Origin of the sequence: Allobosea sp. ASV33, from assembly GCF_016428755.1 — a bacterium.
Taxonomy (GTDB): domain Bacteria; phylum Pseudomonadota; class Alphaproteobacteria; order Rhizobiales; family Beijerinckiaceae; genus Allobosea.
Genome location: NZ_JAELTI010000039.1, coordinates 1 through 43,751, shown reverse-complemented (window position 1 = coordinate 43,751; position 43,751 = coordinate 1). Strand labels below are relative to the sequence as shown.

The 43,751-nt window shown below is 67.1% G+C and carries 44 protein-coding genes; 27 read left to right on the top strand and 17 right to left on the bottom strand.

Translation table 11 applies throughout. From position 1 onward, the window contains the following. Positions 1-1,057: MiaB/RimO family radical SAM methylthiotransferase (locus tag JHD80_RS13590; RefSeq protein WP_199088105.1), on the top strand; the 1,057-nt coding region annotated here is incomplete at its 5' end. Positions 1,058-1,185: 128 nt separating this feature from the next. On the opposite strand, the gene JHD80_RS13585 is transcribed toward JHD80_RS13590, so the two are convergent. The 3 genes from JHD80_RS13585 to JHD80_RS13575 all read right to left on the bottom strand — a co-directional run bounded on the left by JHD80_RS13585 (position 1,186) and on the right by JHD80_RS13575 (position 6,410). Then, on the bottom strand, positions 1,186-2,295 hold the full coding sequence (locus JHD80_RS13585) for a sulfite oxidase (protein ID WP_199088098.1): 1,110 nt from the start codon (positions 2,293-2,295) through the stop codon (positions 1,186-1,188). A gap of 99 nt (positions 2,296-2,394) precedes the next feature. Then, positions 2,395-4,110 (bottom strand): AMP-binding protein, encoded by a 1,716-nt coding sequence (locus JHD80_RS13580; RefSeq protein ID WP_199088096.1) that lies wholly within the window; start codon positions 4,108-4,110, stop codon positions 2,395-2,397. Positions 4,111-4,325: 215 nt separating this feature from the next. Further along, positions 4,326-6,410, bottom strand: coding sequence for an elongation factor G (locus tag JHD80_RS13575; RefSeq protein ID WP_199088087.1), 2,085 nt, complete (start codon positions 6,408-6,410; stop codon positions 4,326-4,328). A 442-nt stretch (positions 6,411-6,852) separates the two neighbouring features. On the opposite strand from JHD80_RS13575, the gene JHD80_RS13570 reads away from it, so the two are divergent. Further along, positions 6,853-7,041: a hypothetical protein gene (locus tag JHD80_RS13570; protein ID WP_199088081.1), complete on the top strand. Its 189-nt coding sequence runs from the start codon at positions 6,853-6,855 to the stop codon at positions 7,039-7,041. Positions 7,042-7,237: 196 nt separating this feature from the next. Here the strand turns inward: JHD80_RS13570 and JHD80_RS13565 are convergent, their stop codons facing one another. Further along, positions 7,238-8,026 (bottom strand): SDR family NAD(P)-dependent oxidoreductase, encoded by a 789-nt coding sequence (locus JHD80_RS13565; RefSeq protein ID WP_199088079.1) that lies wholly within the window; start codon positions 8,024-8,026, stop codon positions 7,238-7,240. A 176-nt stretch (positions 8,027-8,202) separates the two neighbouring features. Between JHD80_RS13565 and rplS the strand changes: the two genes are divergently transcribed. The 4 genes from rplS (at position 8,203) to JHD80_RS13545 (ending at position 12,067) form a co-directional block, all read left to right on the top strand. Then, a complete protein-coding gene (gene rplS, locus JHD80_RS13560) occupies positions 8,203-8,598 on the top strand; it encodes a 50S ribosomal protein L19 (RefSeq protein ID WP_199088077.1) in 396 nt (131 codons plus the stop codon). Positions 8,599-8,935: 337 nt separating this feature from the next. Beyond that, positions 8,936-9,385, top strand: coding sequence for a MarR family winged helix-turn-helix transcriptional regulator (locus tag JHD80_RS13555; RefSeq protein ID WP_199088075.1), 450 nt, complete (start codon positions 8,936-8,938; stop codon positions 9,383-9,385). Between the two features lie 47 nt (positions 9,386-9,432). After that, the gene (locus JHD80_RS13550) at positions 9,433-11,016 is read left to right on the top strand and encodes an efflux MFS transporter permease (protein WP_199088109.1); all 1,584 of its coding nucleotides are present in this window, start codon (positions 9,433-9,435) and stop codon (positions 11,014-11,016) included. A 10-nt stretch (positions 11,017-11,026) separates the two neighbouring features. Then, a complete protein-coding gene (locus tag JHD80_RS13545) occupies positions 11,027-12,067 on the top strand; it encodes an HlyD family secretion protein (RefSeq protein WP_199088068.1) in 1,041 nt (346 codons plus the stop codon). On the opposite strand, the gene JHD80_RS13540 is transcribed toward JHD80_RS13545, so the two are convergent. Next, positions 12,068-13,288, bottom strand: coding sequence for an aminotransferase class V-fold PLP-dependent enzyme (locus tag JHD80_RS13540; protein WP_199088066.1), 1,221 nt, complete (start codon positions 13,286-13,288; stop codon positions 12,068-12,070). A gap of 86 nt (positions 13,289-13,374) precedes the next feature. Between JHD80_RS13540 and kynA the strand changes: the two genes are divergently transcribed. From kynA to leuD, 7 genes are all read left to right on the top strand, one after another. Next, positions 13,375-14,223, top strand: a complete 849-nt coding sequence (kynA, locus tag JHD80_RS13535) for a tryptophan 2,3-dioxygenase (RefSeq protein ID WP_199088064.1) — start codon at positions 13,375-13,377, stop codon at positions 14,221-14,223. Positions 14,224-14,326: 103 nt separating this feature from the next. Further along, the gene (locus JHD80_RS13530) at positions 14,327-14,479 is read left to right on the top strand and encodes a hypothetical protein (protein ID WP_187640076.1); all 153 of its coding nucleotides are present in this window, start codon (positions 14,327-14,329) and stop codon (positions 14,477-14,479) included. A 103-nt stretch (positions 14,480-14,582) separates the two neighbouring features. Next, positions 14,583-16,001 carry a 3-isopropylmalate dehydratase large subunit gene (leuC, locus tag JHD80_RS13525; protein WP_199088056.1) on the top strand — a complete coding sequence of 473 codons (1,419 nt, stop codon included), beginning with the start codon at positions 14,583-14,585 and terminating at the stop codon, positions 15,999-16,001. 23 nt (positions 16,002-16,024) lie between these two features. Then, on the top strand, positions 16,025-16,270 hold the full coding sequence (locus tag JHD80_RS13520) for a hypothetical protein (RefSeq protein ID WP_199088054.1): 246 nt from the start codon (positions 16,025-16,027) through the stop codon (positions 16,268-16,270). Continuing rightward, entirely contained in the window at positions 16,270-16,722 is a 453-nt protein-coding gene (locus tag JHD80_RS13515; protein ID WP_199088052.1) for a metallopeptidase family protein, read from the top strand. The genes JHD80_RS13520 and JHD80_RS13515 overlap by 1 nt, the downstream gene beginning before the upstream one ends. Beyond that, a complete protein-coding gene (locus JHD80_RS13510; RefSeq protein WP_199088050.1) occupies positions 16,719-17,351 on the top strand; it encodes a LysE family translocator in 633 nt (210 codons plus the stop codon). Before JHD80_RS13515 ends, JHD80_RS13510 begins: the two co-directional genes overlap by 4 nt. A 58-nt stretch (positions 17,352-17,409) precedes the next feature. Continuing rightward, positions 17,410-18,012, top strand: coding sequence for a 3-isopropylmalate dehydratase small subunit (gene leuD, locus JHD80_RS13505; RefSeq protein ID WP_199088048.1), 603 nt, complete (start codon positions 17,410-17,412; stop codon positions 18,010-18,012). Between the two features lie 61 nt (positions 18,013-18,073). On the opposite strand, the gene JHD80_RS13500 is transcribed toward leuD, so the two are convergent. The 5 genes from JHD80_RS13500 to JHD80_RS13480 all read right to left on the bottom strand — a co-directional run bounded on the left by JHD80_RS13500 (position 18,074) and on the right by JHD80_RS13480 (position 24,172). After that, positions 18,074-19,327 (bottom strand): DUF1501 domain-containing protein, encoded by a 1,254-nt coding sequence (locus JHD80_RS13500; RefSeq protein ID WP_248311543.1) that lies wholly within the window; start codon positions 19,325-19,327, stop codon positions 18,074-18,076. 2 nt (positions 19,328-19,329) lie between these two features. Next, positions 19,330-20,802: a DUF1800 domain-containing protein gene (locus tag JHD80_RS13495; protein ID WP_199088046.1), complete on the bottom strand. Its 1,473-nt coding sequence runs from the start codon at positions 20,800-20,802 to the stop codon at positions 19,330-19,332. A gap of 99 nt (positions 20,803-20,901) precedes the next feature. Beyond that, positions 20,902-21,300 carry a DUF1801 domain-containing protein gene (locus JHD80_RS13490; RefSeq protein WP_199088044.1) on the bottom strand — a complete coding sequence of 133 codons (399 nt, stop codon included), beginning with the start codon at positions 21,298-21,300 and terminating at the stop codon, positions 20,902-20,904. A gap of 23 nt (positions 21,301-21,323) precedes the next feature. Beyond that, positions 21,324-22,415 (bottom strand): ATP-dependent DNA helicase, encoded by a 1,092-nt coding sequence (locus JHD80_RS13485; protein ID WP_199088043.1) that lies wholly within the window; start codon positions 22,413-22,415, stop codon positions 21,324-21,326. Between the two features lie 80 nt (positions 22,416-22,495). Then, complete coding sequence (locus tag JHD80_RS13480) at positions 22,496-24,172, bottom strand: methyl-accepting chemotaxis protein (RefSeq protein ID WP_199088041.1); 1,677 nt, start codon at positions 24,170-24,172, stop codon at positions 22,496-22,498. A gap of 183 nt (positions 24,173-24,355) precedes the next feature. Between JHD80_RS13480 and JHD80_RS13475 the strand changes: the two genes are divergently transcribed. Next, complete coding sequence (locus JHD80_RS13475; RefSeq protein ID WP_199088039.1) at positions 24,356-25,345, top strand: alpha/beta hydrolase; 990 nt, start codon at positions 24,356-24,358, stop codon at positions 25,343-25,345. 19 nt (positions 25,346-25,364) lie between these two features. Next, positions 25,365-26,219 carry an alpha/beta fold hydrolase gene (locus JHD80_RS13470; protein WP_199088037.1) on the top strand — a complete coding sequence of 285 codons (855 nt, stop codon included), beginning with the start codon at positions 25,365-25,367 and terminating at the stop codon, positions 26,217-26,219. A 17-nt stretch (positions 26,220-26,236) separates the two neighbouring features. Here the strand turns inward: JHD80_RS13470 and JHD80_RS13465 are convergent, their stop codons facing one another. Continuing rightward, positions 26,237-26,800 (bottom strand): GNAT family N-acetyltransferase, encoded by a 564-nt coding sequence (locus tag JHD80_RS13465; RefSeq protein ID WP_349237264.1) that lies wholly within the window; start codon positions 26,798-26,800, stop codon positions 26,237-26,239. A 110-nt stretch (positions 26,801-26,910) separates the two neighbouring features. Here JHD80_RS13465 and JHD80_RS13460 point away from each other — a divergent pair, with 110 nt between their 5' ends. After that, a complete protein-coding gene (locus tag JHD80_RS13460) occupies positions 26,911-27,528 on the top strand; it encodes a LysE family translocator (protein WP_199088033.1) in 618 nt (205 codons plus the stop codon). Between the two features lie 12 nt (positions 27,529-27,540). On the opposite strand, the gene JHD80_RS13455 is transcribed toward JHD80_RS13460, so the two are convergent. Further along, a complete protein-coding gene (locus JHD80_RS13455; protein WP_199088031.1) occupies positions 27,541-28,236 on the bottom strand; it encodes an SDR family oxidoreductase in 696 nt (231 codons plus the stop codon). 97 nt (positions 28,237-28,333) lie between these two features. Between JHD80_RS13455 and JHD80_RS13450 the strand changes: the two genes are divergently transcribed. Beyond that, positions 28,334-29,125 carry a class I SAM-dependent methyltransferase gene (locus tag JHD80_RS13450; protein WP_199088029.1) on the top strand — a complete coding sequence of 264 codons (792 nt, stop codon included), beginning with the start codon at positions 28,334-28,336 and terminating at the stop codon, positions 29,123-29,125. Positions 29,126-29,152: 27 nt separating this feature from the next. Here the strand turns inward: JHD80_RS13450 and JHD80_RS13445 are convergent, their stop codons facing one another. Continuing rightward, positions 29,153-32,752 (bottom strand): hydantoinase B/oxoprolinase family protein, encoded by a 3,600-nt coding sequence (locus JHD80_RS13445; RefSeq protein ID WP_199088028.1) that lies wholly within the window; start codon positions 32,750-32,752, stop codon positions 29,153-29,155. Positions 32,753-32,974: 222 nt separating this feature from the next. Here JHD80_RS13445 and JHD80_RS13440 point away from each other — a divergent pair, with 222 nt between their 5' ends. From JHD80_RS13440 to JHD80_RS13425, 4 genes are all read left to right on the top strand, one after another. Next, positions 32,975-33,523 carry a TRAP transporter small permease gene (locus JHD80_RS13440; RefSeq protein ID WP_199088019.1) on the top strand — a complete coding sequence of 183 codons (549 nt, stop codon included), beginning with the start codon at positions 32,975-32,977 and terminating at the stop codon, positions 33,521-33,523. Positions 33,524-33,525: 2 nt separating this feature from the next. Next, complete coding sequence (locus JHD80_RS13435; RefSeq protein WP_199088017.1) at positions 33,526-34,830, top strand: TRAP transporter large permease; 1,305 nt, start codon at positions 33,526-33,528, stop codon at positions 34,828-34,830. 40 nt (positions 34,831-34,870) lie between these two features. Beyond that, on the top strand, positions 34,871-35,860 hold the full coding sequence (locus JHD80_RS13430) for a TRAP transporter substrate-binding protein (protein WP_199088015.1): 990 nt from the start codon (positions 34,871-34,873) through the stop codon (positions 35,858-35,860). Between the two features lie 155 nt (positions 35,861-36,015). Next, positions 36,016-36,540 carry a winged helix DNA-binding protein gene (locus JHD80_RS13425; RefSeq protein WP_199088013.1) on the top strand — a complete coding sequence of 175 codons (525 nt, stop codon included), beginning with the start codon at positions 36,016-36,018 and terminating at the stop codon, positions 36,538-36,540. Positions 36,541-36,697: 157 nt separating this feature from the next. On the opposite strand, the gene JHD80_RS13420 is transcribed toward JHD80_RS13425, so the two are convergent. Beyond that, the gene (locus JHD80_RS13420; RefSeq protein ID WP_199088011.1) at positions 36,698-37,252 is read right to left on the bottom strand and encodes an SRPBCC family protein; all 555 of its coding nucleotides are present in this window, start codon (positions 37,250-37,252) and stop codon (positions 36,698-36,700) included. Further along, entirely contained in the window at positions 37,249-37,572 is a 324-nt protein-coding gene (locus JHD80_RS13415; protein ID WP_199088009.1) for a metalloregulator ArsR/SmtB family transcription factor, read from the bottom strand. Before JHD80_RS13415 ends, JHD80_RS13420 begins: the two co-directional genes overlap by 4 nt. Before the next feature lie 137 nt (positions 37,573-37,709). Between JHD80_RS13415 and JHD80_RS13410 the strand changes: the two genes are divergently transcribed. Beyond that, a complete protein-coding gene (locus JHD80_RS13410; protein WP_199088007.1) occupies positions 37,710-38,612 on the top strand; it encodes a DMT family transporter in 903 nt (300 codons plus the stop codon). Between the two features lie 9 nt (positions 38,613-38,621). Here JHD80_RS13410 and JHD80_RS13405 read toward each other — a convergent pair whose 3' ends face one another. Then, a complete protein-coding gene (locus JHD80_RS13405) occupies positions 38,622-39,257 on the bottom strand; it encodes a pyridoxamine 5'-phosphate oxidase family protein (protein ID WP_199088005.1) in 636 nt (211 codons plus the stop codon). Between the two features lie 182 nt (positions 39,258-39,439). Between JHD80_RS13405 and JHD80_RS13400 the strand changes: the two genes are divergently transcribed. From JHD80_RS13400 to JHD80_RS13385, 4 genes are all read left to right on the top strand, one after another. Then, positions 39,440-39,898: a hypothetical protein gene (locus JHD80_RS13400; protein WP_199088003.1), complete on the top strand. Its 459-nt coding sequence runs from the start codon at positions 39,440-39,442 to the stop codon at positions 39,896-39,898. A gap of 19 nt (positions 39,899-39,917) precedes the next feature. Continuing rightward, positions 39,918-40,580, top strand: a complete 663-nt coding sequence (locus tag JHD80_RS13395) for a ribonuclease T2 family protein (RefSeq protein WP_465246523.1) — start codon at positions 39,918-39,920, stop codon at positions 40,578-40,580. 356 nt (positions 40,581-40,936) lie between these two features. Then, positions 40,937-41,788: a 23S rRNA (adenine(2030)-N(6))-methyltransferase RlmJ gene (locus JHD80_RS13390; RefSeq protein ID WP_199087999.1), complete on the top strand. Its 852-nt coding sequence runs from the start codon at positions 40,937-40,939 to the stop codon at positions 41,786-41,788. A gap of 38 nt (positions 41,789-41,826) precedes the next feature. Next, on the top strand, positions 41,827-42,429 hold the full coding sequence (locus tag JHD80_RS13385) for a glutathione S-transferase (RefSeq protein ID WP_199087997.1): 603 nt from the start codon (positions 41,827-41,829) through the stop codon (positions 42,427-42,429). Positions 42,430-42,581: 152 nt separating this feature from the next. On the opposite strand, the gene JHD80_RS13380 is transcribed toward JHD80_RS13385, so the two are convergent. After that, entirely contained in the window at positions 42,582-43,244 is a 663-nt protein-coding gene (locus JHD80_RS13380) for an outer membrane protein (RefSeq protein WP_199087995.1), read from the bottom strand. Between the two features lie 374 nt (positions 43,245-43,618). Between JHD80_RS13380 and JHD80_RS13375 the strand changes: the two genes are divergently transcribed. Further along, positions 43,619-43,751 (top strand): glycosyltransferase (locus JHD80_RS13375; RefSeq protein WP_199087993.1); only part of this gene is annotated, 133 nt, incomplete at its 3' end.

The following is a 43,751-nucleotide window of genomic DNA, read 5'->3' as shown; positions in this document are numbered from 1 at the left end:
GATCGAGCCCGCCCGTTTCGCCGAGATGCCCGAGGTCGACCGCGTCCTCGGCAATGACGAGAAGCTGCGGCCTGAGAACTGGGCTGCGCTCGCACGCTCCAACAGCCTCGGCCATCCCGACACGACGACCACCGACAAGCTCGATGTCGGCGACATCATGGTCCGCACCGCCATGCGCGCGCCGGTCACCGGCCGCTTCGCCGGCCATACGCGCGGCTTCGTCCAGGTCCAGAACGGCTGCGATCATCGCTGCACCTTCTGCGTCATCCCCTTCGGGCGCGGCAATTCGCGCTCGCTCGCCATCGCCGATGTCGTCGCGCAATGCCGTACACTGCTCGAAGCCGGCGCCCGCGAGATCGTGCTGACCGGCGTCGACCTCACCAGCTATGGCCGCGATCTGCCCGGCGAGCCGACGCTGGGCGCGCTCGCCGGAGCGATCCTGCGCGCCTTGCCAGACCTGCCGCGCCTGCGCCTCTCCTCGATCGATGCGGTCGAGGTCGACGACACCTTGCGCGACCTGCTCGCGACCGAAGCGCGCCTGATGCCGCATCTGCATCTGTCGCTGCAGGCCGGCGACGACCTTATCCTCAAGCGCATGAAGCGCCGCCACAGCCGCGACGATGCCATCCGCTTCTGCGCGGAAATCCGCGCCTTGCGCCCCGACATCGTCTTCGGCGCCGATCTCATTGCCGGCTTCCCGACCGAGGACGAGGCGATGTTTACCCGCTCGCTCGACCTCGTCGCCGAATGCGGGCTGAGCTTCGTCCACGTTTTCCCCTATTCGGCACGCCCCGGCACGCCGGCCGCCCGGATGCCACAGCTCTCGGGAGAGATCGTCTCGGAGCGTGCCGCGCGGCTGCGTGCAGCGGCAAGCGCCGCGCAGGCCCGCCATCTCACAGAACGCATCGGTCGCCCGCTCAGCGTCCTGACCGAACGCGGCAATACCGGCCGCGCCGAGGATTTCACGCTGGTTCGCTTCGCGAGAGACGTCGCGCCGGGCGAGATCGTGCCGGTCACCGGCCACGCCGCCGACGGCAAGGCGCTTCTCGCGGCCTGAACGCGTTTCCTGGAAAGAATAGCCGCCTCGGTCGCCGATGGGAGGAGGAGTGACCGAGGCGGCAGAGCCATGCCCGGAATGGCAGACCCATTCCTTAGACGCGGCAGCCCGCCAAAAGGTTCAAAGCGTCACGCGACGACCGAGCCACGCACGCGCTGGACCTGATTGTTGCAGTATCCGCGCGTGTTCCAGACCGGCTCCAACGGTTGGGTGCCGCCCTCGGCATCGCGCGCCCGTGCCATGACGACGAACGGACCGGGCTGTCCGACGACGATCTCCGTCTCGAAGCGCTGCCAGGCGAAGCGCCCCTCGCCGGCCTGCAATGCGACTTCGCTCCAGCTCTCGCCGCCATCCCCGGAAACTGCGACCGATTCCAGTGGAACGGCGCCGCTCCAGGCAAAGCCCGCGACCTTCAATCGCTCGCCCTGCTGCACCACGAAGCCGTCGAGCGGTGCCGTGATCAACGATTTCACCGGCATGTCGGTGATGACAACGAAATTCGACGGATCGAGCGGCTCGCCGGGACGAACCGGCCGGATCGGCATCCGATAATCCGTCCCGCGCATCTTCTCGCCGTCATGCTCGATATCGCGCAGGCTGATCCGGTCGAGCCATTTCTGCCAGGCCGAGCCGGGATAGCCCGGCGCGACTATACGCAAGGGCCCGCCATGCAGGCGCGGCAAGGGCTCGCCATTCATGGCGAAGGCGATCAAGGTTTCCGGCGCCACCGCCTTGGCCATCGGCAAGCCGCGCGAGAGCGCCGCTTTCTCCGGCTTGCCGATCTGACGGTCCGGCGCGTAATGCGCGGTATAGATCGCGCCCGGCCTCGGGCCGGCATGCTCCAGCACATCCGCCAGCCTGACCCCGGTCCAGCGCGCGCAGCCGACGGCGCCGAGCCGCCATTGCAGGCCGTCCGTCGCCGGCGAAAAGCGCGAGCGGCCATTGCCGGCGCATTCCAGGACGGCGGTGACCGTGACGGTCTCGAAACGCTGGCGCAGGCCTTCGACGGTCCACACCTCCGGGCGCTCGACCTCGCCATCGATGGTCAGCGTCCAATCGCTGTCGTCGTCGATCTCCGGCAGATGGCCATTATTGCGGATGAAGAAGGAATCGACCGGCGTGATCGGCTCGTCGAGCAGCGCGAGCGCCGGCTCGGCATTCAGCGCCTCCTCCTCATGGACATGGAGGCCGGGCTTGAGGCGCCGCAGCAGCGGCAGTTCGACGAGTCGATGGGGCAAGCAGCGATGATCTCCGGCGGCGCGGGGCGGTCACCCGTCCCAGCGAAAGCCGACAAGAGATGACACGATGCCCGCCCGCCTGTCGACCGTTACCCGGCCTCAGCGCTTGGCGACGACCTCCTCGCGCAGCGCCCGGCGCAGCACCTTGCCGACATTGGTCTTCGGCAGGCTCTCGCGGAAGAAGATTTGCTTGGGCACCTTGTAGCCCGTCAGGTTCTCCTTGCAGTAGGCCCGCAGCGCATCCGCCGTCAGCGTCGGGTCCTTGCGCACGACGAAGGCGGTGACCGCCTCGCCGGAATGCTCGTCCGGCAGGCCGATCACCGCCGATTCCAGCACGCCGGGATGCGAGGCCAGCACGTCCTCCACCTCGTTCGGATAGACGTTGAAGCCGGAGACCAGGACCATGTCCTTCATCCGGTCGACGACCTTGACCTGCCCGTCCGGCAGCATGACGCCGACATCGCCGCTGCGGAAATAGCCGTCCGATGTCATGGCCTTGGCGGTCTCGTCCGGGCGGTTCCAGTAGCCGGCCATCACCTGCGGCCCGCGGATGCAGATCTCGCCGGCCTCGCCGAGCGGCATGTCGTTGCCCTCGGCATCGCGAATCGCGATCTCGGTCGAGGGGATCGGATAGCCGATCGTGCCGCTGAACTCGGTCAGGTCCGGCCGGTTGATCGTGGCGATCGGCGAGGTCTCGGACAGGCCGTAGCCCTCGATGATCGGCCGGCCGGTCACCGCTTTCCACTGCTTGGCGACCGCGGCCTGCGTCGCCATGCCGCCGGCTACCGCGAAGCGCATCTCCGAGAAATCGACCTGGCCGATATCGGGATGGTTGGCGAGCGCGTTGTAGAGCGTGTTGACCCCGGAGAAGAGCGTGAAGCGGCTCGCCTTCAGCGTCTTGATGAAGCCGGGAATGTCGCGGGGATTGGCGATCAGCAGGCTCTTGGCGCCGATGCGCAGCATGAACATGCAGCAGCAGGTCAACGCGAAGATGTGGTAGAGCGGCAGCGCGGTGACCATGACATGCTGGTAGTCGCTGCGTCCGAGCGGCGGCTCCAGCACCCATTCCAGCCAGAAGCCGGCCTGCTGGACATTGGCGGCGACGTTGCGATGCGTCAGCGTCGCGCCCTTGGCCACGCCGGTCGTGCCGCCGGTATATTGCAGGAAGGCGACGTCCTCCGGCACGACCGTCACCGGCGCCATCCGGGCCCCGCCCTGCAGGATCTGCTGGAAGCCGATCGAGCCCGGAAGATCGAACGGCTTCACCACCTTCTTGATCCGGCGCGCGACGAAATTGACGATTTTGCCCTTGAAGCCCATCAGGTCGCCGGCCGTGGCGATGACGATGGAATCGAGCTTCAGGTTCGGCTTCGCTTCCTCGACGACATGGGCGAAGTTCTCAATCACCACGAGCACCCGCGCCCCGGCATCGTTGATCTGATGCGTCAGCTCGCGCGCCGTATAGAGCGGATTGACATTGACGACGGTGAAGCCGCCGAGCAGCACGCCGAAGATGGCCGCCGGATAGGCCAGGATATTCGGCATCATCAGGGCAACGCGGTCGGCCTTCTTCAGCCCCTTGGCCTGGAGCCAGCCGGCAAATGCCTCGGCGGCGCGGCGCGTCTCGGCGAAGGTGATCGCCTTGCCGAAGCTCTCGAAAGCGGGGCGATTGGGATAGGTCGCGCAGGCGGAGGCGATCAGGTCCGCCAACGTCCCGATCTTCGTCTCGTCGAGTTCGGGCGGAACGGCCGGCGGGTAATGCGCAAGCCAAGGGCGCGAGGCGTTCCTGGCCTGCGTGGCGCCAGTCGCAGTCATGTTTCCCTCCCTGGTGCCCGGTTAGCCGCTTTGGAAAGCGGGTTCCGGTGCATTTTCATGATCGTACAGTGCGGAACAGCAGCCGGCAGCGCAAGCGCCAGCCGCCATAAGCCGTAGAATGTTCACATCTAAACAGTCCGCTCGGCACGAAATCAAGCCCAAACCAGGAGCCCTGCGAGGGCTACCGGCGGGAAGGAGGGTGGTCGAGGTCGAGATCAGCGCCCTTGCGCCACGGCGAGCGCCTGCGCGGAGACCACCGCCTCGGCCGGCTTTCCGGCGAGTTCCGCGAGATGGTCGAAACGCGCGCTGAACGAGCCCACGCCGGATGTGGCCGAGCGCAGTTCGACGATCAGCCCGGTCATCTCGGCTTCCGGCACCAGCGCCTTGATCTGGTCCCAGCCGCGCCAGCCGGCGCGGGTGTCGTAGCCGAGAATCTGCCCGCGCCGGGCGGAGATCAGCGCCGATGCCCGCGACATCGCCTCCGAGGGAATGACGACATCGACCGACAGGATCGGTTCGAGCAGGACCGGCTTCGCCTGCGGCATCGCCTCGTTCATGGCGAGCCGCGCCGCCTGCCGGAAGGCCATGTCGGAGGAATCGACCGTGTGATAGGTGCCGTCGGTCAGCGTCACCGCGACATCGACGATCGGGAAGCCGAGCGGCCCCTTCTCGCAGAAATCGCGCATGCCGGCCTCGACCGAGCCGATATACTGGCGCGGCACGACGCCGCCGGTGATCTTGTCGACGAACTGGATGCCCTCCCCGCGCGGCAGCGGCGCGACCTCGATCACCACGTCGCCGTATTGGCCATGGCCGCCGCTCTGCTTGCGATGCCGGCCGCGCGCGCCGGCCTGCCCGCGGATCGTCTCGCGATAGCCGACCTGCGGCGTCTTGCTGGTCACCGTCACGCCATAGCGGCCCGCGAGCTTCTCCAGCGCGACGCGCAGATGCATCTCGCCCTGGCCGGACAGGCGGGTCTCGCCGAGTTCCGGCACCTGCGTCACCGCCAACGCCATGTCCTCCTCGGTCAGGCGCTGCAAAGCCGCCGCGAGCCTGACATCGTCCTTGCGGTCCTTGACCGCGATGGCGAAGGCATGGACGGCCTCGGGCGGCGCGACCGCGCTGACCACGCTCGCCCGCGCCTTGCCGAGCATGAAGGCCTCGCCCGTGGAGATGCCGTCGAGCTTGGCGAAGCCCGCGACCTCGCCCTCCTGCGCCGCGGGCTTGCGGCTCTGCTCCGATCCTTTCAGCGAGACGACGCCGGCGATGCGCGCCTCGACACCGCCCGAGGAGGTCACGACATCGCCCTCCGCCAGCCGCCCGCGCATCACCCGCGCCAGCGAGAGCTTGCCGCCCTGGCTCGAATGCCAGGTCTTCATCACCTGTGCGAGCGGCGGTCCTTCCGGCAGGATGCCGGCCCGGCCACGCGTCTCCGCCAGCCCCGGCGCCTCGTGCCGGAGCGCCTTGAGCAGGCGCGTCACGCCATTACCGCGCTCGGCGGCGCCGATCAGCACCGGCACGACATGGCGATGCTGCAACTCGCGAGCGAGATCGTCGAAGACGCGGTCGCGCGGCGGTTCCATGTCCCCCAGCAGTTCCTCCATCAATTCGTCGTCATAATCGGCGAGCTTCTCCAACATCGAGAAGCGCGCGTCCTTCTCGCGGCCGGCCTCGTCGACCGCCAGCGGCACGATCTCGCTGGGTGCGTGCTCGCGGTAGATGAAGGCCCGTTCCAGCGCGAGGTCGATGAAGCCGACCGCGATGCCGTTCTTCCAGATCGGGATCTGGCGCAGCAGCAGCGGCGTGCGCGAGGCGCGCTGCAGGATGCCGAGCGTCTCGCGCACCCGGCGCGAGGCCGTGTCGATCTTGTTGAGGAACAGGAAGCGCGGGATGTCGGCTTCCTCCAGCTCGCGCAGCACGAGCTCCAGCGCCGGGGCCTTCCTGTCATCCGCCTCGCAGACGACGACGGCGGCGTCCACCGCCGGCAGCACATGGCGCATCTCGTGCAGGAACTCGACCGAGCCGGGGCAGTCGATGAAATGGAAGGTATCGCCCAGGAAATCGACGGTCGCGACCGAAGGCTCCGTGCTCATCTGGTGCGCGCGCGCTTCCGGCGCCGCATCGCCGACCGTGTTGCCCCCCTTCACCGTACCGGTGCGGGTCAATGCCCCGCATCGCATCAGGATGCTTTCGAGCAGCGTCGTCTTGCCGCTCTGGAAGGGGCCGACGAGCGCGATGCATCGCGGCCCCGCGCTTCGGGTGCCAGTTGCGGAGACTCCGTTCTGTGCCGATGCGGGCATGGTTTCCTCCTTCGGGACTGGCCGCGATGGAGGAGAAGGTTTGGCGACCCCGGCTCCGGCGCGGTGGAAACCCGGCGGGAACAGCGCATGCGCTCACGCCGGACGGGCGGCGGTCGCTCCGGCCCGACAAGGTCGGGCGGCCGTCGGAGAGGCAGTGGGGGAGAGGTTCGCGCCGATCGGGAGCGGACGCAAGCGCTTTGTCGGGGCGAAGACGAGCGGGCGAAGCCCCAGCGAGCCATGACGGCGCGTGCACCATCCGGACGGCTATCCCGCCGTCCCGACCTATGATTTCATCAGGCCTGCACCGCCCGGCTGCCCGTGCAGACAGCATGGCCGGCGACCACGCGCGCCTCGCTGCTTTAGCAGCCGGGAACCGGAAGGATCGCCGGACATTCTACGGGCGGGCCGCCAATGCGGCGGCGACGAGCATGGAGAACGGCCGATGGCTGAGAACGCTTCGCAAATGGAACTGGACGAACGCATCGCCCTGCTCAGACGCAATATTTCCGAACTGATGGAGCAGGCGACGGGAGCTTCCGGCGCCGCGGTGGAGGAGGCCCTCGCCAACCGCCTCAGCGAGCAGCAGGACATGCTCAACGAACTGCTGAAGAAGCGCGAGGCGATGGGGTAGCGACCACCTTCCAGGAACGGTTGCCCTAGACAGAACCGCACCGTCATTCCGGGGCTTCGCGTCAGCGAAGAGCCCGGAACCCAGAACCGATACCGTTTCCGGAAAAGCGCGGTTAGGTCTCCGCTTAAGTTCAAAACGGCATCGGTTCTGGGTTCCGGGCTCAGGCCTGCTGCCTGCCCCGGAATGACGGCGGAGCTTAAAGATTCCGCCGCTCGCCGCGCAGCGTCGCGAGCCCGATTCCGGCAGCATCGAAACCGCCATCGACGGCCAGGACCTGCCCGGTGATGTAGGTCGCCCGGTCGGAGCAGAGGAAGAAGATCGCCTCGGCCAGTTCCTCCTCCAGCCCGTAGCGCCCGAGCGGCACGGCATCGCGGTAATCCGCCCGGATCTCGGGGCTGTGCACCGCCTTGGCCATCGCCGTCTCGACCGGTCCCGGCGCGACGGCGTTCACCCGGATGCCGAGACCTGCCAATTCGACCGCCTGCTGCTTGGTGAGATGGGCGAGCGCCGCCTTCGAGGTGCCGTAGGCGACCCGCAGCGTCGAGGCGCGCAGGCCCGAGATCGAGGTGATGTTGACGACGGCGCCGCCGCCATTGTCGGCCATGGTCCGCGCCGCGAGCTGCGTCGCCAGGAAAGGGCCGGTCAGGTTGACCGCGAGCACCCGCTGCCATTCGTCATGGGTCGTCTCCAGCAGCGGCTTGAACACCGCCGTGCCGGCATTGTTGACGAGGGCATCGAGCCGCCCGAAGCGCTTGGCCATGCCGGCGAAGGCCGATTCGAGCTGCGCCGGCATCGCCACGTCGCAGGTCAGCACCAGCGTCCGCTCGGGCGTCGCGATCTCGGCCGCCGCGCGCTGGAGCCCGGCGCCGTCGATATCGAGCAGGCCCACCTGCCAGCCCTCAGTCAGGAAGCGCTTGGCGGTGGCAAGTCCGATGCCGCGCGCGGCCCCGGTCACGAGGGCGGTCTTGATAACGGGATCGGTCATGGCATCTCGTCCGGTGGCGTGTCGCTTCCGCACAGGCTATGCATAGGGATGGCGCAGCCAACAAGCCGGGATTGCCGCTCGACAAATGTCGCGCGCTCCTGTATGGCCCCGCACTCAACTGAAAACAGCGAGCCGAAAGCCCGCGCTTCCGCGCGAATACGGCCATGGAGAGACCCATGAACATCATCGAACAGCTCGACGCCGAGCAGATTGCCAAGCTGAGCGAAGGCAAGGCCATTCCCGCCTTCCAGCCCGGCGACACCGTGCAGGTCAACGTCAAGGTCAAGGAAGGCGAGCGCAGCCGCGTTCAGGCCTATGAAGGCGTCGTGATCGCCCGCAACGGCGGCGGCCTCAACCAGAGCTTCACCGTCCGCAAGATTTCCTATGGCGAGGGCGTCGAGCGCGTCTTCCCGCTGTTCTCCCCGAACCTCGATTCGATCAAGGTCATCCGCAAGGGCAAGGTGCGTCGCGCCAAGCTGTATTACCTGCGCGATCGTCGCGGCAAGTCGGCCCGCATCGCCGAGCGCGTCGATGCCAAGCCCGCCAAGGGCCAGAAGGCTTCCGGCAAGTAAGCCGAACGCCTCGGCGCCGAAAGCCTCGGCACAGAGATTGGAACGCGGTCCTTCGGGGCCGCGTTTTTTTGTTGTCTGAGGCCAGGGACGGAACCCCGATCCACCGGCCTTCCGCGGAACCGCAGCGTTATCAAGGGCTCGCCGGGATCCATTGGAGGGCTCCGGGGCTCTACGATGGATCCCGATCTGCGCGGCTGCGCAGCTTGTCTGGGATGACGAGCGAATCCACCGAATGGCAATGCAAAAATTGCATGCCAGAAACACAATTCATCAGTTGATATGCACTCAAAGCACATATAAGTAAGACAATCATTAGCATGCTATTTATGTTGGCGCTATGGACCTTATCCAGCTTCAGGCTGCGTTCACCGGCGAGCTTGCCGCCGTCAATCGCAAGCTGCGGGCGCTCGTCGACGAGCGCGCCCGCGACATGGGCCTGACGCTCTCGCGGGCGCGTCTGCTGATGGAGCTTGCGCGCGAGGACGGGCCGATCCAGTCCGATCTCGCCGGCCTTCTCGATATCGAGCAGCCGACATTGGTCCGGCTTCTCGACGGACTGGAGCGCAACGGCATGATCGAGCGCCGCGCCGTCGAGGGCGACCGGCGCGCACGCCGCGTCTTCCTGACCGAAAACGCCCGTGCCCAGGCGCAGGACGTCTTGGACTTCCTCGCCGAGCTGCGGGCCGGTATCCTGCAGGGCATTGCCCCCGAGGAGCTGGAAGCAGCGCTCGACGTGCTGCGCCGCACCTCGCGCAACATCGCCGCCGGCCGGAGCGCCGCATCGTGAGCACGCCCGAAGCCTCGACCGTGCCCGCCGCACCGCAGCCCGCTCGCATGGGCCTGCTGATGCCCCCTGGCCGCGCGCTGGCCTATATGCTGGCTTCGGTCACGCTGGCGATGACGCAGCAGATCGGCGCCAACCTCGTCAACACCAACATCTACCAGATCCAGGGCGAGCTCGGCGCCACCGTCGCCGAGACCAACTGGCTGATCGCCGCCTATATGGCGCCGAACGTCTCGCTCTCGATCGCCCTGATCAAGATCAGGATGCAGTACGGCCTGCGCAATTTCGCCGAGATCAGCCTTGCGGGCTTCGTCCTCGCCGCCTTCCTGAACCTCGCCTTCGTCCATGACCTGCCATCGGCTGTGGTCGTGCGCTTCATGAGCGGCATGGCGGCGGCGCCGATGTCCTCGCTTGCCTTCTTCTACATGATCGAGCCGCTGCCGCCGGAGAAGAAGCTCACCGTCGGCCTCTCGCTGGCGCTGACCAACACGACGCTCGGCATTCCCGTGACGCGCCTGATCTCGCCCTGGCTGCTCGATCTCGGCGGCTTCCATGGCCTGACCCTGTTCGAGATGGGCCTCGCCATGGTCGCCTTCGGCTTCGTCTACGCCCTGCCGCTGACCACGCCGCCGCGGATCAAGTGGATCGGCCCGTTCGACATCGTCAGCTACCTCCTGATCGCGATCGGTTTCGGTTCGATCGCGGTCGCGCTCAGCCTGGGGCGGATCTACTGGTGGTTCGAGGCGCCCTGGCTGGGCTGGCTCTTCGCCGCCGCCGTCATCTGCCTGACGCTGGCGGTGATCATCGAATTGCATCGCGACAGCCCGCTGATCGACATCCGCTGGCTGACCAGCCCGGCGACGCTGCATTTCGCCGGCGCGATTCTCCTGCTGCGGGTCGTGCTAGCCGAGCAGACGGTGGGCGCCTCCAATTTCTTCCAGGCGCTCGGCATCCAGAACGAGCAGACGCTGCCGCTCTACGGCGTGATCCTCTGCGCGATCCTGGCCGGCGGCGTGACCTGTGCGCTGCTGCTGCGGCCCGGTCGCGAGAATTGGTTCTACGGCACGGCGCTCGCCTGCGTCGCGCTCGGCGCCTGGCTCGACAGCGGCGCCACCAGCCAGACGCGGCCGCACGACATCTGGCTCAGCCAGGCGCTCGTCGCCTATGGCTCGGGCCTGTTCCTGCCGGCGGCGATGGCACAGGGCATGGGTGGCGCCATCGCGCGCGGCCCGATCTACATCCTGAGCTTCATCACCGTCTTCCTGTTCACGCAAAGCATCGGCGGCCTGCTCGGCTCGGCCCTGTTCGGCAGCTTCATCACGTTGCGGACCAGCTTCCACTACAACGCGCTGGCCGAGCATTTCGTCATGTCGCAGCCGCTCTTCGCCGAGCGCATCAGTCAGTACGGCAGCATCTACAGCCATGTCCTGAACGACCCGGCGCTGCTGCGGGCGGAAGGCGTGACGCTGCTGGCCCAGCGGGCGACGCAGGAGGCGATCGTGCTCGCCTATAACGACGCCTTCATGCTGATCTCGGCCATCGCCGGCCTCGCCCTGATCGGCCTGCTCTCGCACCTCGCCTATCTGCAGCTACGCTCGCGCGCAGCCGCCCCCACCGCCCAACCCGCTCCCTGAACGCTCAGCCATGACCCGCATCTTCCGCTCCGTCTCGACCTATGTCGCGCTCGCCATCGGCCTTATCGGCCTCGGCATCATCCTCTACGCCTGGCGGCTGCCGCCCTTCACGAGCGCGATCGAGGTGACGGAGAACGCCTATGTCCGCGGCCAGGTCACCGTGATCGCGCCACAGCTCGCCGGCTATGTCGCCGAAGTGCCGGTGCAGGACTTCGCGACGGTGAAGCAGGGCGACCTGCTGCTGCGCATCGACGACCGCATCTATGCGCAGAAGCTGGAACAGGCCCGCGCCGGCCTCGCCGCCCAGCGCGCCGCGCTCGCCAATTCCGACCAGTCCCGCGCCGCCGCCGAGGCCCGCCTGCGCGCCGCCGTCGCCAATGTCGCCAGCGCCGAGGCCGCCTTGCGCACCGCTGAGGCGAACTGGGGCCGCATCGAGCCGCTGCGCGAGCGCGGCGTCGTCAGCCAGACCTCGACAGACCAGAGCCAGCAGGCGCTAGACCAGGCGCGCGCATCCATCACCGCGACCAATGCCGCCGTCGACGTCGCCCGGCAGGACATCCAGACCGCCGTGGTCAACCGCCAGTCGCTCGTCGCGGCGGTCGAGGGGGCGGAGGCCGCCGTCCACCTCGCCGAGATCGACCTCAGCAACACCCGCATCATCGCGCCGCAGGACGGGCGGCTGGGCGAGGTCTCGGCCCGGCTCGGCCAATATGTCTCGGCCGGCACGCAATTGATGGCGCTGGTGCCGAACCAGGTCTGGGTCATCGCCAATTTCAAGGAGACGCAGCTCTCCGGCATGCGCGTCGGCCAGCCGGTCAGCTTCACCGTCGATGCCCTGCGCCATGCCCGTCTCACCGGCAGGATCGAGCGCTTTTCGCCGGCGGCCGGCTCCGAATTCAGCGTGATCCGGCCGGAGAACGCCACCGGCAATTTCATCAAGATCGCCCAGCGCGTGCCGGTGCGCATCACCGTCGATCCCGGCCAGCCTCTGGCGGCGGAGCTGGCACCCGGCATGTCGGTGGTCGTCAGCGTCGATACCGCGCAGCGCTGATCAGGCCAGCGCCGCCAGCCGCTCCAGCAGAAGCTGCGCGTCGGCTGCATTCTGGTAGAGCCCGAAGCCGAGGCGCAGGCGGTCTCCGCGCAGATCGGTGACGATACCCTCCTGCGCCAGCTTGTCGTGCCAGGCCGGGGCGTCGGCATGGCGGAAGGTCAGGAAATTGCCGCGCGCCGGCTCGGACAGCGGCACGACGAGGTTCTCGAGCGCGAGCACGCCGCAGGGCCGGCGCGCCAGCCCGTCCGCGACGATGCCTTGCAAGGCGTGGGCGTGCCCATGGATCGCCACCGCGTCGAGCCCTTGCGCGTCGAGCCAGTCGAACACCGCGCCCATGCGGTAGAGGCCCGAGGGATCGAAGGTCGCGCCCATGAAGCGCCATCCGCCCTCGGCATAGGCGACGCCGCCTTGCGGCCCCGACAACGCCCCGAACGAGGCATACCAGCCGGTATCGCGTGGACGCATGGCGAAGCCGGGCGGGCAATGCATGAAACAGGCGCCCTCGCCCGCCATGGCGTATTTGTAGCCGCCGGCAATGTAGAAGGCCTTGTCGGCGATGCCAGAGAGATCGGTCGGCCGCGCCAGGAAGCCGTGATAGCCGTCGATGACGACGAGGCGCTCCGGTGCGGATACGCCGGCGACGAGTTTGTCCAGATCGGTCAGCGCATGGCCCGAATTGAACTGCACCTGGCTAACGAAGACCATGTCAGGATTGCTGGCCTTCGCCGCGGCGATCAGGCGTTCCGTCAGGTCGGCGAAGGGCTCGGCCGGGACGACGGTAAGCGCAATCAGCCCCTCCTCCGCAAGTCTTTCTATCTGCCGCCGGAAGGAGTGAAATTCGGCATCGCTGGTCAGGATGCGCGGCACCCTGTCCCGCGGCAGGCAGGAGAGCAGCCGGTTGACGAATTCATGGGTGTTGTTGGCCGGCACGAGTCCATCGATGCCCGGCAGGTTGAGATGCCGAGCGACGCCCTCGGCTACCTTCTGCCAGACCGGGCCGAGCACCTCCTCCCATTTGCCGTCGATGAGACGGGCGGCATCGTCCCAGCAGCGGAGTTGCGCCTCGCGCGTGACATCCGGCCAGAAATGATGGCTGTGCGCAGCGAAATGCAGTTGCTCCGGCCAGTTCATGCGGAAACGGGAAAACGCCGCCGCAAGGTCGAGGGGCGCCCCAGCGTTTTGCGCGGAAAGCTTCGTCGCCTGGTCGCTCGCCGTCGTCATGCCTTGCCCGCCCCGCAAAATACTTTAAGCTTAAAATATATCGCGCCTTAGCCTCGTCAAGGCGCGCCGCGAGCGAGGGCAAAACGATGGCAACCGGCACGAGCGAGCAGCACAGCCGCATCGAACCCGGCATGCAGACCGACTTCAAGGAGCGGATGGATTACGGCTCCTATCTCGGCCTCGACCTGCTGCTGGCGGCGCAGAAGCCGTTGAGCGACGCGCCCGACGAATTGCTCTTCATCACCATCCACCAGGTCCAGGAGCTCTGGCTGAAGCTGGCCACGCACGAACTCGACGGGGCCATCGCGGCGATCCGCGCCGACGAGCTCCAGCCCGCCTTCAAGTCGCTGGCGCGCGTCTCGCGCATCCAGTCCCAGCTCGTCACCGCCTGGGACGTGCTCTCGACCATGACGCCGGCCGATTATCTCGCCTTCCGCGACGCGCTCGGCCAATCCTCCGGCTTCCAGTCCTACCAGTACCGCGCGCTGGAATTCCGCCTCGGCGCCAAGGACCCGCGCATGCTGGCGATGCACCGGCACCATCCCGAGCACCACGCTCATCTGCAGGCGCTGCTGGAGGCACCCAGCCTCTATGACGAGGCGCTGCGCCTGCTCGCCCGGCGCGGCCTGCCGATCCCGGCCGACTGCATCGAGCGCGACTGGGCTATTCCGCACGCCGCCAGCGACGCCGTGAAAGCCGCCTGGCTGACGATCTATCGCGACACGAAGGCTCATTTCGATCTCTACGAGCTCGCCGAGGAACTGGTCGACGTTGAGGACCAGTTCCAGCAATGGCGCTTCCGCCACATGAAGACGGTCGAGCGCATCATCGGCTTCAAGCCGGGCACGGGCGGCTCCAGCGGCGTGAAATTCCTGAAGACCGCGCTGGAACGCTCGTTCTTCCCCGAACTCTGGCAGTTGCGCAGCGAATTGTGAGGCTCGCGCCCTGCGTCGCCGCGATGACGCGGCTGCAACGGCATCGATTGTCCGGCTTGATTGGAACTGCTAAACAGTAGCCATGTCGCCGTGTGAGCATCATTTGCAGCGCTTCTGCGCCGTGCAGGGAGAAGGCCATCTGCCGCCCCTGCCGACGACGCAGGATTTTGCCGCGCTGCACGACCATGCCCGGCTGCCCTGGCGCTTTTTCGGCCGCTTCACCGCTTCCATTGCCGCAGGCCTTACCGGCGCCTGAGACCGGCCGCTCGCGCGGCCGGCGACAGGCGAACCGTTTTGCGCGCGGGCCTTCAGCCCGCGCATGATCTCACAAGCAGATTCCAGAAGACCGAGAACAAGCCATGACTGCGACCAAAGGTCCCCAGACGCTCTATGACAAGATCTTCGACGACCACGTCGTCGACCGGCAGGATGACGGCACCTGCCTGCTCTATATCGACCGCCACCTCGTCCATGAGGTGACGAGCCCGCAGGCCTTCGAGGGTCTGCGCATGACCGGCCGCAAGGTGCGTGCCCCCGAGAAGACGCTCGCCGTCGTCGACCACAACATCCCGACGACCGACCGCACCAAGGGCATCGCCGAAGAGGAAAGCCGCATCCAGGTCGAGGCGCTCGCCAGGAACGCGAAGGACTTCGGCGTCGAGTATTTCAACGAGCTCGACAAGCGCCAGGGCATCGTCCACATCGTCGGCCCCGAGCAGGGCTTCACCCTGCCGGGCACCACGATCGTCTGCGGCGATAGCCACACCTCGACGCATGGCGCCTTCGGCGCGCTCGCTCACGGCATCGGCACCTCGGAGGTCGAGCATGTGCTCGCCACCCAGACGCTGATCCAGAAGAAGGCGATGAACATGCTCGTCCAGGTGGACGGCACACCCGCGCCCGGCGTCGGCGCCAAGGACATCACGCTCGCCATCATCGGCGAGATCGGCACCGCCGGCGGCACCGGCTCGGTGATCGAATATGCCGGCGAGGCCATCCGCGGCCTGACCATGGAAGGCCGCATGACGGTCTGCAACATGTCGATCGAGGGCGGCGCCCGCGCCGGCATGGTCGCGCCGGACGAGAAGTCCTTCGCCTATCTCAAGGGCCGCCCCAAGGCGCCGCAGGGCGCTGCCTGGGACGCCGCCGTGCGCTACTGGGAGACGCTGCGCACCGACGAAGGCGCGCATTTCGACCGCGTCGTCCGGCTCGACGCCGGCAACCTGCCGCCGATCGTCTCCTGGGGCACCTCGCCTGAGGACGTGATCTCGGTCACCGGCGCCGTTCCCGATCCCGATGTCATCGCGGACGAGGTCAAGCGCGCCTCCAAGAAGCGCGCGCTCGAATATATGGGCCTGACCGCCGGCACGAAGATCACCGACATCCCGCTCGACGTGATCTGGATCGGCTCCTGCACCAATGGCCGCATCGAGGACCTGCGCACCGTCGCGAAGATCGTCGAGGGCAAGAAGCTCCATGACAGCCTCGATTACGGCATGATCGTTCCCGGCTCCGGCCTCGTGAAGGAGCAGGCCGAGGCCGAGGGCCTCGACAAGATCTTCATCGCCGCCGGCTTCGAATGGCGCGAGCCCGGCTGCTCGATGTGCCTGGGCATGAACCCCGACCAGCTCAAGCCCGGCCAGCGCGCAGCCTCGACCTCGAACCGCAATTTCGAGGGTCGCCAGGGCTATCGCGGCCGGACGCATCTCGTCTCGCCGGCGATGGCGGCGGCGGCGGCCCTCACCGGCCGCTTCATCGACGTCCGTACGCTGGGCTGACGCAGGCAGGCGGGGAGCTGACCATGTCGAACGATCCCCGCGAAGCCGCCCGCGCCGCCGAATCCAAGGCGGCGCTGGACCGGGTCAAGCGCGACAGCGAAAGCCTGCTCGGCTCCTCGATGGGCCGTGCAGCCGATCACTTCTCGGGCGCCGACGCGCCCGAGGGCGACAAGGTCGAGCTCTGGGGCCGGCGCATCGGCCGTTCCCTCTCGCTCCTCGGCGTCATCGTGCTGGCCTGGTGGCTCGGCCACCAACTGAAATTCTGGTGATGGGTAAAGGCGTGGACGCCAAGGTCGCGACAACAGAGATCGACTGGGACGGCGTCAAGGCGCCGTCGCAGGAGGCGTTCGAGGTTCTGGCGCAAGCTGCCTTCGACCGCCTGCCGGAGGAATTCCGCGCGCTCTGCTCGGACGTGATCTTCAACGTCACCGAGTTCCCGGAGGACGACGTGCTGAAGGAGCTGGAGGCCGAGAGTCCGTTCGACCTGCTCGGCCTGTTCAGCGGCGTCGGCATGCCGCAACAGGGCTTCAGTCCCCAGACCGGCCAGATGCCGAATATCATCCACCTCTATCGCCGACCGATCCTCGATTACTGGGCCGAACATGACGAGAGCATCGGCTCGATCGTCACCCATGTCATGGTCCACGAGATCGGCCACCATTTCGGCTTCTCCGACGAGGACATGGAAGCCATCGAGCAGGCGGCGGAGCACGAGGGATGATCGACGAGCTGATCCGCAATCTGCCCGGCCTGATGCTGGTCTATTCGGCTTTCTTCCTGGCGGTCGCGAGCCCTGGCCCGAGCAATCTCCAGATCATGGCGACGTCGATGGAACGCGGTCGCAGCGCCGGCTCCACCCTGGCGCTCGGCGTCACCGCGGGCTCCCTGACCTGGGGTATCCTCGCGGCCATCGGCGTCACCGGCGTGGTCGTGGCCCATCCGGGCGCGCTCTACGCCATCAAGATCGTCGGCGGCCTCTACCTGCTGTTCCTCGCCTGGCGCTCGGCCCGCTCGGCCATGCGGGCCGAGATGCCTCCGACAAAGCTGGTGGCCTCGGGTCGCCGCACCTTCCTGCGCGGCTACCTCATGCACATCACCAACCCGAAGGCGATCCTGAGCTGGACGGCGATCATCGCGCTCGCCCTGCGGCCCGATACGCCGCCGGTCGTGCTCTATGCGATCATCGCCGGCTGCATGCTGATCTCGCTTGCGATCAACCAGTTCTATGCCGTGCTGTTCTCGACGGCATCGATGATCGCGGGCTACCGCCGCATTCGCCGCAAGGCCGAGGCCTGCCTCGCCGCCTTCTTCACCTTCGCCAGCTTCAAGCTGCTGACCTCGCAGCTCTGAAACCCTTCACCGCCATATCAGCAAGAACATCGCCAAAAGGCCCATCGGAGTTTCCGCCATGCAGCCCTTCACCACCCTGACCTCGACGCCCGCCCCCATGAAGGTGGTCAATGTCGACACCGACATGATCATCCCCAAGCAGTACCTGAAGACGATCAAGCGCACGGGCCTCGGCACCGCTTTGTTCTCGGAGATGCGCTACAAGGACGACGGCTCGGAGAACCCCGATTTCGTGCTGAACCAGCCGGCCTACCGCAAGGCCGAGATCCTTGTCGCCGGCGATAATTTCGGCTGCGGCTCGTCGCGCGAGCACGCTCCGTGGGCGCTGCTCGATTTCGGCATCCGCTGCGTGATCTCCACCAGCTTCGCCGACATCTTCTACAATAACTGCTTCAAGAACGGCATCCTGCCGATCAAGGTCACGCCCCAGCAGCTCGACATGCTGTTCGACGACGCCGAGCGCGGCTCCAACGCGACGCTGACGATCGACCTCGCGAGCCAGACGATCAAGGGCCCGGACGGCGGCGAGATCAAGTTCGAGATCGACCCGTTCCGCAAGCACTGCCTGCTCAACGGCCTCGACGATATCGGCCTGACCATGGAGAAGGGCACGAAGATCGACGCCTACGAGGAAAAGCTGAAGCAGCGCGCCTGGGCTTGAGCTCGAGCGGATTTCGATATCCACGTCATGGTCGGGCTTGTCCCGACCATGACGGGCAGCGCTAAACCACCAGCCCCGGCACGGGCTTGAGGCCACTGGTCTCCGGGAACACCTTCTCGGCCAGCACCGGCCCGGACAGGCCGAAGAGTTCCGACACAACACCCTTGGCGACGGCCCGGATATCGGTCGTCGGCTTCAAGTCACGGTTCTGGTAGAGCTGCTCGGGCTTGAGGCCCGGCCAATCGGCAACGACCCGGCCGCCCTTCACGCCGCCGCCGACAAGGAATGCGACCGTGCCGGTGCCATGATCGGTGCCGACCGTACCGTTGACCGCAGCCGTCCGGCCGAACTCGGTCGCGACCATCACCACCGTATCCTTCCAGACCGGCGCCAAGCCCTGCTCGAAGGCGGCAAAGGCACCGTCGAGCCCGCCGAGCAGATTGGCCAGCCTGCCCTTGGCCCCGCCCTCGTTCGCGTGGGTGTCCCAGCCTTCGAAGGCGAGCGCGGCGATGCGCGGCCCGTCATCGGCACCGACCAGCCCCGCCGCACCTTCGGCGATGCGGCGCATGCCGTCGGCCGTATCAGGCCCGCCGCCGCCCTTCTGCTCGCCGGCCATGCCGCGCCGCTGCGCCAGTCCTTCGGTCTCGACCGCCTGCGCCAGAGCGCGCGCCAATCCGGGATCGCGCTGGCCATAGAGATCGGCGAGGCGCATCGTCAGATCGCTGCCGGCGCGCGCCATTCGCGGCGGCGCCCAGCCCAGCACCGGCGCATCGCCGCGCACCACCAGCGGTGGCACCACACCGACGCCGAGAACACCCTTGCGCGAAACGCCCTCGCCGGCCGGCAGATTGGCGATCAACCGGTTGAGCCAGCCGCTCTGCGTGTGTCCCGCACCGGGCTGGCCGCTTTCCAGCACGTCCTGCCCGTCGAAATGCGACCGCTCGCGATAACCCGTCGCCGCGGCATGGACGATCGTGGCCTGCCCCTGCTTGTAGAGCCGCGCCAGGTTCGGCATGGCCGGATGCAGGTAGAAGAAGCCATCGAGCGGCAGCGCCGCCTCCGGCCCGTCCATGGCGAGCGCGATGCCCTCCCGCAATCCGGCATAATCGGGATCGCCGATCGGCGGCACGGCCGACAGCCCGTCCAGCGCCCCGCGCAGGATGACCAGCAAAAAGCGCGGATCGCGCGCGCCTGCCGCCGCATAGGCGAATTTCGGTACGAAGGACCAGGCGAAGAGCGCGCCTGCCGCACCGAGAACGGCGCGGCGCGACGGCGTCATCCGTTCGCAATCATCGTCGTCGTGGTGAGCCGTCATCGTCACCTCCGCTGGAATTCGGGCGACATCAGCAGGAGCGCGATCGCCTGGGGCTTGCTCTCGGCCCGCGCCACCGCCTGCTTCGTCTCCGGTGAGAGCAGCGGTCCGAGGATGTCGTCGGCGAGCACGCGCGGATCGGCGACCGAGCCCGCGGCTTGCCGCCCCCAGCCGGCCGCGACGTCGACGCGCGTCTTGAGGCCCTCGGCCGAGGCCCAGGCGGCATTGCTGTCCGCGTAGCCGTTCGGCCCGGGAGGCTGCCAGAACGGCTGCCCCATCACGCCGACCGGCCCGATGACCTGGCCGAAATCCGGCTTGCGGCTGAGCGCACGATAGGAAGCGAGCAGGAATTCCTGCGGCGACCGGATTTTCGTGGCCGGCGCCCGCCAGACGTCGTCGCTGCCGATCAGCGCCCGGTAGACCGCCCTGAGGTCGCCCTCGCTGTCGCGAAAGGCCGCGGCCAGCGCTTCGACGCGTTGCGGCGGTGGATCGTCCGCCACGAAATGCCGCACGAGCTTGGTCGCGATGAAATGCGCGGTCGCGGGCTGATGGGCGAGATCGGTCAGCGCCGCGACGCCCTGCGCCAGATCCGGCTGGGCATAGTCCCGGCCGAGCAGAGGCGCCGCCCCCGGCTCATGCTGGCCGGGATTGAAGATGAAGGAACCGGGAAAACCGAGCCGCCCATCGCGCCCCGCCATCGTCCATCCCGTGAGGATGCGCGCGAGATTGGTCACGTCGGCCTGGCTATAGCCGCCGGAGACGCCGAGCGTATGCAATTCCATGATCTCGCGCGCGAGATTCTCGTTGAGCCCGCGGCCTTGCCGCCGCCCGGCCGGCGAATTCGGGCCGATCGACTGGCGATTGTCGAGGAAGTCGAGCATCGCCGGGTGGCTTTCGGCCGCGATCAGCAGGTCCTCGAAGCGGCCGAAGACATGCGGGCGGATCGCCTCGCGCTCATAGGCGCCGGCCATGATCCGTCCGATATTGCTCTTGGTCGCGCCGATGCAGAAATGGTTCGACCAGAACATCACCAGGCGCTCGCCGAAGCCGGTCTCGGCCGCAAGGGCGAGATCGACCCGCGCCTTCACCTCGTCGCGATAGGTCCGATAGGGCAGCGCCGGCTCGTTCGGAGGCTTCGCGGGCGCGGTCTGGTTCTGCGGCCCGGCCGGCTGCGCCTGGGGTGGCGCCTCCGCCATCTGCATGCCCTGCTGCCCATCCTGGGCAGGCGTCGCGGCAGCGATGCGGCGCGCCTCGCGCTCCCGCTTCTCCTGATCCTCGAAAGCGAAGAGAGCCTTGCCGATCTCGACTGTGCCGGAGAAGGGCACGCCCGCGGGCTGGGCGACGCCGCCCGCCGCAATCTCGGCCAGAAGCCTCTCCCGGATTTGCGCTCGGAAGGCCTCGCCCTGGCCCGGCTTCGGCCCCAGGCCGAACCGTTGCAGCGCCACCGCTCCCGCCGTCAGCTCGCCCGATCCCGCCATCTGCAAGGTCTCCGCTGGTCGCGAGCCCAGGATCGGCGTCGACTATGGCAAAAAACCGTTGGGTTTCATGACAAATCGGCAATGTGGCAGGTGAGCGCCTCAGCGCCGCTTGGAGCGTGCCGTGTTGAGGGCAACCGCGTCGCGGATCAGGGCCTTGAAGGCGTCGGCGTCGATCGCCTCGCCCTCGCGGATATCGATGGCGCGGCGGGCATTGCCTTCGAGGCTCGAATTGAACAGGCCGGCGGGATCGGCCAGCGAAGCGCCCTTCAGGAAGGTCAGCTTGACCACGCTCTTGTAGGTCTCGCCGGTGCAGATGATCCCGCCATGGGACCAGACTGGCACGCCGCGCCACTTCACCTCCTCGACCACATCGGGATCGGCCTCGCGGATCAGCGCCCGCATCCGCCCCAGCGTCGCGCCGCGCCAGTCGACGAGCGATGCGATCTTCTCGTCGATCAGCCGGGAGGCAGCCGGGTCCTGGGCTTCGTCCTTCGCCATGACAGCTCCCTTCCTTCCGGCGTCTAGACCACCACCGTAACCGTCTCGGCCGCACGCGTCAGGCCGGTATAGAGCCAGCGGGCGCGATGCTCCCGGAAGGCGAAGCTCTCGTCGAAGAGCACGACATCGTCCCATTGCGAGCCCTGCGACTTATGCACGGTCAGCGCATAGCCGAAGGTGAATTCGTCGGTGTGCTTGCGCAGCTCCCACGGCACCTCGTCCTCGGTCCCGTCGAAGAAATTCGGCATGACCGAGACCTTGACCGCCTTGCCGCCGACATCGTCCTCCGGGGTTACGCGCATGGTGACCAGCCCCTTCTTCGAGGTCTTGATCTCCTGCACGATCCAGGAGCCGCCATTGAGCAGGCCCTTGCTCTTGTCGTTGCGTAGGCAGACCAGCTTCTCGCCGGCGACGGGGCTGTTGTCCGTGCGGCCCATGAGCTGGCGAATGCGGGCGTTGTAGTTGCGCCGCGTCTTGTTCATGCCGACCAGCACCTGGTCGGCGCCCATGACGATCTCGGGATTGATCTCGCCGCGCCGGATCACCCGGCTCGGCCCGTATTCGCCGAGCTCGAGCTGGCCGCCCTCGCGCACGATCATCGACATCCGCACGATCGGGTTGTCCGCCGCCTGGCGGTGCACCTCGGTCAGCATGACGTCGGGCTCCTGATCGGTGAAGAAGCCGCCGCCCTTGACGGGCGGAAGCTGCGCGGGATCGCCCAGCACCAGAACCGGCGTGCCGAAGGAGAGCAGGTCCCGGCCCAGCTCCTCGTCGACCATCGAGCACTCGTCGATGATGATGAGCTTGGCCTTGGCCGCCGCGCTGTCGCGGTTGAGCGCGAAGATCGGGCTCTCCTCCTCGACGCCGCGCGAACGGTAGATCAGCGAATGGATGGTCTGCGCCCCATGGCAGCCCTTGTTGCGCAAAACGAGCGCGGCCTTGCCGGTATAGGCGGCGAAGACGACATCGCCGTCCACCGCCTCGGCGATATGGCGCGCGAGCGTGGTCTTGCCGGTGCCGGCATAGCCGAACATGCGGAAGAGCTGCGGCTCGCCGGATTGCAGCCAGCGCGCCACGGCGGTCAAAGCCATATCCTGCTGGGGCGACCAGCTCATCGCGGAACCATCGTCGAAAAGGGCATGGCGCAGATGGGCCGAGTCGCGCCGCGAGGCAAGCCCGGCGATGTCTGAACCGCTCAGGCGGCGCGCAAACGCCTGACGAAGGCTGCAGCCTCGGCCTGCAGGGCATTGATCCGCCGATCCAGCTCCTGCGCACTCGCGGCGCCGGTATCGGCCTGGCCGACGGTCTGGAGATTGGCGGCGGCGATCTCGCCCATCGCCATCGCAGCCGTACCTGTCACATCGGAGATGCGCGCCACGGTCTCGCCGAGCGAGCCCAGCAATTCGACATGCGACCCCACCATGGTCGCGATCTCGGTCCCGGTCTGCTCGACTGCCGCCACGCTGGCACCGATCGCGGACACCGCTTCGGCGGCATGCGACAAGGCCTCGTCGGCCTGCGCGATCCGGCTGACGATCCGCCCGGCCGCCTCCGAGGCTTGGTTCGCGAGCGTCTTCACCTCGGCTGCGACCACGGCGAAGCCGCGGCCATGGGAGCCGGCGCGCGCGGCTTCGATCGTGGCGTTGAGCGCGAGCAGATTGGTCTGGCGCGCCACCGCCTCGATGATCCCCACGACATCGCGGATCTGGGCGGCGTTTTCGGTCAGCCGCGTCACCAGCGCATGGGTCCCGGCCGCCTCGCGCGTCGCCTCGGTCGCCATTTCCGATACGCGCCGGACCTCGGCATTGATCTGGCCGAGGACGAAATCCAGCCGCAAGGCCGCCTCGCTGGAGCGGCGCGCGTCGATCCCTGCGCCGTCGACCGAAGCCGCCGCCGTCTCGGTGCTGCGCGAGATCTGGTGCACGCGGACGGCAGCATCCTGCAGCGCCATGCGCAGCACTTCGCTGGCTCGCCCGATCTCGCCGAGCAGGAGGCCGATGCGCCCTTCGAACTCGTCGGCGATCCCCGCGAGCTCGGCATTGCGGAGCTGTTCCAGGCGCCGCGCATCGTCGGCCTCGCTCTCGCGGGTCACCAGCGTCGCCCTGACCTCGCTGAACTGGCGCACGACGCGCGCAAGCTGACCGATTTCGTCGGCTCGGTCGCGATGCGGCACCTCGATGACCCTGTCCGAAGCCGCAGCCTGCCGGATCGCCTCCATCAGGTTGCGCAGGGGCCGGGTCAATTGGCTGCGCAGCATCAGCAGGGCCAGGAGCCCGCCGCCGAGGGGCAGGAGTATCGCCAGAAGGATGGTCCGGAAGCGGACCGCCTCGGCCCGTGCGCCGGCACGGATGGAAGCCTCTCCCGCCCGCTTGGCGAGTTCGTCGCGCAAAGCGGCAGTCGTCGCGACGATCTCGTCGACATTGGCGCGCGCCTCGATCGCGCCCGCCTCCAGCAAGGCCGCCTTCGCCGAGACGCGCTGGCCGATATCGACGATGCCGTGCTGGAAATCGATGAAGGTCCTGATCCGCGCATCGAGCGTCGGATTGGCCTCGCGCAAGCTTGCCGGCAGGGCCGAAATCAGATGCGCCCGCGCCGCATCGACCAGCTCGATGGCGGCATCGAGCTTGCCGAGCATCGCCGCGATCTCCTCCGGGGAGCTGTCCGCGTCGACCCGGCTGAGCAGCGCGGCGGCCGCGATCCGGCTCGACAGCAGCGAGGCGCTGCTCGCCAAGCGGATATCGGAGAAGGCGGCGGCATCGATACGCCGGGCCTCGTCGAAACCACGCAAGGCGCTGGCAAGCCCCAGGGCTCCGGCGAGACCCAGCAGCGCGAAGAGAATCATGATCTTCGCCGTCAGTCCCAGTCGCCGCATGGTAGCCTCGGTCTCGTAACCCCCGTCCATGTCGCAGATGCGAGCGAACACGAGGTTAACGCGAAGCATCATGACGTAACGATATCAATAACTTAGCCGGATACACAACCCAGCGGCGCGCAGCTTGGCGAAGGGGCGTGCGCCGCGATTGCTAGGGATCGAAGGGCAGCCTAGCTTCTCGCCATGAGACGACGCGCCCAACGAATCTTCCTGCTCTGCCTCGGCCTCGCCTTCGTGGGTTACGCCGCCTTCGTGCTCTCGCCCTGGCCTTCGGCACTGCTGACGCGCGTCGCCTTCAGTTATGGCGCCTCGAAGACCACCGCCGCGCTCGCTCCCCATGTCCCCGCCGGCATTCGCGAGCAGCGCGGCATCGCTTACGGCAGCGGCGAGGACGAGAAGCTCGACATCTATCTTCCGCCCGACGGAGCCCAGCCGGGCCGCCCGACCATCGTCTGGATCCATGGCGGCGCCTTCGTCGCGGGAGACCGGGCCGATGTCGCGCCTTATCTCAAGATCCTGGCCGGGCGCGGCTTCGCGACGGTCGCCATCGGCTATACCCGCGCACCGACCGCCCGCTATCCCGGCCCCGTGCTGCAGGCCAACGCCGCTCTCGGCTTCCTGCAGCGCGAAGGGCAGCGCCTCGGCCTCGACCCCGCGCGGATCGTCCTGGCCGGCGACTCAGCCGGCGCGCATATCGCGTCGCAGCTCGCTGCCGGCCTGACCGGCAAGGACTATGCGGAGTTGCTGGGGCTGCAGCCGGCTGTCGCGCCGGCGAACCTGCGCGGCACGGTCCTGTTCTGCGGCGCCTTCGATCCGACGGCCTTCGAATTGACGGGCCCCTTCGGCGGCTTCATCCGCTCCGTGCTGCTTGCCTATTTCGGCACGTCGAACCCGTTCGACAGCGAGCGCATCACGGAGGCCGCCGTGCCGCGCTATGTCACGGAGGCCTTCCCGCCGAGCTTCATCTCGGTCGGCAACGGCGATCCGCTGGCGCCGCAATCGGTCGTGCTGGCGCAGGCGCTGCGAGACCGGGGCGTCAGGGTCGATACCCTCTTCTTCCCGCCGGAGACCGAGCCAAAGCTGCCGCACGAATACCAGTTCGATCTCGGCCGCCCCGAAGGCAGGCAGGCGCTCGACCGGCTGACGGCCTTCCTCGGCGAACGCTCTCGCTGACAGGCAGGGAAGCGAGGCCATGCATGTCACCGTGAACGGGGTTCGCCTCTACGTCGATATCGAGGGAGCCGGGCTGGTTCCCGACGGCCCCCGGATGCGCGAGAAGCCGACGCTCGTCCTGCTTCATGGCGGGCCGGGCTTCGACCACAGCATGTACAAGCCCGCCTTCGCGGCTTTGAGCGACATCGCCCAGATTGTCTATTACGACCACCGCGGCTGCGGCCGCAGCGAGAACGGCCCGGCCGACCGCTGGACGCTCGACCAATGGGGTGACGACGTCAGAACCCTGTGCGACACGCTCGGCATCGAGAAGCCGATCGTGCTCGGCACCTCCTTCGGCGGCTTCGTGGCCCAGGCCTATGCGACGCGCCATCCCGGCCACGCCGCGAAGCTGATCCTGGTCAGCACGGCTGCGAAATGCGATTTTCAGCAAGTCTATGCGGCCTTCGCACGCCTCGGCGGCCCCGAAGCCGAAAAGGCCGCTCGGAATTACTGGTCCGCGCCGTCCGATACGACGCGGGCGGTCTATAGCAGGCTCTGCGTCCCGCTTTACGCACCTCGCGCCCGGAGAGATGACGGAGCGTGGGTTGCTAGGGCCATCACGCGCAACGAAACCGGCGTCCATTTCAACGGTCCCGGCAACGAGCACGGCCGCTTCGACTTCAAGGATGCGCTCGCGCGCGTGTCCTGTCCGGTCCTCGTCATGGCCGGAGACAGGGACCCGATCACGCCGATCGCCTTCAGCGAGCAGATCTCGGCCTGTCTTCCGCCTGGGCACGTCCAGTTCCGGCGCTTCCCCGATTGCGGCCACGGCATCGTCGCCGACGATCGGGAAGGCGCCCTGCAGGCGATCCGCGACTTTGTCCTTGCCTGAAACGAAACCGTTCCGCCCTACAGCATCAGCCTGAGCAGCGGTCGCCCCGGCTTCTGCCTGGCGACCTCGACGAAGCCGGCACGCAGCAGCGTGCTTTCAGCCCCGACATAAAGCCCTTCGGCGCTGCGCCTGTCCCGGTTGTCCATGGCCGCGGCCTCGATCAATCGCGCGCCGCTCTCCCGCGCGAAGACGACGGCCCCTTCGATCAATGCACCGGTGACGCCCTTGCCGCGAAAGCTCCGCCGCACGAAGAAGCAGGAGGCCGCCCAATGGCCGGTATCCTCGGCCGGCGCATCCGGCAGCGGCGTCGAGGCCCGGCGCGGGTTGTTCCATTCGGGGATGTCGGCGCGTGGCCCGACCTGCAGCCAGCCGACCGCCTTGCCCTCGGCATAGGCCAGCACGCCGGGCGGCCGCCCCTTCCTCACGCGATCCTCGAAGAGCTGCCGCGCGCCCTCGCCGAGCAAAGGCATGCGCAGCCGCTGCGGCATGCGGAAATGGTTGCACCAGCAGCCGTAGCAGGGTCCCTGCGGACCGAAGAGCTCCTCCAGATCACTCCAGCGCTCGGGCGTGAGGGGCTTCACGTCAAAACCTGCCCGATCCATCGCGACCTCCCATCCGCGGCAAAGCGGAGCATCTGGACAGGCGCTCAAGATCGGCAGATCACTATGCGACATTGCCGGAGGCCAGCGCCATGTCGCTCGAAGTCTATGCCGCCTATCTCATCGCCTGCATCGTCATCATCATTGTTCCCGGGCCGACGGTCACGCTGATCGTCGCCAACAGCCTGAAGCACGGTACCCGCGCCGGGATCCTCAACGTGGCAGGAACCCAGCTCGGGCTCGGCATCATGGTTCTCGTCGCCGGCATCGGGCTGAGCTCGGTCATCGCTGCGCTCGGCCACTGGTTCGAATGGGTTCGACTGGCCGGCGCCGCCTACCTGATCTGGCTGGGCTGGAAGATGTTCCGCTCGGCCGGCGCCGATCTCGACGGCGCGGCCCCGGCGAAGCCGCCGCGCGGCGGCTTCTTCCTGCAGGGCGTGCTGGTCGCCCTCAGCAACCCGAAGACGCTGCTGTTCTTCGGCGCCTTCTTCCCGCAATTCCTCGATCCCGCCCGCGACCACGCCACCCAGATCGCGATCATGGGGGCGACGGCGCTCGCCTTCGCGGCGCTCAGCGACGGCGCCTATGCCCTGCTCTCCGGCAAGGCCGGCCACTTGCTGTCGCGCAGCCGCGTACGGCTGCTGTCGAGGCTCAGCGGGGGCTTCCTGGTCGGCGGCGGCCTCTGGCTCGCCTCGACACGGGCGAATTGAGGCCGTCTGCCGTCACCAGGCGATCGTCGCGCCGGTATAGTCGCGGAAGCTGTTGGTCTGCGCCATCCCGGAGGCATCGATGGTGCGGATCAGGCCGTTCGCGCTCTGCGCCGGCGTGATGTCGGCTCCCCCGCCGCCCATGTCGGTCTGGACCCAGCCGGGATGGAACAGCATGACGCTGACATTCCGGTCGCGCACGGCATTGCCGAACACGACCATCGCCATGTTCACCGCCGCTTTCGACGAGCGATAGATCAGCGCATTGCCGGGGTTGGCGCCGATCGAGCCCATTCGGCTTGAGATCGTCGCGATCTTGCGGGCCTGCCCGGCTTCGATATTCGGGAGAAAGGCCTGCGCCACCCGGATCGGCGCGTAGACATTGACCTCGAAGACCTCGCGCCAGGCGTCGAAATCGACGTCGAGCCCGGTCTGCCGGTCGCGCGGCCCGTAGAGCCCGGCATTGTTGAGGAGCACATCGATCGGCTGCCCCGCAAGAGCCTCCTTGGCCGCCGCGACGCTGGCATCCGAGGTCACGTCGAGCTCGACCGGGATCAGCGCCGCAGGATGCTCGGCCGCGAGCTCGGCGAGCGCGCCGCCCCAGGGATTGCGCGCCGCCGCGATCACGCGATCGCCCCGGCGCAGCAATTCGATGGTGATGGCAAGCCCGATGCCGCGATTGGCGCCGGTGATCATCCAGGTCTGGGGCATGAGACTTCTCCGTGAGGCTACCAGACGTAGGGCTTGCCGCTCCTCATTTCCAGATTGATAGTCACGGCGCTTCAAATCGTTCGGAAGGGCCGTCGAGATGGCCGAACAGCAGATCCGTTTCAACGATGGCGCCGCCTATGAAGAAATGATGGGCAAATGGAGCCGGCTCGCCGGGGACGTCTTCCTCGACTGGCTTGCTGCGCCCAAGGGCTTGCGCTGGGCCGATATCGGCTGCGGCAACGGCGCCTCGACACAATTGCTCTTCGATCGCTGCGCACCGGCCGCCCTGAGCGGCATCGATCCGTCGCAGGGCCAGCTTGACTATGCCCGCAAGCGCCCAGTCGCCGGCCTGGCGGAGTTCACGCTGGGCGATGCCATGGACCTGCCCTACCCGAACCGGAGCTTCGACGCGGCCATCATGGCCCTGGTGATTTTCTTCGTGCCCGATCCGACCAGGGGCGTGGCGGAAATGGTGCGCGTCACGCGGCCGGGCGGGCTCGTGGCCGCCTATGCCTGGGACATGCCGGGCGGCGGCTTTCCGCTCGACCCGGTCCTGGTCGAACTCGCGGCCCTCGGAATGACGCCGCCGCGTCCGCCGAGCGCGGATGTCTCACGGCTCGAAACCTTGGTCGCCCTGTGGACGCAAGCCGGGCTGCGCGAGGTCGAGACGCACGAGATCAGCGTGCGCCGCCATTTCGCCGATTTCGATGCGTTCTGGCATGCCTGCACCCTCGGCGCGACCGTGGCACCGGCCATTGCAGCTCTCTCTGCGGACAAGCTGGCCCAGCTCAAGGACAAGGTCCGCGCGCGTATCAGCGTCGCAGACGATGGCAGCGCGTCCTATGTCGCGCGCGCCAACGCCGTGAAAGGCCGGGTTCCGGCAGGCTGAGGTCCCGGAGACCTCGGCCCTTGGGTTTCAGCCCTTCGCCTTGCCGTATCCGCCGGCCGTCGGCGTGATCACCGTCACTGCCTCGCCAGCCTGGAGCAGGGTCTGGTCGGAGGGCTTCAGCTCTTCGACCGCGCCGGAGAGCCGTCGGACCAGCGTCCTGCCGAGTTCGCCGGCCTCGCCGCCGTCGACGCCGAAGGGCCGTACCCGCCGATGCGAGGCCAGGATCGCGCAATCCATCGTCTCGCGGAAGCGGATCGTGCGCGAAGTGCCGTCGCCCGCCGTCCATTCGCCCTTGCCGCCCGAGCCCTTCCGGATGTGGAAATCCTCCAGCACGACCGGGAAGCGCGTCTCCAGGATCTCAGGATCGGTCAGGCGCGAATTGGTCATGTGGACATGCACGCCCGACGTGCCGTCGAAGCCGGGGCCGGCCGGCGAGCCCGAGCAGATCGTCTCGTAATACTGATACTGGTCGTTGCCGAAGGTCAGGTTGTTCATCGTGCCCTGCGAGCAGGACATCGCCTTGAGCGCGCCAAACAGCGTGTTCGTCACCGCCTGCGAAACCTCGACATTGCCCGCCACCACCGCGGCGGGATAGCGCGGCGCCAGCATCGAGCCCTCCGGCACCACGATCCTGATCGGACGCAGGCAACCGGCATTCATCGGGATCGCATCGTCGACCATGACGCGGAAGACATAGAGCACGGCGGCGCGCGTCACCGGCGCCGGCGCGTTGAAATTGTCCGGGCGCTGCTCGGAGGTGCCGGTGAAATCGACCGTCGCCTCGCGCTTCTCGCGATCGATGGTGATCTTCACCTTGATCGCGCAGCCCTGATCCATCGGATAGGTGAACTCGGAATCGTGCAGCTTCGTCAGAAGCCGCGCCACGCTCTCGGCCGCATTGTCCTGGACATGACCCATATAGGCCTGCACGACATCGAGGCCGAAGGAGCCGATCATCTTCTTCAGCTCGGCCACGCCCTTCTCGTTGGCGGCGATCTGCGCCTTGAGGTCGTTGACGTTCTGCACGACGTTGCGCACTGGGTAGCGCGCGCCGGTCAGCAATTTGACGAGGTCCTCCTCGCAGAAGCGGCCCTGATCGACGATCTTGAAATTGTCGATATAGACGCCCTCTTCCTCGATATTGGTCGCCAGCGGCGACATCGAGCCCGGCGCGGTGCCGCCGACATCGGCATGGTGGCCGCGGCTCGCCGCCCAGAACAGGATGTTCTTCTCTTCGGGATCGAAGACCGGCGTGCAGACGGTGATATCAGGCAGATGCGTGCCGCCGTTATAGGGAGCGTTCAGGCAATAGACGTCGCCCGGCTTGATCACCGGGTTGTTGGCGATCACCGTCTCGACCGACCGGTCCATCGAACCGAGATGCACCGGCATATGCGGGGCATTGGCGACGAGCGCGCCGGTCTGGTCGAAGACCGCGCAGGAGAAGTCGAGCCGCTCCTTGATGTTCACGGAATAGGCGGTGTTCTGCAGCGTCACGCCCATCTGCTCGGCGATCGACATGAACAGGTTGTTGAAGATCTCGAGCATCACCGGATCGGCCTTGGTGCCGATCGCCGCCTGCTGGACCAACGCCTTGACGCGAACCAGCACGAGATGGTCCTTGGCGGTGAGCTTGGCGCTCCAGCCCTCCTCGACGACGACGGTCTGGTTCGGCTCGATGATGATGGCGGGCCCGGCGACGCTCTGGCCGGGCTTGATCGCCTCGCGGCGGACGATCGCCGCATCGTGCCACTGCCCCTTGGCGAAGAAGCGCGTGCGCTCGGCGACAGCAGGCTCGCCCGCCTGCTCGGCCGCCGCAGCTTCCTCGAAACGGGCACCGCCGCCGACGGCCTCGACCTCGACGGCCTCGACGACCAGCGCCTTGGTCTCGTCCATGAAGCCGAAGCGCGCCTTGTGCGCGGTCTGGAAGGCCTCCTGCATCGCGGCGCGCGTGCCGGCCGGGACCGCGATCGCGGTATCGGTGCCGGCATAGCGGATATGGGCGCGGGTGTGGATCGCGATATCATCCTCCGCCACGCCCTGGCCCGCGACCTCCGCCCTGGTGTCCGCGGCTAGCTTCGCGGCCACAGCCTCGATCGCGGCCTTGGCCTCGCCGTCGAGCGCAACATCCAGCGCCGCCGTGCGCGTCGAGCGGATTTCGGCGAGCCCCATTCCATAGGCCGACAGCAGGCCGGAGAACGGATGCAGCAGCACCGTCTTGATGCCGAGCGCGTCGGCCACGAGGCAGGCATGCTGGCCGCCGGCGCCGCCGAAGGAATTCAGCGCATAGCGGGTGATGTCATAGCCGCGCTGCACCGAGATCTTCTTGATCGCCTCGGCCATGTTGGCCACCGCGATCTGGATGAAGCCGTCGGCAACCTCCTCAGGGCTGCGCCCGTCGCCGACCTCGGCCGCCAGCACCGCAAACTTGTTGCGGACGATGCCGACATCGAGCGGCTCGTCCTGCTTCGGCCCGAAGATCGCCGGGAAATAGGATGGGATCAGCTTGCCGACCATGACATTCGCGTCGGTCACCGCAAGCGGCCCGCCGCGGCGATAGGCCGCCGGGCCCGGATTGGCGCCGGCCGAATCCGGACCGACGCGGAAGCGTGCGCCGTCATAGTGGAGAATGGAGCCGCCCCCGGCCGCGACCGTGTGGATCAGCATCATCGGCGCGCGCATGCGCACCCCGGCCACCTCGGTCTCGAACGCCCGCTCGTATTCCCCGTCGAAATGCGCAACGTCGGTCGAGGTGCCGCCCATGTCGAAGCCGATCACCTTGTCGAACCCGGCCGAGCGACCGGTTTCGGCGAGGCCGACGACGCCGCCGGCCGGACCGGACAGGATCGCGTCCTTGCCCTGGAACAGCTCGGCCGCGGTCAATCCGCCCGAAGACATCATGAACATCAGGCGCGCGCCGGTGCGGGCGACGTCGAGCTCCTCGGAAACCTGCTGTACATAGCGGCTGAGGATGGGCGAGAGATAGGCATCGACCACGGCGGTGTCACCGCGCCCGACCAGCTTCACCAAGGGCGAGACCTCGTGGCTGACCGACACCTGCGGGAAGCCGATCGCGCGGGCGATCCGGGCCGCGACCTGCTCATGCGCCGTGTAGCGATAGCCATGCATGAAGACGATCGCGACCGCGCGGAAACCGGCATCGTATTGCGCCTGCAAGGCACTGCGGATCGCCGCCTCGTCGGGCGCGCGCTCCACCGTGCCGTCGGCCAGCACGCGCTCGTCGATCTCCTCGACCGCTTCGTACAATGCCTCGGGCAGGATGATCTGCTTGGCGAAGATGTCGGGCCGGGCCTGGTAGCCGATGCGCAGCGCGTCGCGGAACCCCTTGGTGGTGACCAGCAGCGTACGGTCGCCCTTGCGCTCCAGCAACGCGTTGGTGGCGACGGTGGTGCCCATGCGCACCTCGCCGATGGTCCCGGTCGGGATCGGCTCGCCCGCCTTCAGCCCGAGATGCTCGCGGATGCCCTGCACGGCCGCATCGCGATAGGCGCCCGGATTCTCGGAGAGCATCTTTTTGGCATGGAGATTGCCAGCCGGATCGCGGCCGATCACGTCGGTGAAGGTGCCGCCGCGATCGATCCAGAAATCCCAATGGGCCGCCGACATGAGACGCTCTCCCCTTCGTCAAGCCAGCCGTGATTTACGCTGACGTTTCATCGATAAATTGTCGATGAGTCGTTGACAAGACGATTCTGCCGGCTACGATCCCAAATGTGGCTGGAACATGGCTGAGGGGCCAGGCCGGCAGAAAGCGGAGGATGCGACGATGCGAGCAATCCTGGCAACCGGGCGCGCAGGCGCTCCCGTCGGATGGGAGCAGGCGCTCCCATGATCCGTCGCACACTCGATACGCTCTATCTGCTCGCGGGCTATCTCGCCGGCTTCTTCCTGGTCGCGATCTTCGTGTTGATGATGCTCCTGTCCATCGGGCGCGAGATCAATCTCAACGTTCCCTCCGGCGATGATTTTGCCGGCTGGTCGCTGGTCGCCATGGCTTTCCTCGGGCTCGCCCACACCTTCAAGCGTGGCGAGATGATCCGGGTCGGCCTGCTGCTCGAGCGCCTGCATGGCAGGGCGCGCCGCATCGCCGAACTGGTCTCGCTGACGATCGCGGCTGCGTTCCTCGCCTATTTCACCTGGCAGGCCGGCCGCCTCGCCTATGATTCCTGGCGCTTCTTCGACATGTCGACCGGCGTGATCTCGGTGCCGCTCTGGATACCGCAGCTCGGCATGGTGGCCGGCCTCGCGATCCTGCTGGTCGCGGTCGCCGAGGAATGGGTCATCGTCGCGCGCGGCGGCAAGCCGACCTACGAGCCCGAGCCGCCGACGACGACCGAAGAGCTGATCGAGCGCGTCGCGCAGGGCGGAGGCGTCTGACCATGAGCCTTCCCGTTCTCTCGATCGTCCTACTCGGCTTCCTCGTCCTCATCCTCGCCAGCGGTGTCTGGATCGCGGTGGGCCTCGGCCTCGTCGGCCTGCTCGCCATGATACTGGTCACGGACATTCCGATCGGCCAGGTCCTGGCGACCACGGTCTGGAGCGCCTCGGCCTCCTGGACGCTGGCTGCGCTGCCGCTCTTCATCTGGATGGGCGAGATCCTGTTCCGGACAAGGCTCTCGGCGCAGATGTTCCAGGGGCTCTCGCCCTGGCTGCAATGGCTGCCGGGTCGCCTGGTCCATACCAATATCGTCGGCTGCGGCATCTTCGCCGCCGTCTCCGGCTCCTCGGCCGCGACCTGCGCGACCATCGGCAAGATCGCCCTGCCCGAGCTGAAGAAGCGCGGCTACGACGAGGGCATCAGCATCGGCACGCTTGCCGGCTCAGGCACGCTCGGCCTGCTGATCCCGCCGTCCATCCCGATGGTGGTCTATGCGGTCACGGCCAATGTCTCGGTGCTGCAGGTCTTCCTCGGCGGCTTCCTGCCCGGCCTGCTCGTGATGGCGCTCTACATGGGCTACGTCATCGTCTGGTCCTGGCTGAACCCGAGCAAGGTCCCGCCGCGCGATCCGCCGATGTCCTTCATGGCCAAGGTGCGCCAGTCGGCCAATCTCGCGCCCTGCCTGCTGCTGATCGCGGCCGTCTTCCTCTCGCTCGTGCTCGGCTTCGCGACGGCGACCGAATGCGCCGCCTGGGGCGTCACCGGCGCGCTGGTGCTGGCCTGGTGGAGCGGCACGCTGACCTGGCAGACCTTCTACGAAAGCGTGATGAGCGCGACGCGGCTGACCTGCATGATCATGCTGATCCTGGCCGGCGCCGCCTTCTGCACGGCCGCCATGGCCTATACCGGCATCCCGGCCGCGCTGGCCGACTGGGTCAAGGGCCAGTCGCTCTCGCCGCACATGCTCGTGCTGGCGCTGACCTGCATGTACATCATCCTGGGCTGCCTGATCGACGGCATCTCGATGATCGTGCTGACGGCGGTGATCGTGCTGCCGATGGTCAAGGAAGCAGGCTTCGACCTCGTCTGGTTCGGCGTCTACCTCGTCATCCATGTCGAGATGGCGCAGATCACCCCGCCGGTCGGCTTCAACCTGTTCGTGCTGCAGAACATGAGCGGCAAGGACACGATGACGATTGCGAAGGCGGCATTTCCGTTCTTCCTTCTGCTGAACGTCGCCGTCATCATCATCACGACCTTCCCGCAGATCGTTCTCTATCTGCCGAAGCTCGCCTTCCCGGACTGATCTCCAGCCCAATCACCATAAGCAACAGAGAGGGAATGACATGATCAACCGCAGACACCTGACCGCCGCGGCCTTCGCCTTCGGGGTCGGCACGCTCGCCTTCGCCATCCCGGCCGCGGCGCAGACCAAATGGAACCTGCCCAACGCCTATCCCACGGACAATCCGCATACCGAGAACCTCGCCCTCTTCGCCAAGGACGTCGAGGCGGCGACCTCGGGCAAGCTCCTGATCACGGTCCATGCCAATGCCGCGCTCTTCAAGGCGCCGGAGATCAAGCGCGCCGTGGCCTCGGGCCAGGCCCAGATGGGCGAGATCCTGATGTCGATCCACGAGAACGAGGACCCGGTCTTCGGCATCGACGTCGTGCCGTTCCTGGCGACCTCCTTCGCCGATTCGCGCAAGCTCTATACGGCGTCCAAGGCGGCGATCGAGAAGAAGCTCGACGCCCAGGGCATCAAGCTCCTCTTCATGGTCCCCTGGGCGCCGCAAGGCGTCTACACCAAGAAGGACATCAACACCGTCGAGGACATGAAGGGCCTGAAATGGCGCGCCTATAATGTGGGCACCGCCCGCCTCGGCGAAATCCTCGGCATGCAGTCGGTCACGATCCAGGCGGCGGAGCTGCCGCAGGCGCTGGCGACTGGCGTCGTCAATTCCTTCATGTCCTCGGGCGGCACCGGCTACGATTCCAAGGTCTGGGAGTCGCTCGACCACTTCTATGACGTGCAGGCCTGGATCCCGAAGGATGCGACCTTCGTCAACAAGGCGGCCTTCAACGCCCTCGACAAGGCGACGCAGGATGCGATCCTCAAGGCCGCCGCCACCGCCGAGGAGCGCGGCTGGAAGATGTGGCAGGAGAAGGCCGGCTGGTATCTCGACCAGCTCAAGGCCAAGGGCATGAAGGTGCAGGCACCGTCGCCCGAGCTGTCCGCCGGCTTCAAGAAGGCGGGCGAGCAGCTCACCGCCGACTGGCTGAAGAAGGCCGGCGCCGAGGGGCAGGCCATCGTCGACGCCTATAAGAAGATGTAAGGCGGCATACCACACATCGACAGCAGTCATCCCGGGCGACCGGAGGGAGACCCGGGATCCATGCCGGAACGTTTCAGGCATGGCTTCCGGATCGGCGCCGCTCACGCGGCTTGTCCGGGATGACCTCGCATTATTAGTCAGGACGATCGAGCGCGATGACCTCTCCCTCCCCCGACGACCTCGGCCCGATCGTCTCCTCCGGCCATCTCGCCGCCGGGGCTCTCCCCGCGCTCTCGGAATTCGAGTTCGCGCTGAGCATGACGGTGCACGCCTTCCAGCGCTGGATCGTGCGCGGCATGGCGGCCGCCGGCATGCCCGATCTCTCGCCGCTCGACGTGCTCGTGCTGCACAACGTCAATCATCGCGGCAAGGCCAAGCGGCTCGCCGATATCTGCCTCGTCCTCAATATCGAGGACACGCATCTGGTGAACTATTCGCTGAAGAAGCTCGAACGCCTCAAGCTCCTGAAGGGCGGACGCAAGGGCAAGGAGAAGACCGTCGCGGTCACACCGGCCGGCGAGGAAACCTGCCGTCGCTATGCCCAGATCCGCGAGCAGCTCCTGGTCAAGTCGGTCCGCGCCACCGGCGCCGACCCGGCCCGCCTCTCCGAGATCGCCGCCGCGATGCGCTCGCTCTCCGGCCAGTACGACCAGGCGGCGCGGGCGGCGGCGAGCCTTTGAGACATACTGATTTTACGCGGAAACATATCGTCATCCCGGGCTTGACCCGGGATCCATCGTAGAGAGCCGGCTCTATAATGGATTCCGGATCGGCGCCGCTATCGCGGCTTGTCCGGAATGACGGAACCGTTTCCGCTATACATCCTCGACCTTCTGATCAGCCCTGCCCCGGCTCGGGCAGGTCCGCATAGCGCGCGGCATATTCCGTATCGAGCGCCTTGAACCGCGACCAGAATCCGCGCGGCTTGCTGCCGGCGAGCTGATCCTCCAGCAGGTCCAGATGCATGTGCCAGCCGCCGGAGACGCTGGCCATCTCCGCCTTGCTGGTCAGCTTGCGATGCGTCAGCACGAGCAGGACCTTCTCGCCCTTCGGCACGAGCTCGAACTCGACTTCGGATTCCGGCTCGCCGCCTCCGCCCCAGGTGAAGGCGATGATCCGTGGCGGCTCATAGCGCGTGATCGTCCCGGTGGAGCGCACGCCATTCTCATGCACCTCGCGATAGGCGTCCGGCGGCGTCTCGTCGGTGATCTCAGAATGCTTGAACAGCATCTCCGTCCGGCCCCCGACTCTCAGGTCGAAGACACCTGAGGCCAGCCATCGTCCGCGCTTCTCCGACTCGGCGAGATAAGACCAGACCCGTTCGATGGGACCGGGCAGCAAGCGCTCGAAGCGCACAGCGCCGCTTTCCAATACGACTCCATAAGCGTTCATCGGTTGTCTCCCTCGCCCGGTTCGGGCTTTGCGAGTTCCTGTTCGAGGATATCGAGATGCCGCCCCCAGAAGCGCCGGACCTTGCCGAGCCAGGCATCGAATGCCTCGAGCCCCGCGGGATCGAGCCGGTAGATGCGCTGCTGGCCCCGCACCTCGACGCTCACCAGCCCGGCCTCCCTGAGCACCTTGAGATGCTGCGAGATCGCGGGGGCGCTGGCGCTGAAACGGGCGCCGATTTCGCCTGCCGATAGCGATCGCTCGCCCAACATCTCGATGATGCTGCGGCGCGTGGGGTCGGCAAGGGCGGCGAAGCGATCCATGGCCAATAACTTCGTCATTCACTTAATTAAGTCAATACTTAATATCAAGGGATCATGCGGGCATGTGGCAATGCGGATTGCCACGCGCGACGGACTGGGCCAGTGGAAGCGCGCCTTTTGGAACCCTTTCGCCTGACATGACCAGCCGCAACGCCTCTCTCACCGGCATCGCCATGATGCTGATCGGCATCCTGCTGTTTTCGCTGAACGACGTGATGGGCAAATGGCTGGTCGCGACCTACACGGTCGGCCAGCTCCTGCTGATCCGTAGCCTGGCGGCGCTGGTCGTGATCCTGCCCTTCGTCGTCAAGCAGGGCGTCCACAGGACGTTGCGGCCGGAGCGGCCCGGCCTGCAGGCCCTGCGCGTGCTGTTCTCGTCGGGCGAGGTCGCGCTGTTCTATCTCGCCGTCACCTATCTGCCGCTCGCCGACGCGATGACGATCTGGCTCGCAGCCCCGGTCTGGGTCGTGATCCTCGCCGCACTGCTGCTCGGCGAGCGCATCGACGGCCGGCGCTGGCTCGCCATCGCGCTCGGCTTCGCCGGTGTCGCGGTCTCGCTCAATCCGAGCGGGGCCAGCTTCTCGATGCCCGCGCTGATCGCCCTGCTCGGCAGCTTCCTCTTCGCCGCGATGATGATCGCCGGGCGCCGCCTGCGCGGCACGCCTGACGTCACGCTGGTCGCCTGGCAGACGCTCGGCGCGCTCCTGATGGGGCTCGCGCTCCTGCCCTTCGGCTGGGTGACGCCGAGCCTGAAGGACACCGCCCTGCTGGCCCTGCTCGGCATCGTCGCGATGGGCGCGCATATCTGCGTCACCCGCTCGCTCAAGCTGGCGGAGGCCTCCGTCGTCGTGCCCTACCAGTACACGCTGATCGTCTGGGCGCTCGTCTTCGGCTGGTTCGTCTTCGGCGACTGGCCAACGCCGGCCATGCTCTGCGGCGCGGCACTGATCGTCACGGCCGGCCTCGTCCTGCTCGTCCTGGAGCGGCGTGCCGCCCCGGCACCATCGGTCCTCGAAGCCACGGGCGCCGGCGCGCCCTGATCGCCCGCCTCAGTAGAGGCGCAGGCGATAGGCTTCCTCGAGATTGCGATCGGCCTCGTCGCCGTCGACCGCCTTGGTCTGGTCGGCGATGATGCGGCCGAGCGTCGGAAAGGAATGGCGCGGCACTTGCGAGGCCGGGTCCCACAGCTTCGAGCGGATCAGCGCCTTGCCGCAATGGAAATAGGCTTCCTCGACCGCGACGATGAGGCCCGTCACCGGCGCGCGCTCCTGCATGATCGAAGGCGCCAGCAGGGCGGCATCACGCGTAGCGTGCGCCTTGCCGTTGACGCGCAGGGTCTCCGGGATGCCCGGCACCATGAAGACGAGCCCGACGCCCGGCGCCGACAGGATGTTGCCGAAGGAATCGACCCGGTTGTTGCCGCGCCGGTCGGGGATGAGCAGCGTCGTGTCGTCGAGCACGCGCACGAAGCCCGGCCCGTCGCCGCGCGGGCTTGCATCGGCATTGCCCTGCGCGTCGCAGCTCGCGAGCACGAGGAAGGGCGAGAGCGCGATGAAGTCGCGGCAGAACTGGTCGAGCCGGCGCAGCACCTTCCCGGCCGCCAGGGGCGAGACCGGGCCAATATGACCGCGCAGCGCCTCCCCATCCTCGATGCGCGCCGCCGGATCGTCGAAGCAGTCCGTCATGTCATGTCCCCGTTTTTCTCTGGACAATCTGTCCGATTGCCGTCCCGGGCGCCAGCGCGGGCAGCTCGTGCCGGCCAGCCTTCCTCCGCATGACGCCGTCCGGCCTATTGCCGCCTTGACCGGTGACCGGCGCATCGCCATCGTGCGCCTTATTTTCGCCCTCCCATACGAGGCCTGATTCGATGCGCCGCGCCCTGCTGCGAACCGCCCTTGTTTCCTTCGCCTGCCTGACGGCCTTTGCCGCCGGAGCCGCGAACGGCCGCTTCGTCCATCCGCTCGACCGGGCGGAGAACCGCACCTTCCCGATGGACGGCAACCTCCCCGGCTGCGACGACCCCGCGGTGCTCGGCAAAGTCACCAGCCATTTCAACTCGCGCGAGGATACCTATTGGGGGCCCCTTCAGGCCTTGTCCTATGATCGCATCGCGCAGATCGGCTATCGTAGCTGGGGCGCCGACTTCATCCCGCGGCGCTTCTGCAGCGGGCGCGTCCTGCTCAACGACGGCAAGTTCCGCCGCGTCGACTATTCCGTGCGCGAGTCGCTCGGGCTCTTCGGCATGACCTGGAACGTCAACTGGTGCGTGAGCGGTCTCGACCGCCAGCGTGCCTACGCGCCCGACTGCAAGATGGCACGCCCGTAAAGGGTAAGGCTCCACGATGATGAAAAGGCTGCTGGTCGCCGCCCTGTCGCTGTTCGGCTTCATCGGAGCGGGCCACGCGCAGGGTTTCGGCCAGCGCGGCGGCGCGCCCGGCGATTTCGACTTCTACGTCCTGGCGCTGTCCTGGTCTCCGGGCTTCTGCGAACTCGACGGCGACCGCGGGCGCAACCGCGAGCAATGCGGCGACGGGGCTGGCCTGCGCTTCGTCGTGCACGGCCTCTGGCCGCAGAACGAGCGCGGCTATCCCAGCGATTGCGGCCCGGCCGGCCGCACACCCTCGCGCATCGCGCTGGAACAGGCCGAAGGGGTGTTCCCCACCGAGAGCCTCGCCCGCTACGAGTGGCGCAAGCACGGCACCTGCTCGGGATCAAGCCCGAGCGATTATTTCCGCGACGTCCGCCGCGCCCGCGACAAGATCGCGATTCCCCCGCCGCTGGCCAAGGCCGAGCGCGACCAGACCTGGACCGCGATCGATCTCGAACGCGCCTTCACCGCCGCCAATCCTGGCCTGCGACCGGACATGATGTCGGTGGCCTGCAAGCGCGGCGTGCTGCAGGAAGTCCGCATCTGCCTGACCAAGGATCTCCGCGATTTCCGCACCTGCCAGCAGGTCGACCGGTCCGGCTGCCGCGCGCGGGACTTCACGGTCGTCGCGCCGCGCTGAGGCCTACCTTAGGGTATGCTGAGTTTTCTCGGAACCACGGCGTCATCCCGGGCTTGCCCCGGGCTCCATCGGAGGATTCGGGAGCTCTACGATGGATCCCGGAGCGGCGCTGCTTCGCAGCTTGTCCGGGATGACGCCGTGGTTTCGTGCGAAATCGGCAAGCTCTAAAATAACCAACCCTCATCCTGAGGAGCGCTGTAGGCGCGTCTCGAAGGATGTTCCAGAAGACTTCGGAACGATCTGGAGCATCCTTCGAGACGCAAGCTGCGCTTGCCCCTCAGGATGAGGGCTCGGATTCCCACGCGGCAAGACTTTGCCGCTTCCGGTCGGCGGCCGCTTCCTCTACCAACGGCGGCATGAACTATCGCCATGGCTTCCACGCCGGAAACTTCGCCGATGTGCTGAAGCATGTCGTGCTGACGCGCATCCTGCTGCATCTCAACGCCAAGCCGACACCCTATCGCATCGTCGACACCCATGCCGGCAGCGGCCGCTACGATCTCGATTCGGAAGAGGCTCTCAGGACGCATGAATGGAAGGATGGCGTCGCGCGCATCGACCGCTCGCCCCTCTCTCCCGCTGTCGAGGCCCTGCTCGCGCCCTATCGCGCCGCACTGGTAGGCGCCCGCGCGCTTTATGGCTCGGGCGCCTATCCCGGCTCGCCCTGGCTTTGCCGCCATGCGATGCGGCCGGATGATCGCCTGGTCGCCGCCGAGCTCCATCCCTCGACCTACAGGAAGCTCGCCGAATCGATCGGCAAGGACCAGCGTTGCAAGCCGCTCGCCATCGACGGCTGGACCGCGCTTCGGGCCAATGTCCCGCCGAAGGAGCGTCGCGGCCTCGTGCTGATCGACCCGCCTTTCGAGGACAAGGACGAGTTCGCGACGCTCGCCGCGCAGTTCATCGCAGCGCACCGCAAATGGCCGACCGGCATCTATGCGCTCTGGTATCCGATCAAGGGCAGCGCCGGCGTCCAATCCCTCATGGATGCGGTGCTCGAAGCCGGAATCGGCCGGCTCCTGCGCCTCGAGATCGATGTCGACCGGCCGGAAGCGGCCGGCGGCCTCAGCGCGACCGGCCTGCTGGTCGTCAACCCGCCCTGGCGGCTGGCCGAGGAAGCCGAAACCCTGCTGCCGGCATTGACCGAACGGCTCGCGCAGGGTCCCCGGCCGCGCTATCTCTGCGAGACGATCCGCCCCGACGGCTGATCGATCGCTCTCCGCTACCCGCATCAAGGATACCGTCGATGCTCGTCCTGCGCTCCTCCCCCGCCTCCCCGTTCGGCCGCAAGGTCAAGCTGGCGGCCCTCGAACTCGACTTGATGGACCGCATCGAGATCGTCGCCGCCGATACCACCGATCCCAGCGAGGTGCTGCGCCAGCAGAATCCGCTCGGCAAGATCCCGACACTGGTGCTGGAGGATGGCACGACGCTGTTCGATTCCCGCGTCATCCTCGATTATCTCGACCACATCTCCGGCGGAAAGCTGATTCCCGCCGGCGAGGCGCGCTTCGCCCAGTTGCGGCTGCAGGCCTTGGCCGACGGCATCTGCGATGCGGCGCTGCTCAAGGTCTATGAAGGCCGCTTCCGTCCGGAGGAAGGCCGCAACGCCAACTGGGTCGCGCATCAGGACGGCAAGGTCGCGCGCGGACTGGCAGCGCTCGAAGCCGCCCCGCCAGCGTTTACCGATCGCCCGCGCATCGGCGAGATCGCGCTCGCCTGCGCGCTCGGCTATCTCGACCTGCGTTTCGAGGGACAATGGCGGGCGGCCCATCCGAGGCTCGTCGCCTGGCTCGACGATTTCGCCGCCCGCGTTCCGGCTTTCGAAGAGACCCGCTTCAAGGGCTGATCGAACTCGTCCGCGCAGAAGCGGCGCTCCAACGAAAAAGCCGGCGACCCAGGTCGCCGGCTTTTTCGTGTCTACTTTTGTGATCTGACCCGGGCAAGAAAAAACCCGGTGGCCGAAGCCACCGGGTCCGTTCTGTCTCCGTGAGGAGAGGATCAGAACTTGTAGCTGAGGCGGGCGCGGACGACCGAGAAGTCGGTGCCGACCTTGGTGCCGGTGTTCAGGATGCGCTTGTCACCCAGGTCGACGTAGAGGTACTCGACGCCGGCGATGATGTTGTTGGTGACGGCATACTCGAGACCGCCGCCGAGAGCCCAGCCGCCGGTGTGGCTGTTATCCGACGAGACGGCGAAGACGCCCGGGAACGAGGTCTTCACGTTGCCGTAAGCCCAACCACCGGTGATGTAGGGCATGAACCGGTCGAAGGCGACGCCGACGCGGCCACGAACCGTGCCGAAGTAGTCGGTCTTGACGCGCAGGCCAGCGAAGGTGCTGCCCGTGGTCAGGTCAGCAGCCTGGATATCGGCTTCGAGACCGACAACGAACTGGCCCATCTGGTAGTTGTAGCCGATCTGGCCACCGCCGACGAAGCCGTCGAGATCACCGGTGTTGGTGATGGCGACGCCGCCGTTGGTGTTCACGTTGCCCCAGCCGTAGCCGGCGTTGCCACCGACGTAGAAGCCGGTCCAGGTGAACGCCGGCGGCATGTAGACGGGGGCGGCAACCGGGCCCTTGCGGGACGGGAGGTCGGCAGCGGAGGCGGCGCCAGCGGCGATGAGACCGAGCGCGGCAACGCTCGCAAGCAGATACTTCTTCATGACAAACTCCTTAGTCGTCGCTGTCGCCGGGAACCCGGCGGTTGATTTCGATGAACCCGTTATAAGACCGGGAGCCGGCTTTGTCTGTTGCATCGGAAGCACATCTGCCTTGCAGACCGCGGCAGAAATGCGGCACGAATGCGATAACTGGACGCAAATAGGTAAAACCAGGTTAACCAACCAGCGACTAGCCAGCATGGTAAATCGAATACTAACAGCATTTCGACCACCCGCCGGCTCAGGAGCATGGCTCGGCCTACAAACGCCGGAGCTTTCCCAAGGTTCCCGGGCCAAGTTCGGCTTTTTTGCGCCTGTCTTGCCGCTCCGGCCCACTCATGCTTAAGCCTTGAGGCAACAGGAACCGAAGTAGAACCGTGCTGCCTCTTTCGATTTTCATTATTGCCCAAAATGAGGCGGACCGGATCGGCCGGGCGATCGAGGCCGCGCGCGCGCTGAGCGACGATATCGTGGTCGTCGATTCCGGCTCGACCGACGGCACGCAGGCGC

What these genes read in the sequence shown, in the direction of transcription:
- JHD80_RS13580 (WP_199088096.1), bottom strand. Translation starts at nt 4,110, where the DNA reads ATGACTGCGACTGGCGCCACGCAGGCCAGGAACGCCTCGCGCCCTTGG.
- JHD80_RS13575 (WP_199088087.1), bottom strand. Translation starts at nt 6,410, where the DNA reads ATGCCCGCATCGGCACAGAACGGAGTCTCCGCAACTGGCACCCGAAGC.
- JHD80_RS13570 (WP_199088081.1), top strand. Translation starts at nt 6,853, where the DNA reads ATGGCTGAGAACGCTTCGCAAATGGAACTGGACGAACGCATCGCCCTG.
- JHD80_RS13565 (WP_199088079.1), bottom strand. Translation starts at nt 8,026, where the DNA reads ATGACCGATCCCGTTATCAAGACCGCCCTCGTGACCGGGGCCGCGCGC.
- rplS (WP_199088077.1), top strand. Translation starts at nt 8,203, where the DNA reads ATGAACATCATCGAACAGCTCGACGCCGAGCAGATTGCCAAGCTGAGC.
- JHD80_RS13555 (WP_199088075.1), top strand. Translation starts at nt 8,936, where the DNA reads ATGGACCTTATCCAGCTTCAGGCTGCGTTCACCGGCGAGCTTGCCGCC.
- JHD80_RS13550 (WP_199088109.1), top strand. Translation starts at nt 9,433, where the DNA reads ATGGGCCTGCTGATGCCCCCTGGCCGCGCGCTGGCCTATATGCTGGCT.
- JHD80_RS13545 (WP_199088068.1), top strand. Translation starts at nt 11,027, where the DNA reads ATGACCCGCATCTTCCGCTCCGTCTCGACCTATGTCGCGCTCGCCATC.
- JHD80_RS13540 (WP_199088066.1), bottom strand. Translation starts at nt 13,288, where the DNA reads ATGACGACGGCGAGCGACCAGGCGACGAAGCTTTCCGCGCAAAACGCT.
- kynA (WP_199088064.1), top strand. Translation starts at nt 13,375, where the DNA reads ATGGCAACCGGCACGAGCGAGCAGCACAGCCGCATCGAACCCGGCATG.
- leuC (WP_199088056.1), top strand. Translation starts at nt 14,583, where the DNA reads ATGACTGCGACCAAAGGTCCCCAGACGCTCTATGACAAGATCTTCGAC.
- JHD80_RS13520 (WP_199088054.1), top strand. Translation starts at nt 16,025, where the DNA reads ATGTCGAACGATCCCCGCGAAGCCGCCCGCGCCGCCGAATCCAAGGCG.
- JHD80_RS13515 (WP_199088052.1), top strand. Translation starts at nt 16,270, where the DNA reads ATGGGTAAAGGCGTGGACGCCAAGGTCGCGACAACAGAGATCGACTGG.
- JHD80_RS13510 (WP_199088050.1), top strand. Translation starts at nt 16,719, where the DNA reads ATGATCGACGAGCTGATCCGCAATCTGCCCGGCCTGATGCTGGTCTAT.
- leuD (WP_199088048.1), top strand. Translation starts at nt 17,410, where the DNA reads ATGCAGCCCTTCACCACCCTGACCTCGACGCCCGCCCCCATGAAGGTG.
- JHD80_RS13500 (WP_248311543.1), bottom strand. Translation starts at nt 19,327, where the DNA reads ATGACGGCTCACCACGACGACGATGATTGCGAACGGATGACGCCGTCG.
- JHD80_RS13495 (WP_199088046.1), bottom strand. Translation starts at nt 20,802, where the DNA reads ATGGCGGGATCGGGCGAGCTGACGGCGGGAGCGGTGGCGCTGCAACGG.
- JHD80_RS13490 (WP_199088044.1), bottom strand. Translation starts at nt 21,300, where the DNA reads ATGGCGAAGGACGAAGCCCAGGACCCGGCTGCCTCCCGGCTGATCGAC.
- JHD80_RS13485 (WP_199088043.1), bottom strand. Translation starts at nt 22,415, where the DNA reads ATGAGCTGGTCGCCCCAGCAGGATATGGCTTTGACCGCCGTGGCGCGC.
- JHD80_RS13480 (WP_199088041.1), bottom strand. Translation starts at nt 24,172, where the DNA reads ATGCGGCGACTGGGACTGACGGCGAAGATCATGATTCTCTTCGCGCTG.
- JHD80_RS13475 (WP_199088039.1), top strand. Translation starts at nt 24,356, where the DNA reads ATGAGACGACGCGCCCAACGAATCTTCCTGCTCTGCCTCGGCCTCGCC.
- JHD80_RS13470 (WP_199088037.1), top strand. Translation starts at nt 25,365, where the DNA reads ATGCATGTCACCGTGAACGGGGTTCGCCTCTACGTCGATATCGAGGGA.
- JHD80_RS13460 (WP_199088033.1), top strand. Translation starts at nt 26,911, where the DNA reads ATGTCGCTCGAAGTCTATGCCGCCTATCTCATCGCCTGCATCGTCATC.
- JHD80_RS13455 (WP_199088031.1), bottom strand. Translation starts at nt 28,236, where the DNA reads ATGCCCCAGACCTGGATGATCACCGGCGCCAATCGCGGCATCGGGCTT.
- JHD80_RS13450 (WP_199088029.1), top strand. Translation starts at nt 28,334, where the DNA reads ATGGCCGAACAGCAGATCCGTTTCAACGATGGCGCCGCCTATGAAGAA.
- JHD80_RS13445 (WP_199088028.1), bottom strand. Translation starts at nt 32,752, where the DNA reads ATGTCGGCGGCCCATTGGGATTTCTGGATCGATCGCGGCGGCACCTTC.
- JHD80_RS13440 (WP_199088019.1), top strand. Translation starts at nt 32,975, where the DNA reads ATGATCCGTCGCACACTCGATACGCTCTATCTGCTCGCGGGCTATCTC.
- JHD80_RS13435 (WP_199088017.1), top strand. Translation starts at nt 33,526, where the DNA reads ATGAGCCTTCCCGTTCTCTCGATCGTCCTACTCGGCTTCCTCGTCCTC.
- JHD80_RS13430 (WP_199088015.1), top strand. Translation starts at nt 34,871, where the DNA reads ATGATCAACCGCAGACACCTGACCGCCGCGGCCTTCGCCTTCGGGGTC.
- JHD80_RS13425 (WP_199088013.1), top strand. Translation starts at nt 36,016, where the DNA reads ATGACCTCTCCCTCCCCCGACGACCTCGGCCCGATCGTCTCCTCCGGC.
- JHD80_RS13420 (WP_199088011.1), bottom strand. Translation starts at nt 37,252, where the DNA reads ATGAACGCTTATGGAGTCGTATTGGAAAGCGGCGCTGTGCGCTTCGAG.
- JHD80_RS13415 (WP_199088009.1), bottom strand. Translation starts at nt 37,572, where the DNA reads ATGGATCGCTTCGCCGCCCTTGCCGACCCCACGCGCCGCAGCATCATC.
- JHD80_RS13410 (WP_199088007.1), top strand. Translation starts at nt 37,710, where the DNA reads ATGACCAGCCGCAACGCCTCTCTCACCGGCATCGCCATGATGCTGATC.
- JHD80_RS13405 (WP_199088005.1), bottom strand. Translation starts at nt 39,257, where the DNA reads ATGACGGACTGCTTCGACGATCCGGCGGCGCGCATCGAGGATGGGGAG.
- JHD80_RS13400 (WP_199088003.1), top strand. Translation starts at nt 39,440, where the DNA reads ATGCGCCGCGCCCTGCTGCGAACCGCCCTTGTTTCCTTCGCCTGCCTG.
- JHD80_RS13395 (WP_465246523.1), top strand. Translation starts at nt 39,918, where the DNA reads ATGAAAAGGCTGCTGGTCGCCGCCCTGTCGCTGTTCGGCTTCATCGGA.
- JHD80_RS13390 (WP_199087999.1), top strand. Translation starts at nt 40,937, where the DNA reads ATGAACTATCGCCATGGCTTCCACGCCGGAAACTTCGCCGATGTGCTG.
- JHD80_RS13385 (WP_199087997.1), top strand. Translation starts at nt 41,827, where the DNA reads ATGCTCGTCCTGCGCTCCTCCCCCGCCTCCCCGTTCGGCCGCAAGGTC.
- JHD80_RS13380 (WP_199087995.1), bottom strand. Translation starts at nt 43,244, where the DNA reads ATGAAGAAGTATCTGCTTGCGAGCGTTGCCGCGCTCGGTCTCATCGCC.